General features: G+C 66.8%; 46 protein-coding genes (1 of these 46 running past the window's edge). 20 read left to right on the forward strand and 26 right to left on the reverse strand.

Annotation, left to right across the window (positions count from 1 at the left end):
* The 4 genes from FHY19_RS07375 to def all read right to left on the reverse strand — a co-directional run.
* Nucleotides 1-734 carry the start of a glycosyltransferase family 39 protein gene (locus FHY19_RS07375; RefSeq protein WP_259163397.1) on the reverse strand. The gene continues 988 nt to the left of window position 1, outside the view, so the window shows 734 of its 1,722 coding nt (coding positions 1-734); it begins with the start codon at nucleotides 732-734; its stop codon lies off the left edge, out of view.
* 47 nt (nucleotides 735-781) lie between these two features.
* A complete protein-coding gene (gene rsmB, locus FHY19_RS07380; RefSeq protein ID WP_259163407.1) occupies nucleotides 782-2,092 on the reverse strand; it encodes a 16S rRNA (cytosine(967)-C(5))-methyltransferase RsmB in 1,311 nt (436 codons plus the stop codon).
* On the reverse strand, nucleotides 2,092-3,015 hold the full coding sequence (gene fmt, locus FHY19_RS07385; RefSeq protein WP_259156843.1) for a methionyl-tRNA formyltransferase: 924 nt from the start codon (nucleotides 3,013-3,015) through the stop codon (nucleotides 2,092-2,094). The genes rsmB and fmt overlap by 1 nt, the downstream gene beginning before the upstream one ends.
* 395 nt (nucleotides 3,016-3,410) lie before the next feature.
* A complete protein-coding gene (def, locus tag FHY19_RS07390; RefSeq protein ID WP_259163417.1) occupies nucleotides 3,411-3,923 on the reverse strand; it encodes a peptide deformylase in 513 nt (170 codons plus the stop codon).
* Nucleotides 3,924-4,054: 131 nt separating this feature from the next.
* Here def and FHY19_RS07395 point away from each other — a divergent pair, with 131 nt between their 5' ends.
* From FHY19_RS07395 to FHY19_RS07435, 9 genes are all read left to right on the forward strand, one after another.
* Nucleotides 4,055-5,191, forward strand: a complete 1,137-nt coding sequence (locus tag FHY19_RS07395) for a LysM peptidoglycan-binding domain-containing protein (protein WP_259163426.1) — start codon at nucleotides 4,055-4,057, stop codon at nucleotides 5,189-5,191.
* Nucleotides 5,192-5,262: 71 nt separating this feature from the next.
* Nucleotides 5,263-6,399 (forward strand): DNA-processing protein DprA, encoded by a 1,137-nt coding sequence (gene dprA / locus FHY19_RS07400; protein WP_259163434.1) that lies wholly within the window; start codon nucleotides 5,263-5,265, stop codon nucleotides 6,397-6,399.
* A 43-nt stretch (nucleotides 6,400-6,442) separates the two neighbouring features.
* Entirely contained in the window at nucleotides 6,443-6,916 is a 474-nt protein-coding gene (locus FHY19_RS07405; protein ID WP_003484452.1) for a DUF494 family protein, read from the forward strand.
* 40 nt (nucleotides 6,917-6,956) lie between these two features.
* Nucleotides 6,957-7,676: a pilin gene (locus FHY19_RS07410; protein WP_259163445.1), complete on the forward strand. Its 720-nt coding sequence runs from the start codon at nucleotides 6,957-6,959 to the stop codon at nucleotides 7,674-7,676.
* A 40-nt stretch (nucleotides 7,677-7,716) separates the two neighbouring features.
* The gene (locus tag FHY19_RS07415; RefSeq protein WP_259163455.1) at nucleotides 7,717-8,934 is read left to right on the forward strand and encodes an RDD family protein; all 1,218 of its coding nucleotides are present in this window, start codon (nucleotides 7,717-7,719) and stop codon (nucleotides 8,932-8,934) included.
* Nucleotides 8,935-9,115: 181 nt separating this feature from the next.
* Entirely contained in the window at nucleotides 9,116-11,629 is a 2,514-nt protein-coding gene (locus FHY19_RS07420; protein WP_259156849.1) for a DNA topoisomerase I, read from the forward strand.
* Between the two features lie 8 nt (nucleotides 11,630-11,637).
* Nucleotides 11,638-12,201, forward strand: a complete 564-nt coding sequence (locus tag FHY19_RS07425; protein ID WP_259163459.1) for a Sua5/YciO/YrdC/YwlC family protein — start codon at nucleotides 11,638-11,640, stop codon at nucleotides 12,199-12,201.
* Between the two features lie 411 nt (nucleotides 12,202-12,612).
* Entirely contained in the window at nucleotides 12,613-13,371 is a 759-nt protein-coding gene (locus FHY19_RS07430) for a DUF4124 domain-containing protein (protein ID WP_259156851.1), read from the forward strand.
* Nucleotides 13,368-14,021, forward strand: a complete 654-nt coding sequence (locus FHY19_RS07435) for a DUF4124 domain-containing protein (protein ID WP_259163460.1) — start codon at nucleotides 13,368-13,370, stop codon at nucleotides 14,019-14,021. The genes FHY19_RS07430 and FHY19_RS07435 overlap by 4 nt, the downstream gene beginning before the upstream one ends.
* Before the next feature lie 212 nt (nucleotides 14,022-14,233).
* Here FHY19_RS07435 and FHY19_RS07440 read toward each other — a convergent pair whose 3' ends face one another.
* Complete coding sequence (locus FHY19_RS07440) at nucleotides 14,234-15,010, reverse strand: SDR family oxidoreductase (RefSeq protein ID WP_259163470.1); 777 nt, start codon at nucleotides 15,008-15,010, stop codon at nucleotides 14,234-14,236.
* A 107-nt stretch (nucleotides 15,011-15,117) separates the two neighbouring features.
* On the opposite strand from FHY19_RS07440, the gene FHY19_RS07445 reads away from it, so the two are divergent.
* Nucleotides 15,118-15,333, forward strand: a complete 216-nt coding sequence (locus FHY19_RS07445) for a hypothetical protein (RefSeq protein ID WP_259163474.1) — start codon at nucleotides 15,118-15,120, stop codon at nucleotides 15,331-15,333.
* A gap of 278 nt (nucleotides 15,334-15,611) precedes the next feature.
* Here the strand turns inward: FHY19_RS07445 and sppA are convergent, their stop codons facing one another.
* The gene (gene sppA / locus FHY19_RS07450; RefSeq protein WP_259163481.1) at nucleotides 15,612-17,513 is read right to left on the reverse strand and encodes a signal peptide peptidase SppA; all 1,902 of its coding nucleotides are present in this window, start codon (nucleotides 17,511-17,513) and stop codon (nucleotides 15,612-15,614) included.
* Between the two features lie 94 nt (nucleotides 17,514-17,607).
* Nucleotides 17,608-18,984, reverse strand: a complete 1,377-nt coding sequence (locus FHY19_RS07455; RefSeq protein ID WP_259156856.1) for an MATE family efflux transporter — start codon at nucleotides 18,982-18,984, stop codon at nucleotides 17,608-17,610.
* A gap of 272 nt (nucleotides 18,985-19,256) precedes the next feature.
* On the opposite strand from FHY19_RS07455, the gene FHY19_RS07460 reads away from it, so the two are divergent.
* On the forward strand, nucleotides 19,257-20,420 hold the full coding sequence (locus FHY19_RS07460) for a DUF3667 domain-containing protein (protein WP_259163483.1): 1,164 nt from the start codon (nucleotides 19,257-19,259) through the stop codon (nucleotides 20,418-20,420).
* Nucleotides 20,421-20,546: 126 nt separating this feature from the next.
* On the opposite strand, the gene FHY19_RS07465 is transcribed toward FHY19_RS07460, so the two are convergent.
* The gene (locus tag FHY19_RS07465; protein ID WP_259163490.1) at nucleotides 20,547-21,137 is read right to left on the reverse strand and encodes a DUF3106 domain-containing protein; all 591 of its coding nucleotides are present in this window, start codon (nucleotides 21,135-21,137) and stop codon (nucleotides 20,547-20,549) included.
* Complete coding sequence (locus FHY19_RS07470; protein WP_259163492.1) at nucleotides 21,124-22,155, reverse strand: hypothetical protein; 1,032 nt, start codon at nucleotides 22,153-22,155, stop codon at nucleotides 21,124-21,126. Before FHY19_RS07470 ends, FHY19_RS07465 begins: the two co-directional genes overlap by 14 nt.
* A gap of 459 nt (nucleotides 22,156-22,614) precedes the next feature.
* On the opposite strand from FHY19_RS07470, the gene FHY19_RS07475 reads away from it, so the two are divergent.
* On the forward strand, nucleotides 22,615-24,837 hold the full coding sequence (locus tag FHY19_RS07475) for a primosomal protein N' (protein WP_259163498.1): 2,223 nt from the start codon (nucleotides 22,615-22,617) through the stop codon (nucleotides 24,835-24,837).
* 454 nt (nucleotides 24,838-25,291) lie between these two features.
* Here FHY19_RS07475 and FHY19_RS07480 read toward each other — a convergent pair whose 3' ends face one another.
* From FHY19_RS07480 to FHY19_RS07490, 3 genes are read right to left on the reverse strand one after another with little or no spacing between them, the layout of a single operon-like run.
* On the reverse strand, nucleotides 25,292-25,942 hold the full coding sequence (locus FHY19_RS07480; RefSeq protein WP_259156861.1) for a glutathione S-transferase: 651 nt from the start codon (nucleotides 25,940-25,942) through the stop codon (nucleotides 25,292-25,294).
* 2 nt (nucleotides 25,943-25,944) lie between these two features.
* Entirely contained in the window at nucleotides 25,945-26,778 is an 834-nt protein-coding gene (locus tag FHY19_RS07485) for an NYN domain-containing protein (RefSeq protein WP_259163500.1), read from the reverse strand.
* Nucleotides 26,775-27,347 carry a hypothetical protein gene (locus FHY19_RS07490; protein WP_259163502.1) on the reverse strand — a complete coding sequence of 191 codons (573 nt, stop codon included), beginning with the start codon at nucleotides 27,345-27,347 and terminating at the stop codon, nucleotides 26,775-26,777. The genes FHY19_RS07485 and FHY19_RS07490 overlap by 4 nt, the downstream gene beginning before the upstream one ends.
* A 119-nt stretch (nucleotides 27,348-27,466) precedes the next feature.
* On the opposite strand from FHY19_RS07490, the gene FHY19_RS07495 reads away from it, so the two are divergent.
* Together FHY19_RS07495 and FHY19_RS07500 are read left to right on the forward strand one after the other, a co-directional pair.
* Nucleotides 27,467-28,759, forward strand: a complete 1,293-nt coding sequence (locus tag FHY19_RS07495) for an NAD(P)/FAD-dependent oxidoreductase (protein ID WP_259163503.1) — start codon at nucleotides 27,467-27,469, stop codon at nucleotides 28,757-28,759.
* A gap of 52 nt (nucleotides 28,760-28,811) precedes the next feature.
* Complete coding sequence (locus FHY19_RS07500) at nucleotides 28,812-29,426, forward strand: trimeric intracellular cation channel family protein (RefSeq protein WP_259156865.1); 615 nt, start codon at nucleotides 28,812-28,814, stop codon at nucleotides 29,424-29,426.
* 106 nt (nucleotides 29,427-29,532) lie between these two features.
* Here the strand turns inward: FHY19_RS07500 and rpoH are convergent, their stop codons facing one another.
* From rpoH to rhlB, 6 genes are all read right to left on the reverse strand, one after another.
* Entirely contained in the window at nucleotides 29,533-30,408 is an 876-nt protein-coding gene (gene rpoH, locus FHY19_RS07505) for an RNA polymerase sigma factor RpoH (RefSeq protein WP_259156866.1), read from the reverse strand.
* A gap of 199 nt (nucleotides 30,409-30,607) precedes the next feature.
* Nucleotides 30,608-31,333, reverse strand: a complete 726-nt coding sequence (gene ung, locus FHY19_RS07510; RefSeq protein ID WP_259156867.1) for a uracil-DNA glycosylase — start codon at nucleotides 31,331-31,333, stop codon at nucleotides 30,608-30,610.
* Nucleotides 31,330-32,172, reverse strand: a complete 843-nt coding sequence (locus FHY19_RS07515) for a response regulator (protein WP_259156868.1) — start codon at nucleotides 32,170-32,172, stop codon at nucleotides 31,330-31,332. The genes ung and FHY19_RS07515 overlap by 4 nt, the downstream gene beginning before the upstream one ends.
* A gap of 8 nt (nucleotides 32,173-32,180) precedes the next feature.
* The gene (gene ftsX, locus FHY19_RS07520; RefSeq protein WP_259156869.1) at nucleotides 32,181-33,131 is read right to left on the reverse strand and encodes a permease-like cell division protein FtsX; all 951 of its coding nucleotides are present in this window, start codon (nucleotides 33,129-33,131) and stop codon (nucleotides 32,181-32,183) included.
* Nucleotides 33,128-33,814 carry a cell division ATP-binding protein FtsE gene (ftsE, locus tag FHY19_RS07525; protein WP_003484499.1) on the reverse strand — a complete coding sequence of 229 codons (687 nt, stop codon included), beginning with the start codon at nucleotides 33,812-33,814 and terminating at the stop codon, nucleotides 33,128-33,130. Before ftsE ends, ftsX begins: the two co-directional genes overlap by 4 nt.
* A 75-nt stretch (nucleotides 33,815-33,889) precedes the next feature.
* The gene (gene rhlB / locus FHY19_RS07530; RefSeq protein ID WP_259163523.1) at nucleotides 33,890-35,602 is read right to left on the reverse strand and encodes an ATP-dependent RNA helicase RhlB; all 1,713 of its coding nucleotides are present in this window, start codon (nucleotides 35,600-35,602) and stop codon (nucleotides 33,890-33,892) included.
* A gap of 197 nt (nucleotides 35,603-35,799) precedes the next feature.
* Between rhlB and trxA the strand changes: the two genes are divergently transcribed.
* Both trxA and rho read left to right on the forward strand, forming a co-directional pair.
* A complete protein-coding gene (trxA, locus tag FHY19_RS07535; RefSeq protein ID WP_046964286.1) occupies nucleotides 35,800-36,141 on the forward strand; it encodes a thioredoxin TrxA in 342 nt (113 codons plus the stop codon).
* Between the two features lie 217 nt (nucleotides 36,142-36,358).
* A complete protein-coding gene (rho, locus tag FHY19_RS07540) occupies nucleotides 36,359-38,212 on the forward strand; it encodes a transcription termination factor Rho (protein WP_259163531.1) in 1,854 nt (617 codons plus the stop codon).
* A 635-nt stretch (nucleotides 38,213-38,847) separates the two neighbouring features.
* Here the strand turns inward: rho and FHY19_RS07545 are convergent.
* Genes FHY19_RS07545 through FHY19_RS07555 form a run of 3 tightly spaced genes read right to left on the reverse strand, consistent with a single transcriptional unit; the run spans nucleotide 38,848 to nucleotide 42,490 of the window.
* Nucleotides 38,848-39,732, reverse strand: coding sequence for an energy transducer TonB (locus FHY19_RS07545; RefSeq protein ID WP_259163539.1), 885 nt, complete (start codon nucleotides 39,730-39,732; stop codon nucleotides 38,848-38,850).
* 59 nt (nucleotides 39,733-39,791) lie between these two features.
* A complete protein-coding gene (aceK, locus tag FHY19_RS07550; protein WP_259163545.1) occupies nucleotides 39,792-41,531 on the reverse strand; it encodes a bifunctional isocitrate dehydrogenase kinase/phosphatase in 1,740 nt (579 codons plus the stop codon).
* A complete protein-coding gene (locus FHY19_RS07555) occupies nucleotides 41,528-42,490 on the reverse strand; it encodes a LysR substrate-binding domain-containing protein (protein ID WP_259163553.1) in 963 nt (320 codons plus the stop codon). The genes aceK and FHY19_RS07555 overlap by 4 nt, the downstream gene beginning before the upstream one ends.
* Nucleotides 42,491-42,592: 102 nt before the next feature.
* Here FHY19_RS07555 and FHY19_RS07560 point away from each other — a divergent pair, with 102 nt between their 5' ends.
* A complete protein-coding gene (locus tag FHY19_RS07560; RefSeq protein ID WP_259163555.1) occupies nucleotides 42,593-42,841 on the forward strand; it encodes a hypothetical protein in 249 nt (82 codons plus the stop codon).
* Nucleotides 42,842-42,920: 79 nt separating this feature from the next.
* Here FHY19_RS07560 and FHY19_RS07565 read toward each other — a convergent pair whose 3' ends face one another.
* The 5 genes from FHY19_RS07565 to FHY19_RS07585 form a co-directional block, all read right to left on the reverse strand.
* Entirely contained in the window at nucleotides 42,921-45,152 is a 2,232-nt protein-coding gene (locus tag FHY19_RS07565) for an NADP-dependent isocitrate dehydrogenase (protein ID WP_259163561.1), read from the reverse strand.
* A gap of 367 nt (nucleotides 45,153-45,519) precedes the next feature.
* On the reverse strand, nucleotides 45,520-46,074 hold the full coding sequence (locus tag FHY19_RS07570) for a hypothetical protein (RefSeq protein ID WP_259163563.1): 555 nt from the start codon (nucleotides 46,072-46,074) through the stop codon (nucleotides 45,520-45,522).
* Nucleotides 46,075-46,213: 139 nt separating this feature from the next.
* Nucleotides 46,214-46,507 (reverse strand): LysM peptidoglycan-binding domain-containing protein, encoded by a 294-nt coding sequence (locus tag FHY19_RS07575; protein ID WP_259156878.1) that lies wholly within the window; start codon nucleotides 46,505-46,507, stop codon nucleotides 46,214-46,216.
* A 103-nt stretch (nucleotides 46,508-46,610) separates the two neighbouring features.
* Nucleotides 46,611-47,426 (reverse strand): NADPH-dependent 7-cyano-7-deazaguanine reductase QueF, encoded by an 816-nt coding sequence (gene queF / locus FHY19_RS07580; protein ID WP_259163569.1) that lies wholly within the window; start codon nucleotides 47,424-47,426, stop codon nucleotides 46,611-46,613.
* Nucleotides 47,427-47,641: 215 nt separating this feature from the next.
* Nucleotides 47,642-48,958: a M20 family metallopeptidase gene (locus tag FHY19_RS07585; protein WP_259163571.1), complete on the reverse strand. Its 1,317-nt coding sequence runs from the start codon at nucleotides 48,956-48,958 to the stop codon at nucleotides 47,642-47,644.
* Between the two features lie 257 nt (nucleotides 48,959-49,215).
* Here FHY19_RS07585 and FHY19_RS07590 point away from each other — a divergent pair, with 257 nt between their 5' ends.
* The 3 genes from FHY19_RS07590 to FHY19_RS07600 all read left to right on the forward strand — a co-directional run bounded on the left by FHY19_RS07590 (nucleotide 49,216) and on the right by FHY19_RS07600 (nucleotide 57,068).
* Nucleotides 49,216-50,454: an efflux RND transporter periplasmic adaptor subunit gene (locus tag FHY19_RS07590; protein WP_259163577.1), complete on the forward strand. Its 1,239-nt coding sequence runs from the start codon at nucleotides 49,216-49,218 to the stop codon at nucleotides 50,452-50,454.
* A gap of 94 nt (nucleotides 50,455-50,548) precedes the next feature.
* On the forward strand, nucleotides 50,549-53,797 hold the full coding sequence (locus tag FHY19_RS07595; protein WP_259156882.1) for an efflux RND transporter permease subunit: 3,249 nt from the start codon (nucleotides 50,549-50,551) through the stop codon (nucleotides 53,795-53,797).
* Between the two features lie 130 nt (nucleotides 53,798-53,927).
* Nucleotides 53,928-57,068, forward strand: a complete 3,141-nt coding sequence (locus tag FHY19_RS07600) for an efflux RND transporter permease subunit (RefSeq protein ID WP_259163586.1) — start codon at nucleotides 53,928-53,930, stop codon at nucleotides 57,066-57,068.
* Nucleotides 57,069-57,671 lie beyond the last annotated feature (603 nt).

Genomic DNA, 57,671 nt, shown 5'->3' on the forward strand with positions numbered 1-57,671 from the left:
AGATACACGCGGTATTCGGGCTGGCCGGCGGTGAGCGCGGTGATCATCATCGGCACGAACCACAACGCGATCGCGACGAAGAAGAACAGCGGCCCGAGCCAGAAGCGGCGGTCGCGCACATGCATGCGCACGCCCGGCCAGCCGCGTGCGGCGGCAATGCCGGCCGGGATCAGCATCAACAGCGCGATGATGCCCACGCCCTTGGTGATCACGCCCAGCCCGGCGGCAAACCATCCCAACGTCCACCAGCGCCAGGCCGGGCCCGTCAACAGATGCCGCAGCAGCCCGTAATTGGCCAGGGTGATCCAGAACACCACCAGCGGATCGATCTGCGCCTTCTTGGCTTGGAAGGTGAAGTGCAGGGTGAACAGCAGCATCCACGCGGCATACGCCCCCACCCGCGGGGTCCACAGCCGCCGGCCCAGGTCATAGACGCAGGCCAGCGTGCCCAGCGCCGCCAGCAGCGACGGCAGCAGGAACGCGACACGCCAGTTGCCCAGCAGCGTATAGAACAGCGCCTGCAGCCACATCAGCATCGGCGGCTTGTCCGAATACAGCTCGTTGCCGCGATGCGGGAACAACCAGTCCCCGCTCAGCACCATCTGCTTGGCGACCAGCGCAAAGCGCGGCTCGTCCGAGGGCCAGGGGTCGCGCAGGCCCAGCCCGGCGCCGATCACCAGCACCGCAGTGATGGCCAGCAACCAAACATCCTTCGAGGCACGGGTCTTGAGCATGGCGGGTGGCAATGGGACGCGAGAGGGGCGCGCTGGACGCGGCGCGGTCAGGAGGCTTTTAGCAAAAGCGCGTAGAAGAAACCGTCGCAGTGCTGCTCGCCGGGAAAACGCTGCCGTCCCGGGCCCGCCGCATGGCCGAAGTGCGCACCCAGGGGCTGCGCCTGCGCACCGGGCGTGCGCTGCAGGAAGGCCTGGACCTGCGCCTGGTTCTCGCGCGCCAGCAGCGAGCAGGTGGTGTAGAGCAGCTGGCCGCCCGGACGCAACGTGCGCCAGCTCGCATCCAGCAGCCGCGCCTGCAGCGCGCACAAGGCATCGATATCGTCGGCGCGGCGATGCAACAGCACATCCGGCTGACGCCGCACCACGCCGGTCGCCGAACATGGCGCATCCAGCAGCACTGCATCGAACGGCTGGTCGTCCCACCATGCCGCGGTGTCGGCGGCATCGGCCGCATGCAACGCGACCTGCGCCTCCGGCACGGTGCGCTGCAAGGTCTGCTGCACGCGCTCCAGGCGGCGTGCATCCACATCCAGCGCGGTGAGCTGCAAGCGGCGATGGCGCTCGAGCAGATGCGCCGCCTTGCCGCCGGGTGCAGCGCAGGCATCGAGCACGCGTGCCGAGGGCGCCAGCGTCAGCGCATCGGCGACCTGCTGCGCGGAGCCATCCTGCACCGAGACATCGCCGTCGGCAAAGCCGGGCAACTGGCTGACCGGCACCGCCCCCTGCAACCGAACGGCGTCGGGCAGCACCGGGTCGGTCTGTGCACCAATGCCCGCCTCTGCCAGCCGCGCCACGTAGGCGGCGGGATCGGTACGCCCGCGATGCACGCGCAGCCACATCGGGGCCATCTGCGCGCTTGCGACGAAGATCGCTTCGGCCTGCGCGCCCCAATCGGCACGCAGCTGCTTGCGCAACCACGACGGCCAACCCGCATCGTCGGACACCGCCGGAAAGCCCTCGCGCTGCGCACGCCGCAGGATCGCGTTGACCATGCCGGCCTGGCGCGGCCGGCCCAGCGCACGGCATGCCTCCACGGTGGCCGACAACGCCGCATGCGCGGGCAGTTGCAGCACGTCGAGCTGGGCGAAGCCGGCCATCAGCAGCGCTTTCAGTTCGGCATCGCGCGGCGGCAACGGGCGTTCCAGCCATTGCCGCAATGCCACCTCATAGGCCGGACGGCGGCGCAGCACCGCAAAGCAGATCGCCTCCACCAGCGCGCGGTCGCGTGGATCGGCAACGCCGGGCAGCGCCGCGGCCAGCTCGGCCTTCAACGAACGCCCCTGGTCGAACACCGCCGTGAGTACGTTTGCTGCCGTTAGCCGCGAGGCGACGCCGGCCGCCGTCGTGTCGGCGGCCATCAGCGCAACGCCGGCAGGTCGCGGCGCGCGTTGAGGTAATCGGCGGCGGTGATCGCCTTGCCGCCCTCACGCTGCAACACGCGCACGCGCAGCGCGCCCTGCCCGCAGGCGATGTCGATGCCCTGCTTGCTGGCGGCCAGCAAGGTACCCGGGGGCTGTTGATGGGCGAGGTCGAGCGCAACGGCGCCATGCAGACGCACCCGCTCGCCGGCCAGCGTGGCTTCGGCCACCGGCCACGGATTGAACGCACGCACGCGACGCGCCAGCTCCTGCGCCGGCTGCGCCCAGTCCAGCCGCGCCTGTGCCTTGTCCAGCTTGTGCGCATAGGTCACGCCCTCCGCCGGCTGCGGTTGCGCCACCGGACGGATGCCGGCGCGCAGCAGCCCCAGGCCATCGGACAGCACCTGCGCGCCCAGCGCGGCCAGGCGGTCATGCAGTTGGCCGCCGGTTTCCTGCTCGCCGATCTCGATGCGCTGGGACAGCAGCACCGGGCCGGTGTCCAGCCCGGCTTCCATCTGCATCAGGCACACGCCGGTCTCGGCATCGCCGGCCTCGATCGCGCGCTGGATCGGGGCGGCGCCACGCCAGCGCGGCAGCAACGAGGCATGCACGTTCCAGCAGCCGTGGGTCGGCGCGGCCAGCACCGCCTTGGGCAGGATCAACCCGTAAGCCACCACCACCATCAGATCGGCATTGAGCCCGCGCAGCGTGGCCAGCGCCTCGGGCGAGCGCAGCGTCTGCGGCTGGTACACGGGAATGCCGCGCGCGATCGCCTCCAGCTTCACCGGCGAGGGCGTCAGCCCGCGACCGCGGCCGGCTGGCCGGTCTGGCTGGGTGTAGACCGCCACCACTTCATGCCGCTGCGCAGCAGCGCGCAACGAGGCGACAGCGAAGTCGGGCGTACCGGCGAAGACAATTCTCATAGGGCTGGGATTTGGGAGTAGGGATTGGGGATTCGCAACGGCGGATGTGCTGGCCGGGACGGTAGCGGCGTGGAACCGATAGATGGGGTGGACAGTTGCGCGGGCAGGTTTGGCCACTGGCGTCGAAAGCGGCATTGCCCGGCATCGATAGGCGCGGTGAGACGCGGGGGTTGCAAACAGCACTTCGATAACCGCGACGGGCAGCGGCTTATCCAGTCCAAAATCCCGGGTCTCAAGACTCTGCGCACGCGGACTGGGGCGATGGCGATTGGACGACTCGCGCCAAGAAACAGATCACACCAGGATCCGCGCCCGGAGATTTGAAACGGCAGACTCAAAGACCAGCAAGAACCCGCTTTCGCCAATCCCGAATCACAAATCCCCAATCCCCGCCCTCAAGCCACATGCTTGCGCATCTTGGCCAGCTTCTTGCGCACCATTTCGCGCTTGAGCGGGGACAGGTAATCCACGAACAGCTTGCCGTCCAGGTGGTCCATCTCGTGCTGGATGCACACCGCCAGCAGGCCCTCGGTACTCAGTTCCTGCGGCTTGCCCTGGCGGTCCAGGTAGCGCACGGTGATCGCATCGGCGCGGCTGACATCGGCAAAGATGCCAGGCACCGACAGGCAGCCTTCCTGATACACCTGCTCGCCCTGCCTGGTGACGATTTCCGGGTTGATGAACACCTGCGGGGCGTTTTTTTCCTCGCTGACGTCGATCACCATGAAGCGCTTGTGCACGTCCACCTGACTGGCGGCCAGGCCGATGCCGGGCGCCTCGTACATGGTCTGGAACATGTCGTCGAGCAGCGTCTGGAACGCCGGGCTGGTGACGTCGGCCGCATCGACCGGCACGGCCTTGGTGCGCAGCCGCGGATCGGGAAATTCGAGAATAGGGAGCAAAGCCATGGGGTTACCCGACTGGGAACACCGGCGCGGCGCCGGCAAGACGGTGTCATTCTAGCGCAATGCTTGCGTGGCGCCCCGGTTTTTGGACTATAGTGCGCAGACCTGTTGGGGAATCAGGCAAGAAGGCACTCATGTTGAACCGACTTCGTACGGTCGTCGCTGCGGCGATGCTGACCGTCGCGACCTACGCTGCCGCGCAAGCGGTGGGCGAGCATCCAGATACCTATGTGGTCCGCAAGGGGGACACCCTTTGGGACATTGCTGGGCGTTTCCTGCAAAAACCATGGCTGTGGCCGGAAATCTGGCAGGCCAATCCACAGATCCAGAATCCGCACCTGATCTATCCGGGTGACGTGATCAGCCTGGCCTACCTGGACCGCGTCGGTAAAGGCACGATCCAGCCCGGCCCGCGCCAGGAAGCGCCGATCAATGCGATTCCGCTGGCCGATGTCGAGCCGTTCCTGAAGAACCTGCGCGTGGTGGAAGACTTCGATCAACTGCCCTATGTGGTCGGCCTGGAAGGCAATCGCCTGCGCGCATCTGCCGAGCAGATCGCGTATGTGGTCGGCCTGGACGATGCACAGCCAGGCCAGCGCTTTGCGGTGGTACGCCCGACCGTGAAGTTCAGCCTGCCCAAGCACAACGAAGACCTGGATGCCGCCGGCGACACGCTGCCAGGGTCGGGTTCGCTGTGGAAGTTCTACGCGGCACCGAGCACGCGCCGTGAATTCCTCGGCTACGAGCTGACCCAGGTCAACATCGGCACCATCACCCGCAGCGCGGCAGGCGGCAACTCCAAGGCGGCCACCCTGCTGCTGCAGGACAGCGGCCGCGAAGTGCGCGCCGGCGACCGGATCGTGGCCGTGGAAGCGCAGCCTTATGATCTGCAGTTCATCCCGCATCCGCCGTCCGAACAGGCGTTGCAGACCGAGCTGCGGGTGCTGGCCATTTCCGACGCCTTCACCGTTGGCGGCACTCGCGATGTGATCGCCATTTCCGGTGGCGCGCGCGAGGGCATCAACAACGGCACGGTGTTCTCGATCTGGCGCAAGGGCCGCACCGTCAGCGACCGCGTCAAGCATTCGCGCTTCTCGCGCGCCGATGACGATTTCAGCGGCCCGTCCGGCTCCACTGTCGGCCTGCCTGACGAATATGCCTCACACGCGATGGTGTTCCGCACCTTCGACAAGGTCAGCTATGCGCTGGTGATGGAAAGCGTCAAGCCGACCGGCCTGGGCTACTTCGTCAAGCATCCTGACGCGCAGTAATCGGAAACTCCGATGGTCCAACGCGACGGCGCCTGAGGGCGCCGTCGTCGTTTGCGGCCCAGGCTGTGCGCATGGCCCCCACTTCTCCCGATCTGCGCGCATTGCTCATATTGCTGCTGGCGGGCGGCCGCAGTCCGCCGCGTCGCGCACTGATGAGCGCCTGTGCCACCGCGTCCGACATCCTGACTGCCGGGCCCGGCGCCTGGCGCGCAGCCGGCTGCGACGAGCTGCAATCGGAACGGCTGCAGTCGCCTGACCCGCAAACGCTAGATGCCGCGCTGCGCTGGTGCGAACAGCCCAACCACCATCTGATCGGCTGGCAAGACCCGGACTATCCGGCGCTGCTGCGCCACATCGTCAACCCGCCGCTGGCGCTGTTCGTGGACGGCGACCCCAATGCGCTGTGGCATCCCGGCGTGGCGGTGGTCGGCAGCCGCTCCGCCACCGCCGGCGGACGCGATCACACCCGCGCCTTCGCATCGAGCCTGGCAGCTGCAGGGCTGGGCATCGTCAGCGGCATGGCTGCCGGCGTGGACGCGATCGCGCATGAGGCCGCACTTGCCCAGTCTGACGGCATCACGGTGGCGGTGGTGGGCACCGGGGCCGACGTGGCCTACCCCGCGCATCACCGGGCATTACGCGATCGCATCGCCGCACGCGGCGCGGTAATCAGCGAATATCTGCCCGGCACCGGGCCGGTCGCTGCGCATTTCCCGGCCCGCAACCGGATCATTGCCGGGCTGGCGCTGGGTACCCTGGTGGTCGAGGCAGCGATGCGTTCGGGCGCGCTGATCACCGCGCGCCTGGCGGCCGAGGCCGGGCGCGAGGTATTCGCCCTGCCCGGCTCGCTGCACAACCCGCTCGCGCGCGGCTGCCACCACCTGATCCGCCAGGGCGCGACGCTGGCGCAGGAGCCGGCCCAGGTCACCGAAGGACTGCAACTGCTGTCGGGCGAATTGGCCACTGCCTTGCGCGAACGCCTGGCCGCCCCCACTCAAGTGCCCAGGACGACGCGCACCACCACTTCCACGCGCCCGGACCCCGACTACCAGCGCTTGTGGCAGGCGTTGGGCCACGACCCAACCCCTATGGATTCCCTGGTCGAACGCACTGGATTGACGGCCGCCGCGCTGTCCTCCATGCTGCTCATCATGGAACTGGAGGGAGACGTGGTCACCGAGCACGGTCGCTATACCCGCAATCCCTAGTTTCTTCACCTCCACAGCGTCGCGCGACGCAGGCCGAGGGGCAATGAAAGAGAGCATTCTCGATGTACTGCTGTACCTGTTTGAACATTATTTCAGCGAAGACGCGGACCTGGTCCGTGACCGTGACTCGCTTCAGAATGGCCTGATCCAGGCCGGCTTCAGTCCCGCAGAAATCAGCAAGGCGTTCGACTGGCTGGATGCGCTCTCCGAGCAGCGTCCCAGTGTCGCGCGCCCGCATGTCGATGGCCCCGTGCGCATCTATCATGGCCCGGAGCTGGACAAGCTCGATGTCGATTGCCGTGGATTTCTGCTGTTCCTCGAGCAACACCGCATTCTCGATGCCGACCAGCGCGAGTTGGTACTGGACCGCGCCATGGCGTTGGACCAGGACGAGCTGGATCTGGACGACCTCAAATGGGTGGTGCTGATGGTGTTGTTCAACCAGCCGGGCGCAGAAGCGGCCTATGCCTGGATGGAAACCCAGATGTTCCTGGACGAGCCTGAACCCGTACACTGAGGGCTGAAGCCGCCACGGACGTGCGTGCGAGGGGACGGGGATGAGCAGTTGGCATTACGCCGAGGGCAACCGCCAGCGGCGTGGCCCGGTGACCGATGCGGTCCTGCTGGGCCTGTATCGCGATCGGCAGATCGCCCTGGACACGCTGGTCTGGCGCGAAGGCCTGGACCAGTGGCTGCCGTTGTCGGCCTGCGCCGATACGCTCGGCCCGCCAGTTTCCACCGATCTGCACGCGGCGGCGGCCCCGCCGCCATTGCCGGTGGCAGCAGGAACCCCACTCGCCACACCACCTGCACCGCACCTGCACCAGCCGGCCAAGGGGCCGGCGTGGCCGCTGCTGTTGGTGCTGGGCGCGGTGGCCGGCCTGTTCGTCGTCGTAGCGATGATCGGCATCCTCGCGGCGATCGCACTACCGGCCTACAAGGATTATCAGAACCGCGCCAAGGTGGCCGAGGCGGTTGCCGCATTGGCGCCGCTGAAGCCGCAGATCGCCGAGTTTCTCGCGAGCGAAGGCCGCTGCCCGGAGAACGGCGATACCGGCTTCCAGACGCCTGAGCACTACGCAACCGGCATCCTGGCCAGCGTGCAGATCGGTCGTTTCGATACAAGCGCCTGTGGCGTCGAGGCGCTGCTGCATGCGCCGGGCTCGCCCAGGATCGATGGCAAGGCACTGTGGCTGGATCTGGATGCGGATGCCGGCACCTGGCAGTGCAGTTCCGAGATCGACGACAACCAACTTCCGCAAAATTGCCGCGGCTGACCGGTCGCCGCACGCACAACGCATTACCCAAGGGGACATCATGACGCAGTGGTATTACGCCGACGCACAGCGGCAACGCCAGGGCCCGGTCGACACGGAAACCCTGGCCGCACGCCTGTCGCAGGGCATCATCGACCGCACCAGCCTGGTCTGGCGCGAAGGCCTGCCGCAGTGGGTCACCCTGAGCGAGGTCGCGTCCGAACTGGGTGCCGACGCGACAGGCCCTGCCACCACGGAGCCGCCCGTGTATTCGCCGGTGGCCGCACCCGCCGACTCTGCGCAATGGGCCGCTACTGCTGCCAATCCGTCGCCCCAGGCAGCGACGCCGGCAACCGACACGCCGTTTGGGACAACCGTGATGCCGGCCTCAGCTGAACTGGCTGACCCCGCGCTGCGGGACCACCACACAACGGCCGACTATGACCCGGATTCCTCCGGCGCGCCGGCTGCACCCACGGAAACCACGTCCTGGTCCGGTTCGCCAACCGACGCCGCGGACGTTTCCGCGCAGCCCGCCCCGACAACGCCGGCTCCGGCGCCGACCGAGACGGTGCCGCCAGCTGCTGCAGCGCCGTTGCCGAGCGCCTGGGAGACCCCGGTAGCCGCATCGCCGGCTGCTGCCATCGTCCATGACGCGCCGGTGGTGTACGCAGGGCTATGGCGGCGTGTGGCGGCCAGCATCCTGGACAGCCTGGTGACCACCTTCGCGGTCTACCTGATCGTCATCCCGCTGGTGTTTGTGGTGGCGTTCGGCAGCAGCCTGAGCGATTCGGCCTCGACGCTGGACGACGGCAGCGCGCTGGGCATCGCCATCGTGGTGATGTCCTACGGCATCGGTCTGGCCATCCCCACGCTGTATTTCGCCTGGATGCAGTCCAGCCGGCTTCAGGCCAGCCTGGGCAAGCTCGCCTGCGGCATCAAGGTGGTGCGAGCGGACAGCAACGGGGCGCGGGTCGGGTTCTGGCGCAATGTGCTGCGCTATCTGGCCTATATGCTGATCAGCGTACTCACGCTGGGCATCGGCGCAGTGGTGGCGGCGTTCATGGCCGGCATGTCGCAACGCAAGCAGACGCCGCACGACAAGATCTGCGACACCCTGGTCGTGGACCGCTGGGCCTTCACCGACCGTCCGGAGCTGCAGTCGCGCGGCCTGGACACGGTGTCGATCGTGGTGCTGGCCATCTACGGGGTGATGCTGGTGCTGTCGATTGTGGTCGTGGTGATCATGCTGGCGACGATCGGGATGAGCCAGAGCTAGCAGTTCGCGGCGCCGGCCGCTTGACACGGCGGCGTCCGCCGTGATCTTTCTAATAAGACAACTGAACGCCCGGGAGCATTCCCGGGCGTTAACGTGTGGGAAACGGCCGATCTGCTTCCCTCGACCGGCCAATTAGGCCACGCTACCCGCCCCCCGGGCTCCGCCCCAAGAATTTGCCACCATGCCCAAGCACCTGCTCATCGTCGAATCGCCCGCCAAGGCCAAGACGATCAATAAATACCTCGGCAAGGACTTCACCGTCCTGGCCTCGTATGGGCACGTGCGCGATCTCGTCCCCAAGGAGGGCGCGGTCGACCCGGACAACGGCTTTGCGATGCGCTACGACCTGATCGAGAAAAACGAGAAGCATGTCGAAGCCATCGCGCGCGCGGCCAAGAGCGCCGACGACATCTATCTGGCGACCGACCCGGACCGCGAGGGGGAAGCGATCAGCTGGCACATCGCCGAGATCCTGAAAGAGCGCGGCCTGTTGAAGGACAAGACCATGCAGCGCGTGGTGTTCACCGAGATCACGCCGCGCGCGATCAAGGAAGCCATGCTCAAGCCGCGCGCGATCGCCGCCGACCTGGTGGATGCGCAGCAGGCCCGTCGCGCACTGGACTACCTGGTGGGCTTCAACCTGTCGCCGGTGCTGTGGCGCAAGGTGCAGCGCGGGCTGTCAGCCGGACGCGTGCAGTCGCCGGCGCTGCGCATGATCGTCGAGCGCGAAGAAGAGATCGAAGCCTTCATCGCGCGCGAGTACTGGTCCATCGATGCGCATTGCCGGCATCCGTCGCAGCCGTTCAATGCGCGCCTGATCAAGCTGGACGGGCAGAAGTTCGAGCAGTTCACCGTGACCGATGGCGACACCGCCGAAGCGGCGCGGCTGCGCATCCAGCAGGCCGCGCAAGGCGTGCTGCACGTTACCGACGTGGCCAGCAAGGAGCGCAAGCGCCGCCCTGCCCCGCCGTTCACCACCTCCACGCTGCAGCAGGAAGCCTCGCGCAAGCTTGGCTTCACCACCCGCAAGACCATGCAGGTGGCACAGAAGTTGTACGAAGGCGTGGCACTCGGCGACGAAGGCTCGGTCGGTCTGATCAGCTATATGCGTACCGACTCGGTGAACCTGTCGCAGGATGCGCTGTCGGAAATCCGCGATGTGATCGCGCGCGATTTCGGCACCGCCTCGTTGCCGGACCAGCCCAACGCCTACACCACCAAATCCAAGAATGCGCAGGAAGCGCATGAAGCGGTGCGCCCGACCTCCGCGTTGCGCACGCCTGCGCAGGTGGCGCGCTTTTTGTCCGACGACGAGCGCCGCCTGTACGAATTGATCTGGCGCCGCGCCGTGGCCTGCCAGATGATTCCGGCCACGCTCAACACCGTCAGCGTCGATCTGTCGGCCGGCAGCGAGCACGTGTTCCGCGCCAGCGGCACCACCGTGGTGGTGCCGGGCTTCCTGGCGGTCTACGAAGAGGGCAAGGACACCAAGAGCAGCGAGGACGAGGACGAAGGCCGCAAGCTGCCGCTGATGAAGGCCGGCGACAACATCCCGCTGGACCGCATCGTCACCGATCAGCATTTCACCCAGCCGCCGCCGCGCTTCACCGAAGCGGCGCTGGTCAAGGCGCTGGAGGAATACGGCATCGGGCGTCCGTCCACCTATGCCTCGATCATCCAGACCCTGCAGTTCCGCAAGTACGTGGAAATGGAAGGCCGCAGCTTCCGCCCCACCGACGTGGGCCGTGCGGTGTCCAAGTTCCTGTCCGGGCATTTCACCCGTTACGTGGATTACGACTTCACCGCCAATCTTGAAGACGATCTGGATGCGGTCTCGCGCGGCGAAGCCGAGTGGATTCCGTTGATGGAGAAGTTCTGGGGCCCGTTCAAGGAATTGGTCGAGGACAAGAAGGATTCGCTGGACAAGACCGACGCCGGTAGCGTGCGCGTGCTCGGCGCCGACCCGGTCAGCGGCAAGGAAGTCAGCGCGCGCATCGGCCGTTTCGGCCCGATGGTGCAGATCGGCACCGTGGAAGACGAAGAAAAGCCCACTTTCGCCTCGCTGCGTCCGGGCCAGAGCATCTATTCGATCTCGATCGAGGATGCACTGGAACTGTTCAAGATGCCGCGCGCGCTGGGCCAGGACAAGGAGCAGGACGTCAGCGTCGGCATCGGCCGCTTCGGGCCGTTTGCACGCCGTGGCAGCGTGTATGCGTCGCTGAAGAAGGAAGACGACCCGTACACCATCGACCTGGCACGCGCGGTGTTCCTGATCGAAGAGAAGGAAGAGATAGCGCGCAACCGGGTGATCAAGGAATTCGACGGCAGCGACATCCAGGTGCTCAACGGCCGCTTTGGTCCGTACATCAGCGACGGCAAACTCAACGGCAAGATCCCCAAGGATCGCGAGCCGGCGTCGTTGACCTTCGAAGAAGTGCAGCAGCTGCTGGCCGATACCGGCAAGCCGGTGCGCAAGGGCTTCGGCGCCAAGAAGGCCACGCTCAAGAAGAATGCGGTGAAGGATTCGGCCAAGGAGGCCAAGGACGCCGCGGCGAAGGATGCGGCAGCCAAGAAGACCGCGGTGAAGAAAGCGGCAACCAAGACCGCCGCGAAGAAGGCGCCGGCCAAGAAGACTGCGGCCAAGAAAGCCGCCAAGCGCGTGGTCAAGAAAACCGTGAGCAAGGCGGCGGGCTGAGGCAGCGCATGGACCACCCGCTGAGCCTGGACAGCGCCATCGCCACCCTGCAAACGGGCGGCGTGATCGCTTACCCGACCGAAGCGGTCTGGGGGCTGGGCTGCGACCCGGCGCAGCAGGCAGCCGTGCTGCGCCTGCTGCAGATCAAGCGGCGCCCTGTCGACAAGGGAGTGATCGTGGTGGCGTCCGGCATCGAGGTGCTGCGCGACTGGGTCGACATCGACGCGCTGGAACCGGCACGCCGGGATGAGGTACTGGCCAGCTGGCCCGGCCCGCATACCTGGATCCTGCCGGTCACCTCCCGCGCGCCGCGCTGGGTCACCGGCACGCACGATGGGCTGGCCGTGCGCATCAGCGCGCACCCGGTCGTGGTAGCGCTGTGCGCGGCCTGGGGGTCGCCGCTGGTGTCCACCAGCGCCAACCTGGCCGGCGAGCCGCCGGCGCGCAGCCGCGAGGCCCTGGACCCGGCACTGCTGGCGACCATCGACGGCGTGGTGGCGGGCGATGTCGGTGGGCTGGCGCAGCCCACCCCGATCCGCGACGCACGCACCGGCCAGGTCCTGCGCGACTGACGCCGAGCTGGATCCAGCCAGCGCCACGGACAAGGCGCGGCGTCCGGGAGACGATCAACCGCTAGCCCGCTGCCCGCCTATCCCAGAGCGGCCTGGCGCATCGGCGCGACACATGACCTCGACCCGCCGGCATCCTCCGCTCCAGCCACGGCCACGGCGCCACGGCTGGCGGCCCAGGCAGCCGACAGCGGCCGCGAGCGGGGACTGCGCGTCATGCGTCGCGGCGGCTTGGCAGCGTCAGGCTGCGCGGTGGCCAGCCCCAAAGCGGCCTGACCACGCCCCATCCCCCACCAGCGTCGTTCGGCGCAGGCCGGCGCTCCCGGCCGATCCGGCCATGCCGCTGGCACCGCGTCTGCGCGCGCAGCGACCATCCCCTTGGCGGCGCGGCCGCCAAACGCGCACACTCGCCACATGCGCACTCTTCCAACCTTGTTGTTGCTGGCCTGCGCGCTGCCCGCCCTGGCGGCAAGCACCGCCGCCAAGCCGGACCCGAACGTGCGGGTCTACCGCTGCGTCAGCAGCACCGGGACCGTGGCCCTGCAGGATGCGCCATGCAGCAGCGGCCGCCAGCAGGTGCTGGACATGCAGCGCCCGCAGGACCCGCCGCCGCGACCGCAACGTCTGCAGGCACCCGCCCCGCCCCCGGCCGCACCATCGCGCGAGGTTCGCATCGTCACCGTGCAACCGCCGCAGCCGATGTACGAGTGCACCACCGAGGACGGCGAGCGCTATACCAGCGACAGCCCGGAAGGCAATCCGCGCTGGGTGCCGACCTGGGGGCCGGCCTATGTGGGCAATGCGGTTGGCCCGCCGATCAGCGGCGGCGGCATCCAGCGTCCGCCGATCTCGGTCAGCCCGCGTCCGGCGATTGCCGTGCAGGGTGGCGCCGGGCGGGGCAGCATCCGCGGCAGTGCCAGCTTCGGCGCAGGCGGCTATCAGGACGGTTACCACGGCGGCTACGGCGGCACGGTGATCGTGCCCTACGGCAACGTGCAGATCCGCGACCAATGCCATGCCCTGCCCGAGCAGGAAGTCTGCGCGCGGCTGGCAGACCGCCGCTGGGAGCTGATCCGCCGCTACAACAGCGCGCTGCAGAGCGAACGCCAGGAGCTCAGCCGCGAACAACGCGGCATCGAAGCGCGCCAGCAACGCGACTGCGGCGGCGCATGAGCCGCACCTTGCTGCTGGCGCTGCTGCTGTGCTGGGTGCCGGGCGCCAATGCCCAGGACGTGGCCATCTACCGCTGCACCGATCCCACCGGCGCGCTTACCGTGCAAAACATGCCGTGCCCGAAGGGGATGCAGCAACAGAAGAAAATGATGACCGCACCGGCGGCGGTGCCATTCGCACCAGGCGGCACGCCTGCCCCTGCGCCAATGCGTCCTGCACATCCTGCGCAGCAGGCGCCCGCCGCACCTGCGGCCGCGCCAGCAGCGCCGACAGCCGCATCGACGCCAGCGCCGATGACCTCCACCTCTACCCTGCCTCCGCCGCCGTTGTTCGAATGCACCGCGCACGACAATGGCCGCTACTTCACCGAAGACCGCGAGCCGGCCACGCGTTGCCTGCCGATGCAGACCACCAACCTGGCCGGTGGGCCGGCGACCGGCGGCGGCAGCGCCTGCGAAGTGGTCACCGACCGCTGCGCACCGGTGCCGGACCAGAGCCTGTGCGAGGCCTGGCGCAAGCGCGCCGAGCAGGCCGAGGCGACATGGCGCTTCTCCGACGAGGCGCAATCGGCCGAACGCAAGCAGCGCTACGACCAGATGCGCCGGGTGCTGGACGAAAGCCGCTGCGCCAATCCGTCCATCACGCCGTAATGCTGCAACCGACGTTGCAGCGCCGTGCCGCCAGTGTGCCGGCGCGGCGCCTGCGCGTTGCACGAGCCGCACGCGCGCCTGCCCGCTGTGCAGTCACCTGCCTCGCGCACAGGTGCCGCCGACAAACAGGCGCCACGGCGGTTTGGCGCATGCATGCGCATCTTCCGATGCCATGCACAGGCCGCTATCCGCGTGCGTTGCGCGCAGGCGCGTCAGAAGCCGTAGCGCAAGAATCCGCCATCCACCGCGATGCACTCGCCGGTGATGTAACTGGCGGCCGGCAGACACAGGAAACCCACCGCAGCGGCGACTTCTTCCGGTTCGCCGATGCGGCGCATCGGGGTGCGGTCGATCACCTGGTCGTAGTAATCCGGGTCCGACAACGGGCCGGAGGTACGACGCGTACGGATGTACCACGGCGCCACCGCATTGACGCGGATGCCGTCTTCGGCCCATTCCACCGCCAGGTTGCGCGTCATCTGCTGCAGTGCGGCCTTGGTCATACCGTACGGCGCGCCGCTGCGCACATGGGTGATGCCCGAGACGCTGCCGACATTGACGATGGCCGAGGCGGCATGCCGGGTCAGCAGCGGATGCGCATACCGCGACAATTCGAACGCGGAAAACACATTGGTTTCGAAGATGCCGCGCCACTCGTCTTCGGTGTAGTCGATGGCTGCCCGGCTGATGTTGCCGCCGGCGTTGTTGATCAGCAGATGCAGGCCGTCGGCGTGGTCCTCCACCCAGTCCAGGATCGCGCGGCGCTCTTCATCGTCGGACACATCGGCCGCCAGCCCATGCAGTTCGCGCCCGGGAAATTCTTCGGCCAGTTCGTCGCGTGCCTGCGCCAACGCATCGGCATCGCGCGCCACCATCAGCAGATCCGCTCCGAAGCCGAGCAGTTCGCGTGCGATGGCCAAGCCGATGCCGGCACTGGCGCCGGTGATGAGGGCGGTCTGTCCATCCAGCCGCCAACGGTGCGTTGTCACGTGGGTGATCCTCTTTCAAAACGCGAGAAAACGGCCGCCGCAGCGCAGTTGACGCGCGGCAGCAGTGCCGGCGTTAGGATACCGCCACCGCTCGCGAGGTCACGACGATGAAACTTCACTGGATGCTTGCCGCCGTTGCGATGTTGCCGCTGGCTGCGTGTCAACGCCCGCAACCGGCGCCCACCGACCAGAAGCCCGACCCGCAGGCCACCGCCCTGCGCGATCACATCCAGCAGCCGTTGAACAAGGCGCACGCGGTACAGGCCGCCACCGACCAGGCTGCTGAGGATCAGCGCAAGGCGATCGATGCCGCAACGCAATAAGAGCGGCCAGCACACTGCGCGAGCCGTCATGTGGACGGCGCGGAGGAACCGGGGCGTACGAGTGGTACCTGCCACACCTAGCACAGCACGGCTGTGAGCACAGTCGCCTTGTCAGCGGCTCTAAGCGCGAGCCGGGAGAAGCGCGTTCAACAGTTCAACACCGCAGCGTCATCGCCGGGCCGTCCGCATGCGGCAAGCCCGCAGCGTCATGCGGCATAAACGACAACGCCGGCACAAGGCCGGCGTCGTCGCTGTAGTCGAAGGCCTGGTTTGCCGCCTCAGAACCCGCAGAAGCAGTAAGCCAAAGCCTTGACCGGCGTGCCGCCGGCCTTGCTGTCGTGCACCGCGCTTTCGACAAAGCGCAGCTGCGTGTCCACTTCCGGCAGCGAGCGCGCCAGCATGGCGCGCGCCATGCCCGAGTCACTCAGCATCCACGCCCCCATGCGGCTGCCGGCAAATCCGCTCATGAACTGCGAAAACGGGGTGGCCGGCTTTTCCACGTAGCGCACGCGGAACTTGCCCTTGTTCAACTTGGCGCGATTGGCCGCGTCGGCCACCGCTTCGGAAATGCCGCCGAATGCATCCACCAGGCCATGCTGCCTGGCCTGCGCACCGCTCCACACGCGGCCGCGGGCGACCTTGTCGATGGCCTCCACCGACTGGTGACGCGCCTGCGCCACCTTGCCGGTGAAGTCGGCATAGCCCTTGTTGATCACCGCCTGGATGACCTGGCCGGCGGACGGGTCCAGCGGACGGGTGATGTCGAACGCACCGGCGAAGCGCGTGGTGCCCACGCCGTCGGTGTGCACGCCGATCTTGTCCAGCGCGCGGGTCAGGTTGGGCACCATGCCGAAGATGCCGATCGAGCCGCTGATGGTCGACGGGTCGGCATAGATGCGATCGGCGTTCATGCTGATCCAGTAACCGCCGGAGGCGGCCAGGTCGCCCATCGACACCACCACCGGCTTGCCGGCCTGCTTGAGCGCGACCACTTCGCGGCGGATCTGCTCAGAGGCGAACACCTCGCCGCCGGGCGAATCCACGCGCAGCACCACCGCCTTGACCTTGTCGTCGTCGCGCGCCTGACGCAGCAACGCGGCAGTGGACTCGCCACCGACACGGCCTGCCGGCTGTTCGCCACCACTGATCTCGCCGGCCGCCACCACCACCGCCACCTGCGGACGGCTGTCCATCGGCGAGCGCTGCGCCTGCAACTGGCTCAGGTAATCGTTGAAGCCGATGTTGCGGAAACCGCTGTCGGCATCGCTGTCGGCCACGCCGCGCTTGGTCAGCAGCGCATCGACGTCCTCGCGGGTCTTGAGCCCGTCGACCAGTTTCTGCTGCAGCGCGAACTTGGCCAGATCGCCGCCTGCCGCCACCACGCCTTCGGGCAGGGTGTCGATGCCGGCGGTCAGCTGCGCCGGGGTGAGCTTGCGCGCGGTGCCGACGTCGGCCAGGTAGCGCTGCCACACGTCGTTCATCCAGAACAGATCCGCTTCCTTGGCATCGGCCGAGGCCGCGTCCAGGATGTAGGGCTCGGCCGCAGACTTGTATTCGCCCACGCGGAACAGGTGCACGTCCACGCCGAGTTTGTCCTGCAGGCCTTCGCGGAAATACTGGCGATAGCGGCCAAGGCCTTCCAGCAGCACGCTGCCCATCGGGTCCAGATACACCTCGTTGGCCTGCGCGGCGAGCAGGTACTGGCCCTGGCTCATGCTCTCGCTGAAGGCCACGATCTGCTTGCCGGAAGCGCGCAGCTTTTGCAGTGCGGCAGCCACCTCGCGTTGCGAGGCGAAGCCGGCCGGCTGCAGCTTGTCCAGGTTCAACAGCACCCGTTCGATCTTGCGGTCCTTGCCGGCCGCCTCGATCACCCGCACCAGGTCGCGCAACTGCACCTCTTCTGCGCTCTTGTCGCCCACCGCCTTGGCCAGCGAACGGCTCACCGGGTCGGCGCTGAACTGCTCGACCAGCGTGCCTTCGGGGTTGATGACCAGCGTGGTGCGCTCGGCCAGCGGCTTGGTTCCGTCGCCGCGCGCCATCGCCACCACGATCAGCAGCAGCAACAGCAACAGGAAACCGAAGAACACCAGGTTGAAGATCAGGCGCCGGGTGAAATTCATCACGTCCCACAGGCCGACGAAGAAACTGGCGATGGGACTGCGACGCACGGGGTGGTTCATGGAAAACTCCGTCGAAAAGACGCTGCGTACGAAACGTACGAATCAATGGTGTCCAGCATACCGGCTGCGCCGGGCGCGCGGCATGCGCTGAAAGTCAGGGGGTCGCGTTGGCAGTCAGCCGCCGGCTGGTGTGCCGGAAGCGCAGGCCCATCAGGATCGCGGCGGTGGTCAGACCCAGAATCAGGCCGATCCACATGCCGCGCGGCCCCCAGCCCAGCCCCAGGCCGAGCCCGGCGCCGATCGGCATGCCTACGCCCCAGTACGAAAACATCGCCAGGAACATCGGCACGCGGGTGTCCTTGAGCCCGCGCAGCGCACCGGCAGAGAGCACCTGGATGCCATCGGGAAACTGGAAGGTAGCGGCAAACAACAGCAATCCCGACGCCAGCGCGGCCACTGCCGCATCGTTGGTATACACACCGACAATGGCGTCGTGGCCAAGCAGCAACGTGCTGGCCGACAGCGCCTGCGTGCCCAGCACGATGGCGTAGCCCGCCCAGGCCGCACGCCGCACGGCCAGCGGATCGCCCCGCCCCGCCGCATGGCCGACGCGCACGGTGGTGGCCTCGGCCACGCCCATCGGCACCATGAAACACAGCTGCCCCACGTTGATGGCGATCTGGTGCGCGGCGGCTTCGGTCGAGCCCAGCCGGCCGATCAGCAGGGCAGTGACGATGAACAGGCCGCCTTCCATCAGCACGGTGATGCCGATCGGCAGCCCCGTGCGCAGCAGATCGCCGATGGCGTGCCAGCGCGGCCCTTCCAGATGGGTGAACAACTCCAGATGCGCAAAACGCCGTGCGCGCCAGAGGTACAGCGCGAACACGCTGGCCTGCACCCACATGGTGATGGCCGAGGCCATGCCCAGGCCTTCGGCGCCATGCTCGGCAAACCCGAACTTGCCGTAGGTCAGCGCATAGCCCAGCGGTGCCAGCACCAGCAAGCCGCCAAACCCCAGCAGCATGGTCGGCAGCGTCCAGTGCATGCCTTCGCTGAGGTAGCGCATGCAGAAGTAGAACGTCAGCGCCGGTACGCCCCAGCGCACCGCATGCAGGAAGTCGGTGGCACCGGGCACGATGTCCGGCGCAATCCCGAAGGTGGGCAGCAGCGGCGGCACCAGGCTCAGGAACGCGAACATCAACGCGCTCAGCCCCAGCGACAGCCACAACGCCTGGCGAAACAATGGGCCGATCTCGCGCTCGCGCCCGGCGCCGCGCAGTTGCGACACCGAGGCGGTCAAGGAAATCAACGTACCGATCGGCACCAGCATCGGCAGCCACAGCAGCGAGGTGCCGATGGTCACCGCCGCCAGCGTCGCAGTGCCGTGATGGCCGGCGATGACGTTGTCGACAAACCCGATCAAGCCGGTGGAGACGTGACCGAGCACCAGCGGCAAGGCCAACAGGCCGGTGGTACGCACTTCCGATGCGAAGCCTGGCGTCGCAGACGCCGAGGCAGGAGAAACAGACATGACACACCGATTGCTGCGCGGACTACGGCCGTGCCGGGAGGCGCTGGCACCGGGTCGCGTGGGGCCGCTATCTTACGCGTACTTTCCGACTGCGGCCTGACGCGCGCCTGGGCAGCTCCCGCCGCGCTCGCTGCTGCGTGTGCGGCAACGAAAAACGGCTGCCGACCTTTGCAGGTAGCCGCATGATGACGCTGTACCGTGTGCCAGGCGCGCGCCCTCGGGTGATCGCATCGGGCACGCGGCCCTCCATCGCCGCCAACCGGACCTGGCTCATGTCCCTGCACCCGACCGCACTGCATCCATCGGACTGTGAAAACTGCTCCACTGCGTTGCAAGGCCCGTTTTGCCACGCCTGCGGGCAGGGCGCGCATAGCCCGGTGCGCAGCGTCGCGCATGCGGTGGAAGAAGTCTTCGAATCGTTCTGGCACCTGGACGGGCGGATCTTCCGCACCTTGCGCGACCTGCTGGTGCCGGGCCGCGTGGCGCTGCGATTTCTGGGCGGGCAGCGCGTGCGCTACGTCGCGCCGATGCGGCTGCTCCTGGTGGTGAGCCTGTTGACCTTCTTCATCGCACGCATCGCGGTGCATGCCTCCGACGAAGACTCCGATGTCGCCGCGCCTGGCGCACCGCAGAGTGCGGTGCCGAAGGATTTTGCGCAGGCGCGCACGCCGGCGCAGGTGGAAGCGGTACGTGCGCAAATCGTCGGCACGCTCACCCAGAGCCGCAAGGTGGTGCCTGCGGGCATCGCGCGCGATGGTGTGGATGCCGGCATCGCCCGCACCGAGAGCGAGGCGCGCAAGCGGCTGGCGCAACTGCACCAGGGCGCGCGGCTGGAAAGCGCCGCACCGGTGGTCGATGCCCCCGACAACGGCACGTTCTTCTCGCTGGGAGGCAAACCCTGGGACCCGGTGAGCAACCCACTGACGGTCGCACCGTTACCGCAATGGGCCAACCGCTGGCTCAACCTGCAGCTCGCGCATATCCGCAGCAACCTGCCGCGCCTGCGCAGCAATCCGCAGCTGCTCTACAACGCGTTCTTCGCGGCGGTGCCGTCCACCTTGCTGGTGCTGGTGCCGTTGTTTGCGCTGCTGTTGCGCATGTTCTACCTGCGCAGCGGGTGGGTGTATCTGGAGCATCTGGTGGTGGCGCTCTACAGCCATGCATTTCTCTGCCTGAACCTGCTGGCGATGCTGCTGCTGTCGTTGCTCAGGGAATGGGTGCTGCAGCTGGCTCCCCTGATCGCCTGGAGCCTGGGCCTGCTGCAGTTCGGGCTGGCACTCTGGATGCCGCTGTATTTGCTGGGGATGCAGCGCCACGTCTACCGCCAGTCATGGTCGGTCACGGTGCTGAAATACCTCGGCCTGGGCAGCGTGTATTTCGTGGTGGTCACGTTTGCTGCCGCCTTCCTGATGGTGGCAAGTCTGGCGCGCCTTTGACGCTGCACCCTGCGACTGCGGCGCTGCAGGCGCGCGCGGGTAGCAGCGCGCGGTGAGCGACGGATAGCGGCGTCGATCGCACGATGCAAGTCGCCGGCCACCTGCCAGGCCGACATGCGGCGGCAATCAGCGTGCCAGTTGCCGCTTCAGCCAGGCGCTGCGGGTGGCCGGGGTTTCGGCCAGCAGGGCATCGCGCAATCCATCGCGGTCCTGTGGCGGGGTGCGTTGAGCGAGCACTGCCAGCTGCTCCAGCTGGCCGGCGTCCAGGCTGCGCAACACGGCCAGCAGGCGCTCGCGCTGGTCGACCGGCACGTAGCCGATCAGCGGCTGCAGCTGCGGGTAGAACGCGCCCACTTGCGACCCCAGGCGCCAGCCATCGCGGTGCAGGCGATCCATTGCGGTGAACTGGGTGCGCAAGGCGCGTTGCTGGTCGTCGGGCAGGCTGTGCAGCCGTTCGCGCGCCTGCCGCAACACCACGCGGTCGGTGGCGGTCAGGTCTTTCCACGCGGCATAGCGCGCGCGCAGGTCGGCCTGCTGTACCGGCGTCAGTGCAGCCCAGCGCGCGCGTTGCTGTGCGGCGCTCGGCGCTGCCGACGCGGCAGGAGCGCTGACGGGTCCGTTATGACCGCTTTCGTCCAGCGCCGTCGGCAAGGCCTGCGCGCCGACGATACCGGTAACGGCGAGCACCAGCAGGCCAGACCACTTAATTGTCGTCATCGACGGTCTCCAGGGGGGCGGAGGGCTGCTCGGCCGCGGTGGCATGCGCGCCGGACTCGTCCGCCGGCACCGGGTGGCCGGCGGCGTACCAGGCGTAAAAGTCCGCTGCGCGCGCCAGCTCCAGATCCGGGTCGGCCAGCATCGTCTGGTCGCGCGGATCCATGGCCGGGGCTGCCGGAGCCTCCTGCAGTTCCGATGCCGGCAGTTCTTCCACCAGCACTGGCGCCGCATCGGTGACGTGCAACACCCCGGCCGGCGCCTGTGAGACCGGCTCGGGCGGCAGGCTGGGCCGTCGGTGCGTCCACCACCAGGCCAGGACCGTCAGCAGCAAGGCCAGCGCGAGCACCCCCAGGGCAATGCCGGCGTGGCGGCGATCCAGCTGCGGCCATTGCCACTGCCGCCTGGGGCGGACGCGTGCCGGGGCGGCACGGCGTGGCGCGGGCGGCGCGTGTGCCGGGATGGCAGGCTGCAATGCAACGCCGGCCAGCGACGCGTCACGCAATTGGCCAAGCCGGGTCAGCTGGGACGGGGTCAGATCGCGCAGCTCCATTTGCGCCGCTTCGGCCAGTGCCCGCCAGGCCTGTGCATCGGGATTGCCGGCGGCATCGCGCGGACAGGCACGCGCAAGCGACTGCCGATAGTCCGCCACCGCGATGCCCTGCACTTCGCCGGCAGCCTCTTCTTCCAGCCCGGCCACGATCCGCAGCAGCAGCGCCAGCCGGTCGGGGGTCTGCATCCGCCCCAGCACGGTGAACGGCGGCAGCCAGGTGCCGGGCATCGGCTCGCGGCGCAGTGGCGGCGCGGTAGCCAGCAGGCTCCAGAAGCGCATCGGCCAGCCAGCCATCGGCCGTCCCGCAGCCTGGCTGCTGAAGGCACGCAGCGCAGCGGCCAAGGCCCGCTCGGCGGCCGTCACATCGCCACATTGCAACTGCGCCAACACCAGGCCCCGGCGTTCCACACCCCGCAGGAAGGCTGACAAGGCGGCGGGGGTGACGGGGGCGTCGGGGACTACGGTCATGTGAACTCCAGCATCGGCCGGCATGATACCGACGCAAGTCCGCCCCGCCGACCGCTTGACAGATCGCGCGACCCTCGCTCCGGTCGCGAGCGCTGCCCACAGACGTTGTGCACAGCGGCAGACATACCGATACGCCGGCGTCTGTCAACTGTTGTTTTTTCTTTGTTGCAATCGTGTTTCACGCCTAAGTGATTGATCTATATTGATTTTCGATGGATGGTGAAAAAATGTCCAAGAGGTTGCCAAGGCAGGTGAATCCGCCTTCACCGCGTGGAGCACGCGACTAATTCACAGGCTTATCCACAGGCGATGTGGATAAACCCGTTTCCTCAGGCCTCACATAGGTTTACGTCGTATTTATCACCTGGGTCACAGAAAGGCCCCGCAACTGATCACACCGCCCTCACGACCGAAACTGCGCAAGTCGGGGCCACTGGACAGTGTCGGTAAACTGGGTGCATGCCTCCCACCGTCCCCACCTTGCGCGTCGCCTTGCCGGTGCCGCTCCCCCAACTGTTCGACTATCTGCCCCCTGCCGAGGCCCCGCTGACCGAGCCGGCGCAGGTCGGCTGCCGTGTGCGGGTGCCGTTCGGGTCGCGCGAGCTGGTCGGGGTAGTGGTGGAGATCGGCCAGCAGCCGTCGGCCGATGGACTGCGCCCGGCACTGGCCTGGTGCGACCAGACGCCGCTGCTGGTGGATGAACTGGCGCGCTCGCTGCACTGGCTGGCCCGTTATACCCATGCCCCTCTGGGCGAGGCTCAGGCCAGCGCGCTGCCCGGACCGCTGCGCCGCGGCGAGCCGCTGGCCGACACCCACGCCTGGGCCTGGCAACTGACCGAGTCCGGGCGCACAGGCGCTGCCGGCCTGCGCGCAGGCAGCCGGCCCGCCTTGCTGGCCGCCCTGCTGCTGACCGGTGCGGTGGGCGAGGAGCAGCTGGACCCGCTGCTGCCGCATTGGCGCGACGCCGCACGCAGCCTGGCCAAGCGCGGCCATGCCGAGCGCGTGGCGGTACCGGCCGATGCCATCGCGCCACGCCCCGGCACCGGCCCGGCACTCAACGAAGAACAACTTGCTGCTGCCACCGCGATCCGCGCGCACACCGGCTTTGCCACCTATCTGCTGGACGGCGTCACCGGCAGCGGCAAGACCGAGGTCTACCTGCAGGCAATCGCCGACTGCCTGGCGGCCGGTCGCCAGGCGCTGGTGCTGGTGCCGGAGATCGGCCTGACCCCGCAGACGCTGGGCCGCTTCCGCGCCCGCCTGGGCGTGCCGGTGCATGCGCTGCATTCGGGCCTGTCCGATGGCGAGCGCGCCCGGGTCTGGGCGGCGGCCTGGCGCGGCGAGGCCAAGCTGATCGTGGGCACGCGCTCGGCGGTGTTCACCCCGCTACCCAACGCCGGGCTGATCGTGATCGACGAGGAACACGACGGCAGCTACAAGCAACAGGATGGCATCCGCTACCACGCCCGCGACTTCGCCCTGGTGCGCGGCAAGGCGCTGGATGTGCCGGTGATCCTGGGCAGCGCGACCCCGTCGCTGGAAAGCCTGCACAACGCCTACTCCGGCCGCTATCAGCACCTGCGGCTGTCGCAGCGCGCCGGCGACGCCCGCCCGCCGCGGGTGCGCGTGCTGGACGTGCGCAAGCGCCCGCTCAAGGACGGCTTGTCGCCGGAGGTGCTGGCCGGCATCGGCGCCACCCTGGCGCGCGGCGAGCAGGTGCTGGTGTTCAAGAACCGCCGCGGCTATGCGCCAGTGCTGCTGTGCCACGACTGCGGCTGGACCGCCGCCTGCCAGCGTTGCAGCACCCCGCTGCACCAGACCCCGATGACCGTGCACGCAGGCGGCCGCCGCCTGCAGTGCCACCACTGCGGCGCGCGCCAGCAGGCGCCGCTGGCCTGCCCGGCCTGCGCCAGCCTGGCCCTGCAGCCGCAGGGCATCGGCACCGAGCGGCTGGAAGAACGGCTGACCGAGGCGTTTTCCGACTTCCCGGTGGTGCGCATCGACCGCAGCACAACCCAACGCCGCGACGCCCTGGAAACCCAGCTGGCCCGGCTGGGAACCGAGGCGGGCATCCTGGTCGGCACCCAGATCCTGGCCAAGGGCCACGACCTGCCGCGGCTGACCATGGTGGTGGTGGTCGGCATCGATGAAGGCCTGTTCTCGGCCGACTTCCGCGCTGCCGAAAAACTCTCCCAGCAGCTGATCCAGGTGGCAGGACGCGCCGGGCGCGCCGACCGCCCCGGCGAGGTCTGGTTGCAGACCCACCATCCCGAACACCCCCTGTTGCAGACCCTGGTCAACGGCGGCTACCACGCCTTCGCCGATGCCGAACTGCAGCAGCGCGAAGCGGCAGGATTTCCCCCATTTGCGCATCTGGCGCTGTTCCGCGCCGAAGCCAAGGATGTCGCGGCGGCCAACCAGTTCCTGATGGCGGTACGCGGCCTGGCCACCGCAGATACCAGCATGCAATCGCCCGCATTTGCGGACGTGGAGTGCTACGGCCCGATGCCCGCGCCGATGCCGCGCCGCGCCGGTTTCCAGCGCACCCAGTTGTTGCTGTCTGCGCAGCAGCGCTCGGCCTTGCATCGGCTGCTCGATGCGCAGCTGCCGGCCATCTATGCGCTACCGCAGGCGCGGCGCGTGCGCTGGTCGCTGGATGTGGACCCGATCGATCTGTATTAATGCCGGCGTATCGCACACCGCGCTGCCGCCAGACTCACATTGTGGCCAGTGCGCCCACGTTCCGTAGGAGCGCACCCGGGCGCGACAAGGCGTTACCGGCAATGCCATCGCGCCAAGGTGCGCTCCTACACACACCGCGAGGCCAGCAAGCCACGCGATGGGATCGTGCGTCGTAGGAGCGCGCTTGCGCGCGATGTGGCGTTATCGGGAACGCCCTCGCGCACAAGTGCGCTCCTACACACACACACCGCGAGTCCATCCAACCGCACGGTGGGCTTGTGCGTTGTAGGAGCGCGCTTGCGCGCGATGTGGCGTTGTCGGGAAGGCCCTCGCGCACAAGTGCGCTCCTACAGACAACGCGAGCTGCCGGGACGCGCGGTGCACGAGGCCGACAGCGTGTGAGGTCGGCGGCACGTGCTGTCTGCCATGGACCGCTTCAGCGCAGACCCGAAACTCAGGTCAGCGCGGTCATCACGCCACGCTGGTATGCAGGACGCGCGCGCAGACGTTGATACCACGCCTGCAGATGCGGCAGCTCGGGCCGCGCGATCGGCATTTCGAACCAGGCGTAGATGAAGCTGCCCAGCGGAATATCCCCCATCGCCAAGCGCTCGCCGGACAGAAACGGCTGCTGCGCCAACGCCATATCGGCGCGTGCCAGCAGCTCGCCCGATTGCGCCAGTGCCGCGGCGATGCGTGCAGGATCGCGTTCGGCCTCAGGTGTGCGCAGCACGCCCCAGAACAGATCGCGAAACACGCTGGCAAAGGTCGAGGTGGTCCAGTCCATCCAGCGGTCGCCCACTGCGCGCTCGGCCGGCGATGACGGATACAGCGCCGGCGCGTATTGCGCGGCGAGATAGCGCACGATCGCATTGGACTCCCACACCACCAATGCACCATCCTGCAACGTCGGCACCACTGCGTTGGGGTTCAGCGCTCGATATGCGGGCGTGTCGTTGCCGCCGAAGGCGCCGCCCACTTCGATCGACGTATACGCCACACCGGCTTCTTCGGCGCACCACAGTACCTTGCGCACATTGCTGGAATTGCGGCGCCCCCAGAGGGTGATCGTCGACTGTGCGGGTGCCATTGCATCCTGGGTCATGGTCATTTTGCTGCGAGAGGTTTGGCTGTTGCGCGCGCCGCGCGCTTGGGGCTGGCTTGCAGGCCCGGTGCAACCGCAGGCGCCGCGGTTTTCGCACGGTTGCCGCTGCCCTTGGGCGTGTCGCGCACCCATAAGGCCTGCTCGTCGAGCTTGAGCTCGAACAGGCCGATCGCACGCACCAGATCGCTGAGTTTGCGATAGCCGTAATTGCGCGGATCGAACGAGGCCTGGTTGGCCACCTGCTTGCCTACCGCGCTCAGCAACGCCCAGCCGTCGTCCTCGCACGCGCTGACGATGGCGTTGCGCAGCATCTGCACCAGCCGCGTATCGCTGCGCAGCGCGGTCGCATCCTTGCGCCCGGCAGCGGTGTCGCTGGCCGCAGCGGCCTGCTCGCCCAGCGCTTCCACGTAGGTGAATTTGGAGCATGCATTGACGAACGGTGCCGGCGTCTTTTTCTCGCCAAAACCATAGACCTTCATGCCATCGGTCAGCAGACGCATCACCAGCGGGGTGAAATCCGCATCGCTGGAGACGATCGCAAACCCATCCAGATTGCGCGCATACAACAGGTCCATCGCATCGATCACCATCGCCATGTCCGAGGCGTTCTTGCCGGAGCTGTAGGCAAACTGCTGGATCGGCCGAATCGCATAATCGTGCAGCGCCGCTTCCCAGCCTTTCAGGTGCGGGCTCTTCCAGTTGCCGTAGGCGCGGCGCACGTTGGCTACGCCGTAGCGTGCCACTTCCGCCAGCACCACATCGATCTTGCCGGCCGGCGCGTTGTCTGCGTCGATCAGCAAGGCGATCCGCTTGTCGGGATTGTCGGTCATGCTCAATGCTCCAGTGCAGCGTCGGTGACGGTTTCGGTTGCGGCCCCGGTGTCCATTTCCGGATCTGATTCTGTCTCGGCTTCGGCATCGAGCGTGGCCTCTTCCGCCGTCTCTGCAGCCGGCAAGGTGTACTCGGTGCCATCGCGCAGGGTGAGCACGCCATCGCTCAGGATCTCCTGATCGGCGCCGGCGCTGATCCAGGTCGCCTTGACGCGCCCGGCGCCGCGGTCGCCTTCCACAGCGAACACGAACTCTTCGCCGCCCGGCGCCATTCCCGTGCGCACCAGATCCACCCGCATGCTGCGGATCTGGCCGATATGTTCCTGCACCACCGCATCGTCCTGCAGCGCGCTGCGCGCCTGGTCGGTAAACACCGACCAGCCCGTATTGACCAGCCACATGGCCGCGGCCAGCACCACCACCCCGAACAGACTCGCGCAGGCCAGGATGCCGATCAGGCCGATGGCCACGCCGCTGAGCGGCTTCCTGGCCGCAGGCACCGCAGAGGCGACCGGTGCTGCAGTGGGCGCTGGCGCGGTCGGCAGCGGGGGCAGGGGCGGTGGGAACAAAGACATGCGAAGGCCGTCAAAGATGGATGCGACATGATGCCGCAGGCGCGCTGCGCCCACGCATCATGTTCATTGGCAATTTGGCATGCTGTCGAGCCCGCGTCGCGTTCCATCGGACTTCTACGATGACCTCTTCCCCCTCCCCTGCTCCACTGCATCTGGTCGTGGTGGGCGGCGGCTTCGCCGGTTTGTGGGCGACCCGCGCGCTCGACGATCCCGGCATCCGCATCACCCTGATCGACCGCCAGAACCATCACCTGTTCCAGCCGTTGCTGTACCAAGTGGCCACCGCCGGGCTGTCGGCACCGGATATCGCCGCACCGCTGCGCCACATCCTGCGCGAGCAGCGCAATGTCGAAGTCCTGCTTGGCGATGTGGCCGAAATCGTCCCAACCGGTCGTCAAGTGCTGCTCGCCGATGGCAAGACGCTCGACTACGACATGCTGCTGCTGGCCACCGGCGCCACCCATGCCTACTTCGGCAACGACCAGTGGGCCGAACATGCGCCCGGCCTGAAAACCCTCTACGACGCGCTGGTCCTGCGCCGCAAGCTGCTGCTGGCCTTCGAGCGCGCCGAGGCCGAATCCGATCCGGCCGCCCGCGCGGCCTGGCTGAGCTTTGCGGTGGTCGGCGGTGGCCCCACCGGTGTCGAGCTCGCCGGCACCCTGGCCGAAATCGCCCGCCACACGCTCAAGAACGAATTCCGCCATATCGACCCTCAACAGGCGCGCGTGCGCCTGGTCGAAGCCGGCCCGCGCGTGCTGCCGTCGTTCCCGAACGATCTCACCGACAAGGCGCGCAGGCAGCTGGAGCGGCTTGGCGTGGAAGTGCACACCGGCACCCCGGTGACCCATATCGATGCGCTGGGCTACCAGCTTGGCGACACCTTCGTGCCGGCGCGCACCGTGGTCTGGGCCGCCGGCGTGGCGGCCTCACCGCTGGCGCGCACGCTGGGCGTGCCGCTGGATCGTGCCGGCCGCGTACTGGTGAAGCCGGACCTGAGCGTGCCCGGCCACCCGGAGATCTTCGTCGGCGGCGATCTGGCGTCGGTGCAGCAGGACGGTCGCCCGGTGCCGGGCGTGGCGCCGGCGGCCAAGCAGATGGGCAAGCACATCGCCAAGGCGATCCGCGCACGTCAGCGCGGTCAGGCTGCGACCGCGTTCCGCTATCAGGACTTCGGCAACCTGGCGACCATCGGCCGCATGGCCGCCATCGTGCACGTGGGCAAGCTCAAGCTGTCCGGCATCGTGGCGTGGTGGTTCTGGCTGGCCGCGCACGTCTACTTCCTGATCGGCTTCCGCAACCGCTTCGTGGTGCTGGTGAACTGGGCGATGGCGTACTGGAGCTACCAGCGCGCCGCGCGCATCATCTTCGGCGGCGCCACCGACGACCCGCCGCCCAGCAGCAAGGACGGATGACAGCGCCGCAGGCCGTGCGCAATGCTGTGCGGCCTGATTCGATGCGCTGATCGTGACGACTGTCCTGTTCCTGCTGGATCTGCTCGGTACCTTCGTATTCGCCCTGAGCGGCGCGACCGTGGCGGTGCGCAATCGCCTGGACCTGTTCGGCGTGCTGGTGCTGTCGTGCGCGGCCGCGGTCTCCGGCGGCATCGTGCGCGATGTGCTGATCGGCGCCACCCCGCCGGCCGCGCTGGTCCACCCGCAGTACCTGCTGGTCGCCTGCCTGGCCGGCGTTGCCGGTTTTTATTGGCACACCGCAGTGGAACGGCTGCGCAACCCGGTGCAGATCTTCGACGCGGCGGGGTTGGCGCTGTTTGCGGTCTATGGCACCAGCAAGGCGCTGGACTACAACCTCAGCCCGCTGAGCGCCACCTTGCTGGGCATGCTCAGCGGCATCGGCGGCGGCATCGCGCGCGACCTGCTGGTCGCGCGCACGCCAGTGGTGTTGCAGGCCGAACTGTATGCGGTGGCCGCGCTTGCCGGTGGCGGCCTGGTGGCGATCGGGCACATGCTCGCAGTGCCGCAGGCCTGGTCGCTGACGACCGGCGCGCTCGTCTGTTTCGGGCTGCGCTTCATGGCGATCCGCTACGGCTGGCATCTACCGGTCGCGCGCTTGCCGGAGTAGCGATGCTGCCGACACGCTTGTAGCGCACGTAGCGCACAGCGCTACAAATGCAAACGGCCCGGATCACCGGGCCGTCTGTGCAACACCTGTCGCGTGATCGAAATGATCAGGCGACGAACAGCGCCTTCATCTTCTTCAGCGCGTTCGCCTCGATCTGGCGGATGCGCTCGGCCGACACGCCGTATTCGTCGGCTAGCTCCTGCAGCGTCACCTTGGACTCCGAATCCAGCCAACGTCGCTTGACGATGTCGCGCGAGCGCGTATCCAGACCGGCCATGCCTTCGCGCAGCAACTGCAGCTGATTGTCTTCGCTGTCGTGCCGCTCGTAGGCCTGCGACGGATCTTCCTCGTTGGCGACCAGGTAGCTGACCGGCGACGGCGGGCCGTGATCGTCGTCTTCGTCGGACGACGCGTCGAAGCCGATATCGCGACCGGACAGACGCGACTCCATCTCCATCACTTCACGCTCGGAGACGTTCAGATCCTTGGCGACCGCAGTCACCTCGGACGCATTGAGCCAGCCCAGACGGGTCTTGGACTTGCGCAGGTTGAAGAACAGCTTGCGCTGCGCCTTGGTCGTGGCGACCTTGACGATGCGCCAGTTCTTCAAGATGAACTCGTGCATTTCGGCACGGATCCAATGCACTGCGAAGCTGACCAGGCGCACGCCCATTTCCGGGTCGAAGCGCTTGACCGCCTTCATCAGGCCGATATTGCCTTCCTGGATCAGGTCGCCCAGCGGCAGGCCGTAGCCGTTGTAGCCGCGGGCCACATGCACCACGAAGCGCAGGTGGGAATGGACCAATTCGCGCGCTGCGTCCAGGTCCAGCTCGTCGCGGAAGCGGCGGGCCAGATCCTGTTCCTCATCGACCGACAGCACCGGAATCTGGTGCACGGCACCGATGTAGGCGTCCAGCGAACCGAGCGCACTGGGAATCGGGAGATTGTTTGCCACAAGGGCAGTCGAGGTAGTCTGGTTCATAGGCACCATCTTAGCAGTCGAACTATTGGACTGCCGGGTACAGAAAGAGTTCCCAGCGTTCCATTTATAGGACGTTCGGGCTTCCAGCCTTGCCGGCGTTCTACCGTACAGCTCCCCGAATTCAGCCGCTACGTTAGCACCACGCCCTCGCTCAGACCGTGACAAACCTGCGGCGAACCGCGCCTGTCCCCGCGCTTGTTCAGCCGGCGGCCGATGTTGTGTCCAATGCGTTGCGCGACGGCAACGACCAATCGATCGGCTGAAGACCGCGGCGTTGCAGATGCTCGTTGGTCCTGGAGAAGTGCTTGCAACCCAGAAAGCCGCGATGCGCCGACAACGGTGAAGGATGCGGGGCCTTGAACACGCGATGGCGGGCTTGGTCGATCACCTTGCCCTTGGACTGCGCGTAGCTGCCCCAGAGCAGGAACACCAGGCCTTCACGCTCGCGGTTGAGCATCTCGACCACGTGGTCGGTAAAACCTTCCCAGCCCTTGTTCTGGTGCGCGCCGGCACGCCCCTGCTCCACCGTCAGCACCGCATTGAGCAGCAGCACGCCCTGACGCGCCCACGGCATCAGATAGCCATGGTCGGGGCGCGGGATGCCCAGATCGTCCTGGATCTCTTTGTAGATGTTGAGCAGCGATGGCGGCACCGGCACGCCCGGCAGGACCGAAAAGCACAGCCCATGCGCCTGACCTTCGCCGTGATACGGGTCCTGGCCCAGGATCACCACCTTGACCTGCTCGAACGGGGTGGCGTCGAACGCGGCGAAGATCTGCGGACCGGGCGGGAATACCCGAGCGCCGGCCGCCTTGCGCTGGCGCAGGAAGGCAGACAGTTCCTGCATCTCCGGGCGCAGCAACCAGTCGCCCACCTTTGCCTTCCACGACGGTTCCAGCTGGATACGCCCTTCCACTTCGGTCATAGGGTGATGGCCTGGTCTTCCAGGCGTGCCAGCCGCAACTGGAACAGCACCTTGGTCACCAGCAGGCGCTCTTCGATCGGTTTTTGCACCAGGTCGTTTGCACCGGCGCGCAGCAGTTCGGACTGGTTGCGCGGATTGGTGTCGCCGGTCATCACCAGCACCGGCAGGCGGCGCTTGCCGTAGGCAAAGTCGATACGGATGCGCTCGACCACGTCGCGGCCGTTGAGCTCGCCCTTGAGGGTCACGTCGGTCAGCACCACGTCGATGCGACGCTCGGTGCGGCCCAGCGATTCGGCGGTGAGCAGCGCAAAGGCGTCTTCGGCGGTGAGCACATGCACCACCTTCAGGCTCTGGCGCTCGAGCATGCGCTTGGTCGCCTCGGCCACCACGCGGCTGTCTTCGATGTAGAGCACGGTCGCGCCCACCACCGGCTCGGGCTGCACATAGCCGCGGATGAAGGTCGCCAGCGCTTCATGGCCCAGCGCCTTGTCGAAGTAATCGGTGACGTACTCGGTGAAACGGCGCTCGACCAGATGCTGCTGCGCATCGCCGGACACCACGATCACCGGCACATACGCCTGCCCGGCCGCTTCGCGCACGCTGCGCGCCAGGGTCAGGCCATCGCCATCGGGCAGGGACAGCGAGGTGGTCACAAGATCCACCGCGCCAGCCTCCAGCGCATCGCGCGCTTCGGCGATGCTGGCGCAGCCGATCACCTGCACATTGGGCAGGTCGCGCTTGAGCACGTCGGCAATGAGCTTGCGTACCAGCTTCGAACCATCGACGACCATCACGCGCGGTGCGTCGCTGATCAGGTGTTTGAGATCTGGTGGATGCATGGCAGGCCTCAGGTCTCGGTGGGACGGGTCTGACGGAGGAAATGGCCGGTCACCAGCCAGGCGCCCAGCCAACCCAGCACCAGGGTGCCGACCAGCACCATTGCAGAATGCAGCAGATCCAGCCCGTGCAGGGTAAAGGAACTGCCGTAGCTATCGGCCAATGTGGCCAATGGCGCGCGCAATGCCAAGCCCGAGGCGGCGATCAGGGCGAGCGCCACGGCGCCGGCGCCCAGCCCGTACCACGCGCCCAGATACAGGAACGGACGACGGATGAAGCCGTCGCTGGCGCCGAGCAATTGCAGCACGCCGATCTCTTCCCGCCGCGACTGGATATCCAGCCGCACGGTGTTGCCGACCACCAGCACCGCACCGATGCCGAGCAGCGCCGAGAGCACCTGCACCAGGCGTTCGCCGAACTGCAGCCATCCATCCAGGCGCTTGCGCCATAACGCGTCGTGCTGCACCTGGTCGCTCTGCGGCAGGGCCTGCAATGCGCCGGCCAGTTGCGCATCGTCGGCCGCATCGGTGGGGGTGACGATCAACAGGGTCGGCAGCGGGTTCTCGCCCAGGGCATCGGCGGCTTCATCGAGTTTTGCGCTTTCGCGCAGCGCAGCCAGCCCCTGCTCGGGCGTGCGCAGGGTCACCTGTGCCACGTCGGGGCGCGCACGCAACTGGCCGGCAAGCGCCTGTGCGGCGTCGGCGGCGACGTCGACCTTGAGGAACAGATTGATTTCGCGCGACTGCTGCACGCTGCCGGCCAGCAGCTTGACGTTGTCCAGCGCAATCGACAGCCCCAGTGGCAGCGCCAGCGCCAGTGCCATCACCACGATGGTCAGCAGCGTTGCCCATGGCTTGCGCATGGCGCGGCCCAGGCTGAAGGCGATGCTGTGCAGGTGGTGGTCGACCCACACGCCAACGCGCGACGGCGCCACGGCTTCGGTATTGGCGAGCTTGCTCATTCGGCCAGATCCTGCGGCGAGATGTCGTCGACCAGGCGGCCGTGATCCAGGATCAGCACGCGCTTGCGCATCTGCTTGAGCAGCGCCAGGTCGTGGCTGACCACCAGCACGCTGGTGCCGCGCGCGGGCAGTTCGGCAAACAGCTGCATGATTTCGGCGGCCAGTGCCGGGTCGAGATTGCCGGTGGGTTCGTCGGCCACCAGCAGACGCGGCTCACCGACGATGGCGCGCGCAATGCCGACGCGTTGCTGCTCGCCTGCCGACAGCTGCGACGGCAAGGCTTTTTCGCGATGGGCCAGGCCGATGCGTTCCAGTGCAGAGCGCACGCGCTTGCCGATCTCGGCGCGACGGGTGCCGCGCAGGATCAACGGCAACGCCACGTTCTCCGCGATGCTGCGGTCGTTGAGCAAGCGATGGTCCTGATAGACCGCACCCACCTGGCGACGATGCAGCGGAATCTGCCGGCCACGCACCTTGAGCAGATTGCGCTCGCCCAGCAACACGGCGCCCTGGCTGGGGCGCTCGCTGAGATGGATCAACTTGAGCAACGTACTTTTGCCGGCGCCGGAGTGGCCGGTCACGAACAGCATCTCGCCATCGGCCACTTCGAAGCTGACATCGGTCAGCGCCTGGTGGCCCCCGGCGTAGTGCTTGCTGACGTTGTCGAAACGCAGAACGGTCATCCAGCGATTATGCCGGAGCGCCAGCGCTTGCGTCGCATCGCCGAAGACCGGCGATGCGATTGATGCCGCCAGCGGTCAGTTGCCCGAGACCAGCGAACGCAGGCGGCGGCCGATCCTGCTCAACAGCGACGGGCTGCCGCCCGGCTTGGCGGCACGCACCGGCTTGGCGACCACCTGGGTCGGCTTGCGCGGCGCGGCCGGTGCAGGCACCGGCGTGGACGCGACCGGCTCGGCACCGTCGACCGGACGGCCGTTGCGACGGCGGCGGCGCTTGCGCGGTGCGCGCTCGCCATCGGCCACCACCGTCGATGGCGCCTGTTCCGACGCCGCCGCCACTGCGGGCACGGCAGCGGCAGCCGGCGTTGCGGCCGTCTCGCCTTCCACACGCGGCTTGCGACGCGGACGCGGCTTGCCATCGGCACTGCCACCGTCGCGACGACCGCCACCACTGCCGCTGCGCGATGCACCGCCCGGACCGCTGCGACCACCACCACGACGCTGTTCTTCGGCCGCACGCTGCTCGCGCGCTTCGCGGAAGATCGTGCCCACGCTGTCGCCAGCGTCATCGTCGGCCTCTTCACCTTCCACCGGCGTACGCGGCGTGCGCGGCAACGGGGTCAGCAGTTCGGTGGTCACCGGCTCGACCGGGATCTTCTGCTCGATGTAGGCCTCGATGTCCGGCAGGCTCATCGCGTAGCGCTCGCAGGCGAAGCTGATCGCATCACCCTCTTCACCCAGGCGCGCAGTGCGGCCGATGCGGTGCACGTAATCTTCGGCGTCGAACGGCAGGTCGTAGTTGTAGACGTACTTGACCCCGTCGATATGCAGACCGCGCGCGGCCACGTCGGTGGCGACCAGAATTTCGAGCTGGCCCTTCTGGAAGCGGTTGAGCAGCGACTCGCGCTTTTTCTGCGGCACGTCGCCGGACAGCACACCGACCCGGTAACCGTGGCGCTCCAGGGTGCGCGCCACCCGCTCCACGAACGCCTTGGTATTGACGAACACCATGGTGCGCGCGCCTTCGCTGCGCGACAGCAGGCCCAGCAGCAGCGTCTGCTTCTCTTCGTCGGACGGGAAGTAGATGCGTTGGCGCACGCGTGCGGCGGTGATGGTCTCGGTCTCGACCACGAGCTTTTCCGGCTCGTTCATGTGCTCGTAGGCCAGCTCCAGCACGCGGTGACTGAGCGTGGCCGAGAACAGCAGCGTCTGCCGGGTACCGCGCTCGGGCATGCGCCGCAGCAGGAAGCGGATGTCCTTGATGAAGCCCAGGTCGAACATGCGATCGGCTTCGTCCAGCACGCAGATCTCGCAGGCATGCAGCGAGACCACCTTGTGCTGCTTGACGTAGTCGATCAGCCGCCCGGGGGTGGCAATGATCACGTCCACGCCCTGCTGCAGCAGCTCGCGCTGCTTGTCGTAGTCCACCCCGCCATAGACCAGCGCAAAGCGCAGGCCCAGGTCTGCGCCGAACTTGACCGCGTCCTTGTGGATCTGGATCGCCAGCTCGCGGGTGGGCGCCAGGATCAGCGCGCGCGGATCCTCCGGCTTGCGGTCGGCCAGCGCCGGGCGGATCAGCAGGCGGTTCATCACCGCCACCAGGAACGCCAGCGTCTTGCCGGTGCCGGTCTGGGCCTGGCCGGCGACATCGCCGCCCGGCAACGCGACCGGCAGGGTCAGCGCCTGGATCGGGGTACAGCGGGTAAACCCGGCGCTCTCCAGCCCGGCAACCAACGCCGGATGCAGGTCGAACGAGGAAAAAGTCAAATCGGTCAGCGGTTTGTCGCTCATTATTCCGTCTTCGTGAGGCGCCCTGGGCAGCCCGGGCGCGGCTTGCATCGATGCCGACAGCGTCGCAAACTGCGGCTCTTGTGGCGGACAGCGCGGCTTCAGGACTGACACTTGATTCAGTCGCGCAATGCCCCAGTTTAACGCAATGTGGCGGCCTGCCCGATCGGGTGGGCCGTTTGGTTTCCAGGAGACCCAACGTGAGCGACAAGGTTCAACATGTCGGCGATGCCGACTTCGATACCGCAGTACTGCAATCCGGCGAACCGGTTCTGGTGGATTTCTGGGCCGAGTGGTGTGGCCCGTGTAAGATGATCGCACCGGTGCTGGACGATCTGGCCGATACATACCAGGGCAGGCTCAAGGTTGCCAAGGTCAATGTGGACCAGAACCGCGCCCTGGCCATCAAGTACCACGTGCGCTCGATCCCGATGCTGCTGCTGTTCAAGGACGGGCAGGTGCAGGCGAGCCAGATCGGGGCGGTCGGCAAGGGCCAGCTGACCCAGATGATCGACAAGACCCTGGGCGGCGCGGCTGCCTGAGTGAATGGGCGTCCAGCGATGGGCGCCCCGCGGTTCGCCGGCAGTTAAACCCTGCCATGGCCGACGCTTGCGCGGTTGCGCGCTGCGGTGATAGTGTCAGTTGGTCCGGCACACGTTCGTGCGCCGCCGTACCCCTCTAGAAACCTCTTCTAGACTCCCATCTACCAATAGTTCGCCCCCCAGCCGGGCGCTCGCACCTTAGCGAGGAATCACGCACTTGTCCGATCATCCTTCCTCCGATACCGGGAGCAGCGTCGACGCTCCCGTCGAGAAGCGCGCGCGCAAGCCGCGCGTGAGCAAGACCGCCATCGCCCATGACGATGCCGGCGCACAGCAGCCCAACCTGCCCTTGCCCGCCAGCCCCGCACCCGACGCTCCACGCGCCCCGCAGGCACCGTCGCACGCTGCCGACTCGGCACCGGCGCAGACGTCCGGCGATGGCGCAGGCGCAGGCAACGCCTCTGGCTCCAGCCAGGGCGGCGACAATCACGGCGAGCCCCGCGAAGGCGGCCAGTCGCAGCAGCAGCGCTTCAATCAGGCGCAGCAACAGCAGAACCAGAATCAGGCGCAAAGCCAAGGTCAGGGCCAGGGACAAAACCAGGGCCAGGGCCAGCAGCAGGGCCAGGGCCAGAACCAGCAAGGCCAGGGGCAGAACCAGCAGGGCAATCGCCGCGACCGGTTCCGCAACCGCCGCGACCGCGGTCCGCGCGATCGGTTCGGTAACGAAGGCGGCGGCATGCCGTCCTCCGACGGCAGCAACGAGCCGTTCATCGCGCGTCCGCATCCGGCCGTTCCGGAGGGCTTCCCGGTCTATTCGCTGAGCGATCTCAAGCGGATGCCGGCGCAAAAGCTGCTGGACATCGCCGATCAGCTCAACATCCAGGAAGGCGTGGCACGCGCGCGCAAGCAGGACGTGATCTTCGCCCTGCTCAAGGTGCTGACCCGTCACGGCGAAGGCGTTGCCGCCGACGGCGTGCTGGAAATCCTGCCCGACGGCTTCGGCTTCCTGCGTGCCGCCGAAGCCAGCTACCTGGCCGGCCCGGACGATACCTACATCTCGCCCAGCCAGATCCGCCGCTTCAACCTGCGCACCGGCGACCACCTGTCCGGCCGCATCCGCTTCCCCAAGGACGGCGAACGCTATTTCGCGCTGTCGATCGTGGACACCATCAACGGTGAGCCGCTGGAAGCCAGCAAGAACAAGGTGCTGTTCGAGAACCTGACCCCGCTGTTCCCGCGTCGCCGGTTCCGTCTGGAACGTGGCGATGGGTCCACCGAGGACATCACCGGCCGCATCCTGGATCTGATGGCGCCGCAGGGCAAGGGTCAGCGCGCGCTGATCGTCTCCCCGCCCAAGGCCGGTAAAACGATGATGATGCAGCAGGTGGCCACGGCCATCACCACCAATCATCCCGAAGTGCACATGATCGTGCTGCTGATCGACGAGCGCCCGGAAGAAGTGACCGAAATGCAGCGCACCGTGCGCGGCGAGGTCATCTCCTCCACGTTCGACGAGCCGGCCGCGCGCCACGTGCAGGTCGCCGAGATGGTGATCGAACGGGCCAAGCGCCTGGTCGAGCACAAGAAGGACGTGGTGATCCTGCTCGACTCGATCACCCGCCTGGCACGTGCCTACAACAACGTGGTGCCCAGCTCCGGCAAGGTGCTCACCGGTGGTGTGGACGCCAACGCGCTGCACCGTCCGAAGCGCTTCTTCGGCGCGGCGCGTAACGTGGAGGAAGGCGGCTCGCTGACCATCATCGCCACCGCGCTGGTCGAGACCGGCAGCAAGATGGACGAGGTGATCTACGAAGAGTTCAAGGGCACCGGCAACAGCGAAGTGCATTTGAACCGTCGCATCACCGAAAAGCGCGTTTACCCGGCGATCGACATCAACCGCTCGGGCACGCGTCGCGAAGATCTGTTGATCGAGCCGGAGCTGCTGCAGAAGATCTGGATCCTGCGCAAGCTGCTGCACCCGATGGACGAAATCGCAGCGATGGAATTCCTGCTGGACAAGATGAAGACCACCAAGTCCAACGACGAGTTCTTCAGTTCGATGAAGCGCTGAGTTGGTCGGTATTCTCGACAAGAAAAAGCCCCGCATTGCGGGGCTTTTTTGTGGGTGCGTGGTTGCTTGCAGTCACAAGCCTGGTTGGCCGATTGCGGGGTGCCCTCGCCGCTCGCGGGACACACCGCAGGTACATGTGTGTAGGCTCGGGAGCGGCATCCTCGCCGCCCGCGGTCCCGCAAGCGGCGAGGACACCGCACCAGGAAGTTGATCGGCGGGGCCAACACCTGCCCATCGCCGCGTCTGCTTTGGCATGCCAGAAGGTTTTGCAGGGTGCTTGTTGAAAACCTGCCTTCTCTCGGCTTGAAATGGAACGCTGGTGGGACGCGCTGTGACTCAAACAACAAACCTCATGCTCTGCTCGCAAACATGCACACCGACCATCTCGACGGTCCTTGCCCGCCCATCGTCGTGGGACCTTACGCGGCATGGATGCCGCGTAAGAGCTTACAAGGACGTACTTGCAGCGTGTCCCGCGATGGTGGGCGGGCAAGGGCCCTGCAGCCAGATGGCAGAACAGCGGCCTTGTAGCCAAGCCCTGATAAGCCGTTCGGCAGCGAACGATCAAGACCACCCGCTCTGCAAGCAACAGGCGTGAGGTAGCTTCGCCAGCCGCGCTGATATTGGCTTCGCGCTTAAGTTCCTTGCAGCGGCGTCACCAGCCGCACACCTTCTCCGCGTGCGGAGAACAAGCCACTGCCCGGCAGCGCATCCGGACTGTCGGTCGATACCGACGCATCGCGCTGCTCGTGCCAGGGCGCCGGCTGACGCGGGCCCGGCAGATAGGATTGCCACTTTTTGGCTTGCTTTGCAGCGATCGAATTGCCTGGCCAGGATTCGATGGCGAAGGTGACCGGAACCCGCATGACCCAGTACGGCGCGTCGGCCTCGGGGCCTTGCGTTGGCGGCACAAATGTCCAGCCTCGCGCCTTTGCGATTGCAACGTCGGCAAACGCCTTGCGCCAGCGCGGGCGCTTGGATTCCGGCGCCAGCGTGGTCAGGTTGACCTGCTCGGCGACCAGATCTTCGACCTTGCCATCGCGCCCGACCTTGAGCAGCAGATAGACCACCCCGGTCACACCTTCTCGAAACGCATGCTCAGGGTACGCGGGTGCCGGCATGTCCTTGGCAGCGACGCTGGCTGCAGCTTGCTCCTGGCTGCCGAAATGCGCGCTGCGAATCGATACGGAATAGGTGCCGTTATCGGCCGGCTTGGCGACCAGCAGCAGATTCATCAGCAATTGCGCGGGCAAGGCGCTTCCATCGTCTTTGACAGGGTCAAAGCGCCAGGAAGCGATCGATTGTTTGACGCGGTCGCGGACCACTGGCGGCAGGCTTGCTTCGTCGGTGAGCTTGACCTCCGTGACGGTACCGTCCGGCGTCAGCGTCAATTCGCCTGCGATATTCATGCTGGCCTCCATCTGTGCCTGTACCTGCGCAGCACTGGGAACTGCCTGCACGCCGCTGACACTCGCCATTGCCAACAAAATGCCCAAGCCCAAGCGTTGCTTCCATTGCATGACCGCACTCCGTGGTTATTGAGTTTCGTTGTACCAGCTTGGCGCATACGCGTAAATCGTCAGGCCAGTTTTCGCGAGTCTGCGTAGGGCGGGGTGTCGGGGTAGTCGTCCTCGCGTAGCCGGGTTTGCAGGTCGCGCCACCACTGCGGGTCGAACAGTTCCGGGTGGATGTGCTTGACCGCTTCCAGTTGCGAGGATGGCAAGCCCATGAACAGCGCGAAGCGCTCGGGGAAGACGTCGCGTGGGCCGACATGGAACCAGGGTTCGGCGGCCATCTGTTCTTCGTAGGTGGTGGGCGTGGGCCAGTCGCGAAAGGTGCACTCGGTGATCAGGCACAGCTCGTCGTAGTCGTAGAACACCGCACGCTGATGTCGGGTGATACCGAAGTTCTTCAGCAGCATGTCGCCGGGAAAGATGTTGTTGCGCGCCATGTCCTTGATCGCCTGGCCATAGTCCAGCGCGGCGGCATGCGCAGCCTCGGGCAGTTGTTCGCGCAGGTACAGATTGAGCGGGCGCAAGCGCCGTTGCACGTAGCAAAGCGCAATCAGTACATCGTCGCCGTCTTCGCTCAGGCTCATCACGCAGCTGGTCTGCAGCTCTTCCAGCAGCGCAGGCGAGAAGCGCGATCTGGGAAAGCGCAGGAAACGATACGGCTGCGCGTCGAGCAGGCGGCCGATGCGATCGAGCTGGAACACCAATTCGTATTTGCCTTCCACCTGCGCGCGGCTCATGGTCTTGGGGTAGGCAAAACGGTCGCGAATGAGCTTGAACACCAGCGGATAGCTGGGCAGCGTAAACACCACCATGACCATGCCGGGCGTGCCATCGGCATGCACCAGCTGCTCGGACGGCTGGGCCTGGAAATGGCTGAAGAACGTGCGATAGCGCTCGGTCTTGCCCTGCTTGGCGCGGCCGAGCATGGTGTACAGCTCGTCGACCGGCTTGTGGGTAAGCAGGCTGCGCAGGAAGACCACCGCATCGCCCACCGTGGACAGGTCGGCTTGAAAATAACTGCGCGAATTGCTGAACAGTTGGGCGACATCGCTGCGCCTGGTCAACACCGCTTCGGCGCGCAAGCCGGCATCGTCGTTGACCAATGCGATGACGCATGGCGAAAACCGGTGCTCGCCGAACACGCGCCCGACCAGATACGCGCGACGCTCGCGATAGAACACCGTCTCGAGCAGTTCGACGCTGCGCACCGGGTGCTCGCCCCAATGCGCCAGGTCGTCGAGCAGACGTACCGCAATGGCCGCCGCACAGCGGGTGCGGTGCGCATACGGCACCGCGAATGCGTAATCGCCCAGCACGCGCACCAGCATGTCGGTCAGCCGACCTGGCGACACGGCGTAGGTATGCCGCGCCACCGGCACGGTGATGGCGTCGGTGGGTTCGATATCCAGCGCGATGAATTCGATATCGGCATCCACGCCGTGGGTGCCGAAGTAACGCCGCGTCAGCGTGTTGTAGAAGGTCTTGTACAACTCCTGATCGATCAACCCGGCCAGCAACGCGGCGTAATGACTGCGTGCGCGCATCCACAACGCGCGGTCGTGCGCCTGCCCCAGCAGCACGGCACGCAGGCGCAGCATGCATTCGCTGATGTACTGATCGTAGAGCGCGATACGAGCGACGGCATCGTCGCGCGCGCCGCTCCAGTCGCGCATTTCGAAGCGCTGCTTGGCGCGTGCGGTGATCTCGGAAAACCGCGCGTGGTAATCCTCGAACGCTTCGTACACCGCGTGGGCGATCGCCAGCGCGCGGCGTTCGGATTGGGGCGGTAACGGCAGCTGGTTCATGGCGGCAGTGTCCTTGCGCGCTTGCGGCGATGCGTGGTGGGCGGCAGCACGGCAGACGGTGCGGCCATCGCCTGCTGCGCGTGCTCGGCATGTTCGCGCGCCTGTGCCTTGAGCCACTGGCGAAACGCCAGAAAGCCGGTGTGCGTGGCCGAACGCTGCGGATATACCAGGTAATGCGACCAGGTGGTCTTGAGCCGTTGCGCTGACAGCGCCACCAACTGGCCGGATGCCAGCAACAGGCGTGCGCGGGTCACCCGCCCCATCGCAACCCCGACGCCATCCAGCGCGGCACGGTGATGGGACTCGGATTCGTCGAGCACCGCGGCATACCGTCGCGGCGGCTCGCCCCCGAAGGTCGCAAACCAGCGCGGCCAGTCGCCATCCGGGTCGCCCAGCAGCGGCCATCGCTGCAGCGGCTGCGCATCGATGCCGCCCATGCGTGCGATCAGCGACGGGCTCGCCATCGGCACCAGCCATTCGTCGAACAACGGTTCGGCGATCACGCCCGGCCACTGTCCGGCACCGATGCGCATGGCCGCATCCACCTGCGGCTGGCGTTCGAAATCCACCAATCGCTCGCTGGAAAACAGATTGATCTCGATGGTGGGATGGGCGGCCAGAAAATTGCTCAGGCGCGGCACCAGCCACGCCGAGGCCATCGACGGCGTAATGCTCAGGGTAAGCGTGTCCTCGCGGCGTGCAGCGAACGGCTGGAATGCGTCTGCGATCGCATCCAGATGCGGAGCGATGCGATCGAGCAATTGCTGCCCCTGCGGCGTGGCGCTGACGCCGCGCGCGTGCCGCTGCAGCAACCGATAGCCTAGGCGTTGTTCGAGTGCACGCACCTGGTGACTGAGCGCACTGACGGTCAGATGCATCGACGCGGCAGCGCGCGAGAGATTGCCCAGACGCACCGCACTGACGAAGCCCTGCAATGCGTGAAGCGGCGGACGCGACATGGCTCACCCTTGAATGGAATTCAACGCTGACTTGCAAAAGCCTCGCTTCTGCATGGCCAAGCCTGCGCCTACTGTGGCTTCCACTCAAGTGGGAGCAGGATCATGCGCATCTTTACCGAGTTGCTGTTCCAGCACGGGCACATTGCCGACGTGGCGCTTGCAAGGCAGTTGGCGGAGGCGGAGATCGCGATGGACGTGGCAACGGACGCCAGCGCCGAACCGGCAGCACAGACCGCGCAGAGCGCACCGGTCGCGGCCGAGCCTGCGCCTCGCAGGAACGCCGAAAAAAGGATGGCGCGACGTGCGCGCCAGCTGGTGCGGGCGATGACCGCACTGTCGCCCTTTCGCTGAAACGACAAGGCCCGCCTAGTGGCGAGGCGGGCCCTGACGATGGTACTGGACTGGACGCACCGGCACGCGGTGCGCGGGCTCAGGCCTTCAACGTGGCCAGCACGTCATTGAAGGTCTTGCTCGGGCGCATCGCCTCGCTGACCTTGGCCAGGTCCGGGTGGTAGTAGCCACCGATCTCGACCGGCTTGCCCTGCGCGCCGTTGAGCTCGGCCACGATGGCGGCTTCGTTCTCGGTCAGCGCCTTGGCCAGCGGTGCGAACTTGGCCTGCAGGGCAGTGTCCTCGGTCTGCGCAGCCAGCGCCTGTGCCCAGTACATGGCCAGATAGAAGTGGCTGCCGCGGTTGTCGAGTTCACCGACCTTGCGCGCCGGCGACTTGTTGTTGTCCAGGAACTGGCCGTTGGCCACGTCCAGCGCCTTGGCCAGCACCGTGGCCGACGGATTGTTGTAGCGGTTGCCCAGATGCTCCAGTGATGCGGCCAGCGCCAGGAATTCGCCAAGCGAATCCCAGCGCAGGCAGTTCTCTTCGACGAACTGCTGCACGTGCTTGGGCGCCGAGCCGCCGGCACCGGTTTCGAACAGGCCGCCGCCGGCCATCAGCGGCACGATGGAGAGCATCTTGGCGCTGGTGCCCAGCTCCATGATCGGGAACAGGTCGGTGAGGTAGTCGCGCAGCACGTTGCCGGTGACCGAGATGGTGTCCTGGCCCTTGCGGATGCGCTCCAGCGAGAAGGTGGTGGCCTCCACCGGCGGCAGGATGCGGATATCCAGACCGCTGGTGTCGTGATCCTTCAGGTATTTCTCGACCTTGGCGATCACCTGCGCGTCATGCGCGCGCGCCTTGTCCAGCCAGAACACGGCCGGGGTATCGCTCAGACGTGCGCGCTCGACCGCCAGCTTCACCCAGTCCTGGATCGGCGCGTCCTTGACCTGGCACATGCGCCACAGATCGCCAGCTTCCACCGCGTGTTCGAACACCGTCTTGCCATTGGCATCGGTGACCTTGACGGTACCGGCCGCCGACAGCTGGAAGGTCTTGTCGTGCGAGCCGTATTCTTCGGCCTTCTGCGCCATCAGGCCGACATTGGGCACCGAGCCCATGGTGGCCGGGTCGAAGGCACCATGCGTGCGGCAGTCGTCGATCACCGCCTGATACACGCCGGCATAGCAACGGTCCGGAATCACCGCCTTGGTGTCCTGCAGCTTGCCGTCGGCATTCCACATCTGACCGGAGTCGCGGATCATCGCCGGCATCGACGCATCGACGATCACGTCGCTGGGCACATGCAGGCTGGTGATGCCCTTGTCCGAATTGACCATGGCCAGGCCCGGACGCTGCGCGTATTCGGCCTGGATATCGGCCTTGATCTGCGCCTGCTGCGCTTCCGGCAAGGTGCCGATGCGGGCGTACAGGTCGCCGATGCCGTTGTTCGGGTCAAAGCCCACCGACTTCAATGCCTCGGCATGCTTGCTCAGCGTGTCCTTGTAGAACTCCCCGACCACCACACCGAACAACACCGGGTCGGAGACCTTCATCATGGTGGCTTTCAGGTGCACCGAAAACAGCACGCCGGTGGCCTTGGCATCGGCGATCTGCGCGTCGATGAAGCTGGCCAACGCACGCTTGCTCAGCACGGCGGCGTCGACGATCTCGCCGGCCTTCACCGCGACCTTGTCCTTGAGCACGTTGCTGCTGCCGTCGGCACCGACGAATTCGATCGTCAGCGTACCGGCGTCGGCCAGCGTGGTGGACTGCTCGCTACCGAAGAAATCGCCGGCGTCCATGTGCGCCACGTGCGACTTGGAATCGCTGCTCCACTTGCCCATGCGGTGCGGATGCTTGCGTGCGTAGTTCTTGACCGACAGCGGTGCGCGGCGATCGGAATTGCCTTCGCGCAGCACCGGATTCACTGCACTGCCCTTGACCTTGTCGTAGCGCGCCTTGATGTCTTTTTCGGCGGCATCCTTGGGCTCGTCCGGATAGGCCGGCAGCGCGTAGCCCTGGCCCTGCAGTTCCTTGATGGCAGCCTTGAGCTGCGGCACCGAGGCGCTGATGTTGGGCAGCTTGATGATGTTGGCTTCCGGCGTGGTGGCCAGCTCGCCCAGTTCGGCAAGGTCGTCGGCGATTTTCTGCTCCGCGCTCAGGCTTTCGGGAAACAGCGCCAGGATGCGTCCGGCGAGCGAAATATCGCGCGTTTCGACCACGATCCCTGCGGTATCGGTGTAGGCATCGATGATCGGCAGCAGCGACTGCGTGGCCAGGAAGGGAGCTTCGTCGGTGAGCGTGTAGAGGATCTTCGGTGTCTTCGACATGAGGTGCGATGGCTCTTGTGGTCGGGAGGAGCGCCGATGCCCAGTGACGTTGACGTTGGCGTGCGCGACGGGGGTCGCTGGCGGCACGCCGATCGGCCAGCGCGATGGACGCGGCATTGGATCAGCACGGCATTGTCGCGTCTGAGCCGCGCCCGGGTAAAGCGACCACAGGCGGACGCTTCATCCCGCCACACGGCCAATCGACATGGATGCAGCTGTAACGAATCCATTGCCGAATCGACGCACAGCAAAAAGGCGCAATCACGCGATCGCGCCTTTTGCTGCAACGTGATGCAAGCAGACGTCACCGGCTGCAGATGGGACGATGCCGGGACGCGACGCCGTCGCCACCGACCGCCTATGTCAGCTACTTCACCGTAATGGTCTGCGGATTGCCCGCAGGCTTGCCGTCGACCATGGCCTGCGCGGTATAGGTCCCGGCCGGCCAGCCATCGGGCTTGCTGAAGCTGAGGTTGGTGGTTTCTGCGCCAGTGGTGGTCAGCGTGGCGTTCTGCTCGCCGGCAACCTGGCCATCCTGATAGGTGAGCTTGGCCGATACGGGCACATTGCTCGCGCTGCCATCGGTCTTGACCGACACGATGATGGTGTCCTTGGTGCCGATGGTGGCAGACGGGGTCACTGTCTTGTCGGCGGCGGCACTGGTCCCGACTGCGACGCTGGACACGCTGACGGCGGAACCCGTCGCCGCTGCGGTGTCGGTGCTGGCCGCACCGGTCGCCGTGCTCTGGCCAGCCTGATCGCTGGCCGGCGGCGTGGCGGCCGGGCCTGGCATCGCGTCCGTGGCAGCGCCGGAAGTAGGATCCTTCGAAACGCTGGCGTCGTCGTTCTTCTTGCAGCCGGACAGTGCAAGCACGCCGGCAAGCGCGATCACGAGCGTGCTTGAAACGGATTTAGTACGCATGGATCAATCTCCGAATATCGAAAAGAACAGGGTTTCTGCAGTGTCTTGGTTTCTGATGTGTCTTGCTTGGTTTCTGGTGTGTCTCGCGAGATTTCCGGCAGCGCGCCACGAACCATGTAATGCGGTGACTCGCCGACCGCTACGCTTTGTGCGGCAAACGCAGCACCTGCCCCGGAAAGATCTTGTCCGGGTCCTTGAGCGTTTCGCGGTTGGCTTCGAAAATACGCGGCCACAATGCGCCGTCGCCGAGGTGACGTTTGGCAATGCTGGACAGACTGTCGCCTGCCTGCACAGTGACCGATTCCTCGACTAGCTCTGCGGTGCTCTGCACGCTGGTGCGCACGTTGGAAAAATCCGGAGCGGGCGTCACTTCGGCGGTGCTATCGACCGTCGACGTCACATTGGAGAAATCTGGCTTCTTATCGGCACTCATTGCTGCATTCCTTCGTGCATCACGAAGCTTGCAGGGTGCGTGCAGCGCTGTTAAGCATGGATCGCGCCACCGTGAAGCTGGCGCGATCCCGGAACGGGCGTGCTTACTGGCGCAGGTCGCGAAAGATCGACAGCGGGGTGGGCACGCTGGGTGAGCTGCGCAGCGGATTGATATCCAGCCCGCCACGCCGGGTATACCGCGCTTCGACCACCAGCCACTCAGGCGCGCAGCGGGTCAGCACGTCATTGAAAATGCGCTCCACGCATTGCTCATGAAACTCGGCGTGGTCGCGGAAACTCACCAGATAGCGCAGCAAGCCTTCGCGGTCGATCGGCGCACCGCGATAGCGCAGCGTGACGCTGGCCCAATCCGGTTGGCCGGTGACCGGGCAATTGGATTTGAGCAGGGCCGAGGTCAGCACTTCTTCGGTGAGCGGTTGCGCGTGCGCCGACAGATACGCGGCATTGGGCGGGCCGTAGTCGTCGATGCTGACATCCAGCGCGTCGATCGATTCGCCCTCGCCCACCGCATCGATCGGCGGCAGACCGAAGTCCACCGTCACATCGGCACCGGCGCGTGTGGACAGGTCGGTGGCGATGCGCGTGCGCACCGCTTCGGCACTGTTGAAGCGGGTGGCATTGAGCGAATTGAGATACAGCTTGAGCGACTTGGATTCGATCAACAACGGCGACTCGCAGGGGACGTGCAAGGTGGCCGTGGCCACGCATGGCTTGCCCTGTGCATCGAGCCAGCTGAGTTCATAGGCATGCCAGCGATCGCGCCCGATGAAGGGCAAGGCGCCGGTCAGGCCGATCGCCTCGCGCCCGGCCGCGCGCGGAATCGGAAACAGCAGCGACGGATCGTAGCCGCTGGGATAGGCGACCTCACGACCGAGGGTGGAATCTTCTGGGGTATTCATCGCGCCATTTTAGGCCGAGCGGGCTGGCCGTGAGCTATATGGCGGATGCTGGAGCGAGCTGGCGACAGAAGCAGCGGGCCGTCAAGCGGCCCGCCACCCCACACGATCAGCAACGCTCAGCGGAAACCGCGCAACTGCGCACGATTCCCCATTTCCGATTCCCCATTTCCGATTCCCGATTCCCGATTCCCGATTCCCGATTCCCGATTCCCGATTCAGCCAGCCTCGCCCTGGTGCAGGTAATCCAGCGACACCTGCAACAACGCGCGCAAGCCCACATCCAGCGACGATTCGTCGAGCAGGAACTGCGGCGAGTGATTGCTGGGCGCGGTGGCCGGGTCGATGCCCTTGGCGGTGGAGCCGACGAAGAAGAACATCGACGGCACCTGCTGGGCGTAGAACGAAAAGTCTTCGGCGCCCATCTGCAACGGCGGCTCGTAGACATTGTCGGCGCCCACCACGGCCTGCAGGCTGGGCAGCATCTTTGCGGTCAATGCAGGGTCGTTGACGGTGGCCGGATTGCCGGGCTGGTCCGGCACCTGCGCCTCGACGGTGGCCCCGTGGGCGGCGGCGGTGTGCTCGGCCACCGTCTTGAGGTCGGCGAAGATCTGCTGGCGCATGGCTTCGTCGAAGGTGCGGATGGTGCCGACCATTTCCACGTCGTCGGGGATGATGTTGTAGCGGATGCCGCCCTTGATCGCGCCGAAGCTCAACACTGCCGGCTGCTTGGACAGGTTGGCACGGCGGCTGATCACGGTCTGCGCGGCGCCGATCATGTCGGCGCTGGCCACGATCGGGTCGATGCCGTTCCACGGCGCCGAGCCATGGGTCTGGCGGCCGATCATCTTGATCGCGAAACGGTCCGAGGCCGCCATCAGCGGGCCGCTGCGCACCGCGATCTTGCCGGCCTGCACGCTGGAGAACACATGCAGGCCGAACACCGCCTGCGGCTTGAAGTCGGCGAACAGGCCTTCCTTCAGCATCAGCGAAGCGCCGCCTTCCTCGTTGCCCGGTGCGCCTTCCTCGGAGGGCTGGAAGATCAGCATCACCTCGCCGGGCAGCTGCTCGCGCATGCCCACCAGCGCTTCGGCCACGCCGAGCAGGATCGCGGTGTGGGCGTCGTGGCCGCAGGCGTGCATCACCCCGACCTGCTCGCCGCGGTATTCGGCGGTGACCTTGGAGGCGAACGGCAGGCCGGTCTGCTCCTTGACCGGCAAGGCATCCATGTCGGCGCGCAAGGCGATCTTCGGCCCCGGCTTGCCGCCCTTGATGATGGCCACCACACCGTGATGGGCGATACCGGTACGTGGCTTGAGACCGAGCTTGCGCAGCTGCGCGGCCACCGTGGCGGCGGTGCGCTCCTCGCGGTTGGACAGTTCCGGGTGCTGATGGAAGTCGCGGCGCCACTGCACCAGCTTGCTCTGCAACGGCGCGGCAGCGGCCTGCACTTCGGGCCGGGGCGTGGCCTGGGCGGCGGCGAGCGTGGGCAGGGCGAGCAGTAGCGCGCTGGTCAGCAGGCGGGAGTGGCGCATTGGCAATCCTCTAAAGATGATTGCTTAATGTAGTGCACCCGCGCAGCTGGCGGGTTGCGGTGGGGCCCGATTCAGGCCAGCGGTCAACCGCAGTCGCAGTGGTACGTTGCCGCTGCACTGCGCCCATGAATGGCGCAGATGTCGCGCCCGATGGCCCGTTACTTCAGTAACGTTCAATCCGTCAGGCACGGCGATATGCTTCGCATAGCCGCCCCACGGTCGCCCCAGGCGCCCGGCCCGCCCTCAGGAGTTGTCGCATGTCGCGTTTTTGGAAGATCACACTGCTGGTCGTAGCGGTGCTCGTCGTGGTGTTTGTCGCAATGCGCATGATGGGCGGGGGCAATCACGGCAAGCGGGCGGACGCACCGGACGGCAATGGCACCGAAAACAGCGGCCCGGTGCCGGTCACGGTGGTGGCTGCCACCACCCAGGACGTGCCGGTCTATGCCAGCGCGCTGGGCACGGTCACCGCGCTCAACACGGTCACGGTCAGCCCGCAGGTCGGCGGCCAGCTGATGAGCCTGAATTTCAAGGAAGGCCAGGAAGTGAAGAAGGGCGAGCTGCTGGCGCAGATCGACCCGCGCACGCTGCAGGCCAGCTACGACCAGGCGCTGGCGGCCAAGCGCCAGAACCAGGCGCTGCTGGCGACCTCACGGGTGAACTACCAGCGCTCCAACGACCCGGCCTACAAGCAGTACGTCTCGCGCACAGACCTGGATACCCAGCGTAACCAGGTGGCGCAGTACGAGGCGGCGGTGTCGGCCAACGATGCGCAGATGCGCTCGGCGCAGGTGCAATTGCAGTTCACCCGCGTCACCGCACCGATCGACGGCATCGCCGGCATCCGCGGGGTGGACGTCGGCAATATCGTCAGCGCCAGCTCCACCATCGTCACCCTGACCCAGATCCGCCCGATCTATGTGTCCTTCAACCTGCCCGAGCGCGAGCTGCAGGCCGTGCGCAGCGGCCAGGCGGCGTCGCCACTGGGCGTGGCGGCGCTGGATCGCGGCGATGCGCACGTGATCAGCGGCGACGGCAAGCTGGAGGTGATCGACAACCGCATCGCCGCCGACAGCGGCACCTTCGGCGCGCGTGCGATCTTCGACAACACCGATAACGCGTTGTGGCCGGGCCAGTTCGTCAACGTGCGGCTGCAGCTGCGCACCATCTCCGGCGGCACCGTGGTGCCCACCCAGGCCGTGCAGCGCGGGCCGGACGGCGATTACGTCTATGTGGTGGGCAACGACAACACCGCGCAGATGCGCACCGTGGTGCAGGGCGTGGAAGTGGACGACAGCCATGTACAGGTCACCAAGGGTCTCAAGCCCGGCGAGCGCGTGGTCACCGAAGGCCAGTTCCGGCTCAAGCCGGGCAGCAAGGTCAGCGCACTCAAGCCGGGCGAAACCCCGCCCGAGCCGACCGAGGCCGAACTCAAGGCAGCGCAGGACAAGCAGAAGGGCGGCGGCGGTGGCCGTCGCGGCGGCGGCCCGCGCTAATGCCTGACCACTGGCGACGGGACACCCCGCCGCCAGTGCGCGTCGGCGCCCTGTGCGCCGGCACCGATTGACGTCTTCAGCAAGGATTCCCCCCGTGGGCTTTTCGACCATCTTCATCCGCCGCCCCATCGCCACCTCGTTGTTGATGGCGGGCGTCCTGCTGCTGGGCATCCTGGGCTACCGGCAATTGCCGGTGTCGGCGCTGCCGGAAATCGACGCGCCCAGCCTGGTCGTGACCACCCAATACCCCGGCGCCAACGCGACCACCATGGCCTCGCTGGTGACCACGCCGCTGGAGCGCCAGTTCGGGCAGATCTCCGGGTTGCAGATGATGACCTCCGACTCGTCGGCGGGCCTGTCCACCATCATTCTGCAGTTCTCGATGGACCGCGACATCGACATCGCTTCGCAGGACGTGCAGGCGGCGATCCGCCAGGCCACCCTGCCCTCGTCGCTGCCGTACCAGCCGGTCTACAACCGGGTCAATCCGGCCGATGCGGCGATCCTCACGCTCAAGCTCACCTCCGACTCGCTACCGCTGCGCGAGGTCAACCGCTACGCCGATGCGATCCTGGCCCAGCGCCTGTCGCAGGTGCCGGGCGTGGGCCTGGTGTCGATCGCCGGCAACGTGCGCCCGGCCGTGCGCATCCAGGTCAACCCGGCGCAGCTGTCGAACATGGGCCTGACCATGGAGTCGCTGCGCAGCGCACTGACCCAGACCAATGTCAGCGCGCCCAAGGGTTCGCTCAACGGCAAGACCCAGTCCTACAGCATCGGCACCAACGACCAGCTCACCGACGCGGCGCAATACCGCGAGACCATCATCAGCTTCGCCAACGGCCGCCCGGTGCGCCTGGCCGATGTGGCCAACGTGGTCGACGGGGTGGAAAACGACCAGCTCGCCGCCTGGGCCGATGGCAAGCCGGCGGTGCTGCTGGAGATCCGCCGCCAGCCCGGCGCCAACATCGTGCAGACGGTGGAGCAGATCCGCAGCATCCTGCCGCAACTGCAGTCGGTGCTGCCGGCCGACGTGCACCTGGAGGTGTTCTCCGACCGCACCGAAACCATCCGCGCCTCGGTGCACGAGGTGAAGTTCACCCTGGTGCTGACCATCGCGCTGGTGGTGGCGGTGATCTTCGTGTTCCTGCGCCGGCTGTGGGCCACCATCATTCCCTCGGTGGCGGTGCCGTTGTCACTGGCCGGCACCTTCGGGGTGATGGCGTTCGCCGGCATGTCGCTGGACAACCTGTCGCTGATGGCGCTGGTGGTGGCGACCGGGTTCGTGGTCGACGATGCGATCGTGATGATCGAAAACATCGTGCGCTACATCGAACAGGGCAAGAGCGGGCCGGAGGCGGCGGAAATCGGCGCCAAGCAGATCGGCTTCACCGTGTTGTCGCTGACCGTGTCGCTGGTGGCGGTGTTCCTGCCACTGCTGCTGATGCCGGGCGTGACCGGGCGGCTGTTCCATGAGTTTGCGTGGGTGCTGTCGATCGCGGTGGTGATCTCGATGCTGGTGTCGCTGACGCTGACGCCGATGATGTGCGCCTACCTGCTCAAGCCCGACGCGCTGCCCGAAGGCGAGGACGCGCACGAACGCGCAGCAGCGGCCGGCAAGACCAATCTGTGGACACGCACGGTGGGCGCGTACGAGCGCAGCCTGGACTGGGTGCTTGCCCATCAGCCGCTGACCCTGGCGGTGGCGATCGGCGCGGTGGCACTGACGGTGGTGCTGTATGTGGCGATCCCCAAGGGCCTGCTGCCCGAACAGGACACCGGCCTGATCACCGGGGTGGTACAGGCCGACCAGAACGTGGCCTTCCCGCAGATGGAAGAGCGCACCCAGGCGGTGGCAGCAGCGCTGAAGAAGGACCCGGCGGTGACCGGCGTGGCCGCCTTCATCGGCGCCGGCACCATGAACCCGACGCTCAACCAGGGTCAGCTCGCAATCGTGCTGAAGACGCGTGGCGACCGCGATGGCCTGGACGAGGTGCTGCCGCGCCTGCAGAAAGCCGTGGCCGGCATTCCGGGCGTGGCGCTGTTCCTCAAGCCGGTGCAGGACGTCACCCTGGACACCCGCGTGGCGGCCACCGAATACCAGTATTCGATCTCGGATGTGGACAGCACCGAGCTGGCCACCTGGGCCGGGCGCATGACCGAGGCGATGCGCAAGCTGCCCGAGCTGGCCGATGTGGACAACAACCTGGCCAACCAGGGACGTGCGCTGGAGCTGAGCATCGACCGCGACAAGGCCAGCATGCTGGGCGTGCCGATGCAGACCATCGACGACACGCTGTACGACGCCTTCGGCCAACGCCAGATCTCCACCATCTTCACCGAGCTCAATCAGTACCGCGTGGTGCTGGAAGTGGCCCCGGAATTCCGCAGCAGCACCGCGCTGATGAATCAGCTGGCGGTGGCCAGCAACGGCAGCGGCGCGCTGACCGGCACCAATGCCACTAGCTTCGGCCAGGTGACCTCGTCCAACTCGTCCACCGCCACCGGCGTGGGCAACCAGAACACCGGCATCGTGGTCGGCGCCGGCAGCATCATTCCGCTGGCCTCGCTGGCCGAAGCCAAGGTCACCAATACGCCGTTGGTGGTCAGCCACCAGCAGCAGCTGCCGGCGGTGACCATCTCGTTCAATCTGGCGCCGGGGCACTCGTTGTCGCAGGCGGTGGCGGCGATCGAGAAGGCGCGCGAAGACCTGAAGATTCCGACCCAGGTGCATGCGCAGTTCGTCGGCAAGGCCGCCGAATTCACCGGCAGCCAGACCGATATCGTGTGGCTGCTGCTGGCCTCGATCGTGGTGATCTACATCGTGCTGGGCGTGCTGTACGAAAGCTACATCCACCCGCTGACGATCATCTCCACGCTGCCGCCGGCCGGCGTTGGCGCGCTGCTGGCGCTGATGATGTGCGGGCTGAGCCTGTCGGTGGACGGCATCGTCGGCATCGTGCTGCTGATCGGCATCGTCAAGAAGAACGCGATCATGATGATCGACTTCGCCATCGACGCCCGCCGCGAAGGCGCCAACGCCCACGAGGCGATCCGCCGCGCCTGCCTGCTGCGTTTCCGCCCGATCATGATGACCACCGCCGCCGCGATGCTGGGCGCGCTGCCGCTGGCGCTGGGCACCGGCATCGGTTCGGAACTGCGTCGCCCGCTCGGCATCGCGATTGTGGGTGGCCTGTTGCTGTCGCAGCTGGTGACGCTGTACACCACGCCGGTGATCTACCTGTACATGGAACGTGCCGGCGAGCGGCTACGCGACTGGCGCGCGCGGCGTGCCGCCCGCCGCGACGGCGTACCCCCGGCCTCCACCTCGGAGCGCCCGGCGTGAGGACTGTTGCGGCAATCGCTGATCCGATTACCGGCGTGCGGCATCGCCTGCCCGCAGGCGCGCTCAGGCGTGGCGCTGGCCCTGCTTGCCGAATCCCCAATCCCCAATCCCGAATCCCGGCACCACAGCCATGAACATCTCCGCGCCCTTCATCAAGCGCCCGATCGGCACTTCGCTGCTGGCGATCGGTTTGTTCGTGATCGGATTGATGTGCTACCTGCGGCTGGGCGTGGCGGCGTTGCCGAACATCCAGATCCCGGTGATCTTCGTGCACGCAACACAGTCCGGCGCCGATGCCAGCACCATGGCCTCCACCGTCACCGCGCCGCTGGAACGGCATCTGGGCCAGCTGCCCGGCATCGACCGCATGCGCTCGTCCAGCTCGGAGAGCAGCAGCCTGGTGGTGCTGGTGTTCCAGAGCAATCGCAACATCGATTCGGCCGCGCAGGACATCCAGACCGCGATCAATGCCTCGCAATCGGACCTGCCCTCCGGGCTCGGCACGCCGATCTACTCCAAGGCCAATCCGAACGACGACCCGGTCATCGCCATCGCCTTGACCTCGGACACCCAGTCGGCCGATGAGCTCTACAACGTCGCCGATTCGCTGCTGGCGCAGCGCCTGCGCCAGATCACCGGTATCAGCTCGGTGGACATCGCCGGCGCCTCCACGCCGGCGGTGCGCGTGGACGTGGACCTGCGCGCGCTCAATGCCCTGGGCCTGACCCCGGACGATCTGCGCAACGCGGTGCGCGCGGCCAACGTGACCTCGCCGACCGGCTTCCTGTCCGACGGCAACACCACCATGGCCATCATCGCCAACGATTCGGTGGCCAAGGCGGCGGATTTTGCGCAGCTGGCGATCTCCACCCAATCCAACGGACGCATCGTGCGGCTGGGCGATGTGGCCACCGTCTACGACGGCCAGCAGGATGCGTATCAAGCGGCCTGGTTCGATGGCAAACCCGCAGTGGTGATGTATGCCTTCACCCGCGCCGGCGCCAACATCGTCGAAACCGTGGACCAGGTGAAGGCGCAGATTCCCGAGCTGCGCGCCTACCTGCAACCCGGCACCACGCTCACGCCCTACTTCGACCGCACCCCCACCATTCGCGCCTCGCTGCACGAGGTGCAGGCCACGCTGATGATCAGCCTGGCGATGGTGGTGCTGACCATGGCGCTGTTCCTGCGTCGCCTGGCACCCACGCTGATCGCCGCGGTCACCGTGCCGCTGTCGCTGGCCGGCTCGGCGCTGGTGATGTACGTGCTGGGCTTCACCTTGAACAACCTGAGCCTGCTGGCGCTGGTGATCGCGATTGGTTTTGTGGTCGACGATGCGATCGTGGTGATCGAGAACGTCATGCGGCATCTGGACGAAGGCATGCCGCGGCTGGAAGCCGCCCTGACCGGTGCGCGCGAGATCGGCTTCACCATCGTGTCGATCACCGCTTCGCTGGTGGCGGTGTTCATTCCGATGCTGTTCGCCAGCGGCATGGTCGGCGCGTTTTTCCGCGAGTTCACCGTGACCCTGGTGGCGGCGATCGTGGTCTCGATGCTGGTGTCGCTGACCTTGACGCCGGCGCTGTGCAGCCGCTTCCTGTCGGCGCATAGCGAGCCGGAAAAGCCCGGCCGTTTCGGTGCCTGGCTGGACCGCATGCACGAGCGCATGCTCGCCGTTTACACCGTGGCGCTGGACTTTTCGTTGCGCCACGCATTGCTGCTGTCGCTGACGCCCTTGCTATTGATCGCCGCCACCGTTTTCCTCGGCGGTGCAGTCAAGAAGGGCTCGTTCCCCGCGCAGGACACCGGCCTGATCTGGGGCCGCGCCAATTCCAGCGCCACGGTGTCGTTCGCCGACATGGTCAGCCGCCAGCGCCGCATCACCGACATGCTGATGGCCGACCCGGCGGTGAAGACCGTCGGCGCACGGCTGGGCTCCGGCCGCCAGGGCTCCAGCGCCTCGTTCAATATCGAATTGAAAAAGCGCGACGAAGGCCGCCGCGATACCACCGCGCAAGTGGTCGCACGCCTGAGCGCCAAGGCCGACCGCTACCCGGACCTTGACCTGCGCCTGCGCGCGATCCAGGACCTGCCCAGCGACGGCGGCGGCGGCACCAGCCAGGGCGCGCAGTATCGCGTGTCGCTGCAGGGCAACGACCTGGCGCAGCTGCAGGAATGGCTGCCCAAGCTGCAGGCCGCGCTGAAGAAGAACCCACGCCTGCGCGATGTCGGCACCGACGTGGATACCGCCGGCCTGCGCCAGAACATCGTGATCGACCGCGCCAAGGCCGCGCGCCTGGGGATCACGGTCGGTGCCATCGATGGCGCGCTGTATGGCGCCTTCGGCCAGCGCTCCATCTCCACCATCTATTCGGATCTCAACCAATACAGCGTGGTGGTCAATGCGCTGCCCTCGCAGACCGCCACGCCCAAGGCGCTGGACCAGATCTTCGTGCCCAACCGCGCCGGGCAGATGGTGCCGATCACCGCGGTCGCCATCCAGACCCCCGGCCTGGCGCCGCCGCAGATCATCCATGAAAACCAGTACACCACGATGGATCTGAGCTACAACCTCGCACCGGGCGTCAGCACCGGCGAGGCGGACCTGATCATCAAGTCCACCGTGGAGGGCTTGCGCATGCCCGACGGCATCCGCCTCAGCGGCGACGACAGCTTCAACGTGCAGCTCAGCCCCAACTCGATGGGCGTGTTGCTGCTGGCCGCGGTGCTCACCGTCTACATCGTGCTGGGCATGCTCTACGAGAGCCTGATCCACCCGGTGACCATCCTGTCCACGCTGCCGGCCGCCGGTGTCGGCGCGCTGCTGGCATTGTTCCTGACCAACACCGAGCTGTCGGTGATCTCGATGATCGCGTTGGTGCTGCTGATCGGCATCGTCAAGAAAAACGCGATCATGATGATCGACTTCGCGCTGGTGGCGCAGCGCGTGCACGGCATGGATGCGCGTGCGGCCGCGCGCGAGGCCTCGATCGTGCGCTTCCGCCCGATCATGATGACCACGATGGTGGCGATCCTGGCGGCGGTGCCGCTGGCGGTCGGCCTGGGCGAAGGCTCTGAGCTGCGCCGCCCGCTGGGCATCGCGATGATCGGCGGGCTGGTGTTCTCGCAGAGCCTGACCCTGCTCAGCACCCCCGCGCTGTATGTGATCTTCTCCTGCCTGAGCGAGCGCTGGAAGGCGCGGCGCGCACGTGCGCGTGCACGCCGGGCAGAGCGCGCGGCGGCACGGCGCCCGGCGGCGTCGGCGCACTGAGGCGACGCCGCACACGCGCCGGCCTGCTTAGACCGACGCATGCCGGCCGGCATGTTGGTTGGTCAGCGCCGCTCGGCAGTCACCTGTCGATTGCCGACGTGACGCCGGGGCATCTCTGCTGGCAACGCATAAACCCGGCACGCTGGCCAGGCTGCAGATACATAGGTCTGCCAAGCCGGAATCTCGGTTGCCTTGGCGCGCTTGGACGGTGCCGGGTAGATCATGTGCGGAGCGACGGACCTGCGGCCTGGCTGCAGGGCTGCAGGGCCCGGTCGAGATGGTCGGTGCGCATGCTTTTTCGACAAAGCAACCAGCACACTGTCTGGTGCGGTGCCCTCACCGGTTGCGGGACCGTGTGGCGGCATGGATGCCGCCAAACGGTCCCCATGGACGGGTTCACGGCGTGTCCCGCAAGCGGTGAGGGCACCGCGCGCTCGACCCACTGGGCTTTTGACCTAAGCCAAAGCGCCCGACCGCGTCCAGATGCCGAGACTAGCCAAAACCTCGATTGCTTCTTTGTTCCGATGCTTCAAGGTACGCGCCATCCGAATCCGCAGCGGCGCACATTCTGGCAATGTGCACTGCGCGATCACGACACGCCAT

Source organism: Xanthomonas sp. 4461 (assembly GCF_024806475.1).
Taxonomy (GTDB): Bacteria; Pseudomonadota; Gammaproteobacteria; order Xanthomonadales; family Xanthomonadaceae; genus Xanthomonas; species Xanthomonas arboricola_F.

Coding starts and splice junctions, on each gene's coding strand:
- rsmB (WP_259163407.1), bottom strand. CDS start 2,092: ATGGCCGCCGACACGACGGCGGCCGGCGTCGCCTCGCGGCTAACGGCA.
- fmt (WP_259156843.1), bottom strand. CDS start 3,015: ATGAGAATTGTCTTCGCCGGTACGCCCGACTTCGCTGTCGCCTCGTTG.
- def (WP_259163417.1), bottom strand. CDS start 3,923: ATGGCTTTGCTCCCTATTCTCGAATTTCCCGATCCGCGGCTGCGCACC.
- FHY19_RS07395 (WP_259163426.1), top strand. CDS start 4,055: ATGTTGAACCGACTTCGTACGGTCGTCGCTGCGGCGATGCTGACCGTC.
- dprA (WP_259163434.1), top strand. CDS start 5,263: ATGGCCCCCACTTCTCCCGATCTGCGCGCATTGCTCATATTGCTGCTG.
- FHY19_RS07405 (WP_003484452.1), top strand. CDS start 6,443: ATGAAAGAGAGCATTCTCGATGTACTGCTGTACCTGTTTGAACATTAT.
- FHY19_RS07410 (WP_259163445.1), top strand. CDS start 6,957: ATGAGCAGTTGGCATTACGCCGAGGGCAACCGCCAGCGGCGTGGCCCG.
- FHY19_RS07415 (WP_259163455.1), top strand. CDS start 7,717: ATGACGCAGTGGTATTACGCCGACGCACAGCGGCAACGCCAGGGCCCG.
- FHY19_RS07420 (WP_259156849.1), top strand. CDS start 9,116: ATGCCCAAGCACCTGCTCATCGTCGAATCGCCCGCCAAGGCCAAGACG.
- FHY19_RS07425 (WP_259163459.1), top strand. CDS start 11,638: ATGGACCACCCGCTGAGCCTGGACAGCGCCATCGCCACCCTGCAAACG.
- FHY19_RS07430 (WP_259156851.1), top strand. CDS start 12,613: ATGCGCACTCTTCCAACCTTGTTGTTGCTGGCCTGCGCGCTGCCCGCC.
- FHY19_RS07435 (WP_259163460.1), top strand. CDS start 13,368: ATGAGCCGCACCTTGCTGCTGGCGCTGCTGCTGTGCTGGGTGCCGGGC.
- FHY19_RS07445 (WP_259163474.1), top strand. CDS start 15,118: ATGAAACTTCACTGGATGCTTGCCGCCGTTGCGATGTTGCCGCTGGCT.
- sppA (WP_259163481.1), bottom strand. CDS start 17,513: ATGAACCACCCCGTGCGTCGCAGTCCCATCGCCAGTTTCTTCGTCGGC.
- FHY19_RS07455 (WP_259156856.1), bottom strand. CDS start 18,984: ATGTCTGTTTCTCCTGCCTCGGCGTCTGCGACGCCAGGCTTCGCATCG.
- FHY19_RS07460 (WP_259163483.1), top strand. CDS start 19,257: ATGTCCCTGCACCCGACCGCACTGCATCCATCGGACTGTGAAAACTGC.
- FHY19_RS07465 (WP_259163490.1), bottom strand. CDS start 21,137: ATGACGACAATTAAGTGGTCTGGCCTGCTGGTGCTCGCCGTTACCGGT.
- FHY19_RS07470 (WP_259163492.1), bottom strand. CDS start 22,155: ATGACCGTAGTCCCCGACGCCCCCGTCACCCCCGCCGCCTTGTCAGCC.
- FHY19_RS07475 (WP_259163498.1), top strand. CDS start 22,615: ATGCCTCCCACCGTCCCCACCTTGCGCGTCGCCTTGCCGGTGCCGCTC.
- FHY19_RS07480 (WP_259156861.1), bottom strand. CDS start 25,942: ATGACCCAGGATGCAATGGCACCCGCACAGTCGACGATCACCCTCTGG.
- FHY19_RS07490 (WP_259163502.1), bottom strand. CDS start 27,347: ATGTCTTTGTTCCCACCGCCCCTGCCCCCGCTGCCGACCGCGCCAGCG.
- FHY19_RS07495 (WP_259163503.1), top strand. CDS start 27,467: ATGACCTCTTCCCCCTCCCCTGCTCCACTGCATCTGGTCGTGGTGGGC.
- rpoH (WP_259156866.1), bottom strand. CDS start 30,408: ATGAACCAGACTACCTCGACTGCCCTTGTGGCAAACAATCTCCCGATT.
- ung (WP_259156867.1), bottom strand. CDS start 31,333: ATGACCGAAGTGGAAGGGCGTATCCAGCTGGAACCGTCGTGGAAGGCA.
- FHY19_RS07515 (WP_259156868.1), bottom strand. CDS start 32,172: ATGCATCCACCAGATCTCAAACACCTGATCAGCGACGCACCGCGCGTG.
- ftsX (WP_259156869.1), bottom strand. CDS start 33,131: ATGAGCAAGCTCGCCAATACCGAAGCCGTGGCGCCGTCGCGCGTTGGC.
- ftsE (WP_003484499.1), bottom strand. CDS start 33,814: ATGACCGTTCTGCGTTTCGACAACGTCAGCAAGCACTACGCCGGGGGC.
- rhlB (WP_259163523.1), bottom strand. CDS start 35,602: ATGAGCGACAAACCGCTGACCGATTTGACTTTTTCCTCGTTCGACCTG.
- FHY19_RS07545 (WP_259163539.1), bottom strand. CDS start 39,732: ATGCAATGGAAGCAACGCTTGGGCTTGGGCATTTTGTTGGCAATGGCG.
- aceK (WP_259163545.1), bottom strand. CDS start 41,531: ATGAACCAGCTGCCGTTACCGCCCCAATCCGAACGCCGCGCGCTGGCG.
- FHY19_RS07555 (WP_259163553.1), bottom strand. CDS start 42,490: ATGTCGCGTCCGCCGCTTCACGCATTGCAGGGCTTCGTCAGTGCGGTG.
- FHY19_RS07560 (WP_259163555.1), top strand. CDS start 42,593: ATGCGCATCTTTACCGAGTTGCTGTTCCAGCACGGGCACATTGCCGAC.
- FHY19_RS07565 (WP_259163561.1), bottom strand. CDS start 45,152: ATGTCGAAGACACCGAAGATCCTCTACACGCTCACCGACGAAGCTCCC.
- FHY19_RS07570 (WP_259163563.1), bottom strand. CDS start 46,074: ATGCGTACTAAATCCGTTTCAAGCACGCTCGTGATCGCGCTTGCCGGC.
- FHY19_RS07575 (WP_259156878.1), bottom strand. CDS start 46,507: ATGAGTGCCGATAAGAAGCCAGATTTCTCCAATGTGACGTCGACGGTC.
- queF (WP_259163569.1), bottom strand. CDS start 47,426: ATGAATACCCCAGAAGATTCCACCCTCGGTCGTGAGGTCGCCTATCCC.
- FHY19_RS07585 (WP_259163571.1), bottom strand. CDS start 48,958: ATGCGCCACTCCCGCCTGCTGACCAGCGCGCTACTGCTCGCCCTGCCC.
- FHY19_RS07590 (WP_259163577.1), top strand. CDS start 49,216: ATGTCGCGTTTTTGGAAGATCACACTGCTGGTCGTAGCGGTGCTCGTC.
- FHY19_RS07600 (WP_259163586.1), top strand. CDS start 53,928: ATGAACATCTCCGCGCCCTTCATCAAGCGCCCGATCGGCACTTCGCTG.